The 57,671-nt window shown below is 33.1% G+C and carries 48 protein-coding genes and 2 pseudogenes (1 of these 50 running past the window's edge); 48 read left to right on the plus strand and 2 right to left on the minus strand.

The window, feature by feature from the left end:
* Positions 1–157: 157 nt before the first annotated feature.
* The 16 genes from HMPREF2715_RS02225 (at position 158) to rplS (ending at position 16,588) form a co-directional block, all read left to right on the plus strand.
* Positions 158–955, plus strand: a complete 798-nt coding sequence (locus HMPREF2715_RS02225; RefSeq protein WP_070581155.1) for a thermonuclease family protein — start codon at positions 158–160, stop codon at positions 953–955.
* 154 nt (positions 956–1,109) lie between these two features.
* A complete protein-coding gene (recG, locus tag HMPREF2715_RS02230) occupies positions 1,110–3,161 on the plus strand; it encodes an ATP-dependent DNA helicase RecG (protein WP_070839252.1) in 2,052 nt (683 codons plus the stop codon).
* Positions 3,162–3,296: 135 nt separating this feature from the next.
* Positions 3,297–3,857, plus strand: a complete 561-nt coding sequence (gene fapR, locus HMPREF2715_RS02235; protein ID WP_070678513.1) for a transcription factor FapR — start codon at positions 3,297–3,299, stop codon at positions 3,855–3,857.
* 1 nt (position 3,858) lies between these two features.
* Complete coding sequence (gene plsX / locus HMPREF2715_RS02240; RefSeq protein ID WP_070678516.1) at positions 3,859–4,845, plus strand: phosphate acyltransferase PlsX; 987 nt, start codon at positions 3,859–3,861, stop codon at positions 4,843–4,845.
* Positions 4,838–5,767, plus strand: a complete 930-nt coding sequence (gene fabD, locus HMPREF2715_RS02245; protein WP_011275969.1) for an ACP S-malonyltransferase — start codon at positions 4,838–4,840, stop codon at positions 5,765–5,767. Before plsX ends, fabD begins: the two co-directional genes overlap by 8 nt.
* Complete coding sequence (gene fabG, locus HMPREF2715_RS02250; RefSeq protein ID WP_011275968.1) at positions 5,757–6,494, plus strand: 3-oxoacyl-[acyl-carrier-protein] reductase; 738 nt, start codon at positions 5,757–5,759, stop codon at positions 6,492–6,494. The genes fabD and fabG overlap by 11 nt, the downstream gene beginning before the upstream one ends.
* Before the next feature lie 112 nt (positions 6,495–6,606).
* Positions 6,607–6,840 carry an acyl carrier protein gene (locus HMPREF2715_RS02255; RefSeq protein WP_001830184.1) on the plus strand — a complete coding sequence of 78 codons (234 nt, stop codon included), beginning with the start codon at positions 6,607–6,609 and terminating at the stop codon, positions 6,838–6,840.
* Between the two features lie 70 nt (positions 6,841–6,910).
* On the plus strand, positions 6,911–7,663 hold the full coding sequence (rnc, locus tag HMPREF2715_RS02260; protein ID WP_210423027.1) for a ribonuclease III: 753 nt from the start codon (positions 6,911–6,913) through the stop codon (positions 7,661–7,663).
* An 84-nt stretch (positions 7,664–7,747) separates the two neighbouring features.
* Positions 7,748–11,317: a chromosome segregation protein SMC gene (gene smc / locus HMPREF2715_RS02265; protein ID WP_033080065.1), complete on the plus strand. Its 3,570-nt coding sequence runs from the start codon at positions 7,748–7,750 to the stop codon at positions 11,315–11,317.
* Positions 11,314–12,537 carry a signal recognition particle-docking protein FtsY gene (gene ftsY, locus HMPREF2715_RS02270; RefSeq protein WP_011275965.1) on the plus strand — a complete coding sequence of 408 codons (1,224 nt, stop codon included), beginning with the start codon at positions 11,314–11,316 and terminating at the stop codon, positions 12,535–12,537. The genes smc and ftsY overlap by 4 nt, the downstream gene beginning before the upstream one ends.
* On the plus strand, positions 12,524–12,856 hold the full coding sequence (locus HMPREF2715_RS02275) for a putative DNA-binding protein (RefSeq protein ID WP_011275964.1): 333 nt from the start codon (positions 12,524–12,526) through the stop codon (positions 12,854–12,856). The genes ftsY and HMPREF2715_RS02275 overlap by 14 nt, the downstream gene beginning before the upstream one ends.
* Before the next feature lie 25 nt (positions 12,857–12,881).
* The gene (gene ffh, locus HMPREF2715_RS02280) at positions 12,882–14,252 is read left to right on the plus strand and encodes a signal recognition particle protein (protein ID WP_011275963.1); all 1,371 of its coding nucleotides are present in this window, start codon (positions 12,882–12,884) and stop codon (positions 14,250–14,252) included.
* Positions 14,253–14,498: 246 nt separating this feature from the next.
* Positions 14,499–14,774, plus strand: coding sequence for a 30S ribosomal protein S16 (rpsP, locus tag HMPREF2715_RS02285; RefSeq protein WP_011275962.1), 276 nt, complete (start codon positions 14,499–14,501; stop codon positions 14,772–14,774).
* Between the two features lie 118 nt (positions 14,775–14,892).
* Positions 14,893–15,396 carry a ribosome maturation factor RimM gene (rimM, locus tag HMPREF2715_RS02290; protein WP_011275961.1) on the plus strand — a complete coding sequence of 168 codons (504 nt, stop codon included), beginning with the start codon at positions 14,893–14,895 and terminating at the stop codon, positions 15,394–15,396.
* Positions 15,396–16,133, plus strand: a complete 738-nt coding sequence (trmD, locus tag HMPREF2715_RS02295) for a tRNA (guanosine(37)-N1)-methyltransferase TrmD (protein WP_011275960.1) — start codon at positions 15,396–15,398, stop codon at positions 16,131–16,133. The genes rimM and trmD overlap by 1 nt, the downstream gene beginning before the upstream one ends.
* Positions 16,134–16,237: 104 nt before the next feature.
* On the plus strand, positions 16,238–16,588 hold the full coding sequence (gene rplS / locus HMPREF2715_RS02300; protein ID WP_011275959.1) for a 50S ribosomal protein L19: 351 nt from the start codon (positions 16,238–16,240) through the stop codon (positions 16,586–16,588).
* 156 nt (positions 16,589–16,744) lie between these two features.
* Here rplS and HMPREF2715_RS02305 read toward each other — a convergent pair whose 3' ends face one another.
* Both HMPREF2715_RS02305 and HMPREF2715_RS02310 read right to left on the minus strand, forming a co-directional pair.
* The gene (locus HMPREF2715_RS02305) at positions 16,745–19,354 is read right to left on the minus strand and encodes a YfhO family protein (RefSeq protein ID WP_070442282.1); all 2,610 of its coding nucleotides are present in this window, start codon (positions 19,352–19,354) and stop codon (positions 16,745–16,747) included.
* A gap of 1 nt (position 19,355) precedes the next feature.
* Positions 19,356–21,950 (minus strand): YfhO family protein, encoded by a 2,595-nt coding sequence (locus tag HMPREF2715_RS02310; RefSeq protein ID WP_070839254.1) that lies wholly within the window; start codon positions 21,948–21,950, stop codon positions 19,356–19,358.
* 237 nt (positions 21,951–22,187) lie between these two features.
* Here HMPREF2715_RS02310 and ylqF point away from each other — a divergent pair, with 237 nt between their 5' ends.
* From ylqF to pnp, 32 genes and pseudogenes are all read left to right on the plus strand, one after another.
* Positions 22,188–23,072 carry a ribosome biogenesis GTPase YlqF gene (ylqF, locus tag HMPREF2715_RS02315; RefSeq protein WP_070442290.1) on the plus strand — a complete coding sequence of 295 codons (885 nt, stop codon included), beginning with the start codon at positions 22,188–22,190 and terminating at the stop codon, positions 23,070–23,072.
* Entirely contained in the window at positions 23,056–23,823 is a 768-nt protein-coding gene (locus tag HMPREF2715_RS02320) for a ribonuclease HII (protein ID WP_070839257.1), read from the plus strand. Before ylqF ends, HMPREF2715_RS02320 begins: the two co-directional genes overlap by 17 nt.
* A 111-nt stretch (positions 23,824–23,934) precedes the next feature.
* Positions 23,935–25,101, plus strand: coding sequence for an ADP-forming succinate--CoA ligase subunit beta (gene sucC / locus HMPREF2715_RS02325; RefSeq protein ID WP_053017080.1), 1,167 nt, complete (start codon positions 23,935–23,937; stop codon positions 25,099–25,101).
* Positions 25,102–25,122: 21 nt separating this feature from the next.
* Entirely contained in the window at positions 25,123–26,028 is a 906-nt protein-coding gene (gene sucD / locus HMPREF2715_RS02330; protein WP_037551652.1) for a succinate--CoA ligase subunit alpha, read from the plus strand.
* Between the two features lie 355 nt (positions 26,029–26,383).
* A pseudogene (locus tag HMPREF2715_RS12185) lies at positions 26,384–26,627 on the plus strand (CHAP domain-containing protein); the annotation flags it as partial.
* A 30-nt stretch (positions 26,628–26,657) separates the two neighbouring features.
* Positions 26,658–27,888: pseudogene (locus HMPREF2715_RS02340) on the plus strand (aminoacyltransferase).
* Between the two features lie 218 nt (positions 27,889–28,106).
* Positions 28,107–28,973, plus strand: coding sequence for a DNA-processing protein DprA (dprA, locus tag HMPREF2715_RS02345; protein ID WP_070442298.1), 867 nt, complete (start codon positions 28,107–28,109; stop codon positions 28,971–28,973).
* A gap of 178 nt (positions 28,974–29,151) precedes the next feature.
* A complete protein-coding gene (gene topA, locus HMPREF2715_RS02350) occupies positions 29,152–31,221 on the plus strand; it encodes a type I DNA topoisomerase (protein WP_070442300.1) in 2,070 nt (689 codons plus the stop codon).
* Positions 31,222–31,244: 23 nt separating this feature from the next.
* A complete protein-coding gene (gene trmFO / locus HMPREF2715_RS02355) occupies positions 31,245–32,552 on the plus strand; it encodes an FADH(2)-oxidizing methylenetetrahydrofolate--tRNA-(uracil(54)-C(5))-methyltransferase TrmFO (RefSeq protein ID WP_037537326.1) in 1,308 nt (435 codons plus the stop codon).
* A gap of 201 nt (positions 32,553–32,753) precedes the next feature.
* Positions 32,754–33,617 (plus strand): tyrosine recombinase XerC, encoded by an 864-nt coding sequence (xerC, locus tag HMPREF2715_RS02360; RefSeq protein ID WP_276311345.1) that lies wholly within the window; start codon positions 32,754–32,756, stop codon positions 33,615–33,617.
* On the plus strand, positions 33,618–34,163 hold the full coding sequence (gene hslV, locus HMPREF2715_RS02365) for an ATP-dependent protease subunit HslV (RefSeq protein ID WP_070442306.1): 546 nt from the start codon (positions 33,618–33,620) through the stop codon (positions 34,161–34,163).
* A gap of 58 nt (positions 34,164–34,221) precedes the next feature.
* Positions 34,222–35,625, plus strand: coding sequence for an ATP-dependent protease ATPase subunit HslU (gene hslU / locus HMPREF2715_RS02370; RefSeq protein ID WP_070485025.1), 1,404 nt, complete (start codon positions 34,222–34,224; stop codon positions 35,623–35,625).
* Between the two features lie 21 nt (positions 35,626–35,646).
* Positions 35,647–36,420 (plus strand): GTP-sensing pleiotropic transcriptional regulator CodY, encoded by a 774-nt coding sequence (gene codY, locus HMPREF2715_RS02375; RefSeq protein WP_070485026.1) that lies wholly within the window; start codon positions 35,647–35,649, stop codon positions 36,418–36,420.
* Positions 36,421–36,689: 269 nt separating this feature from the next.
* Positions 36,690–37,478, plus strand: coding sequence for a 30S ribosomal protein S2 (gene rpsB / locus HMPREF2715_RS02380; protein WP_011275944.1), 789 nt, complete (start codon positions 36,690–36,692; stop codon positions 37,476–37,478).
* Between the two features lie 164 nt (positions 37,479–37,642).
* Positions 37,643–38,521 carry a translation elongation factor Ts gene (gene tsf / locus HMPREF2715_RS02385; protein ID WP_070442311.1) on the plus strand — a complete coding sequence of 293 codons (879 nt, stop codon included), beginning with the start codon at positions 37,643–37,645 and terminating at the stop codon, positions 38,519–38,521.
* 136 nt (positions 38,522–38,657) lie between these two features.
* Positions 38,658–39,380 carry a UMP kinase gene (pyrH, locus tag HMPREF2715_RS02390; RefSeq protein WP_011275942.1) on the plus strand — a complete coding sequence of 241 codons (723 nt, stop codon included), beginning with the start codon at positions 38,658–38,660 and terminating at the stop codon, positions 39,378–39,380.
* Between the two features lie 17 nt (positions 39,381–39,397).
* Positions 39,398–39,952, plus strand: coding sequence for a ribosome recycling factor (gene frr, locus HMPREF2715_RS02395; RefSeq protein WP_070442314.1), 555 nt, complete (start codon positions 39,398–39,400; stop codon positions 39,950–39,952).
* A gap of 225 nt (positions 39,953–40,177) precedes the next feature.
* Positions 40,178–40,948 (plus strand): isoprenyl transferase, encoded by a 771-nt coding sequence (locus HMPREF2715_RS02400; protein ID WP_037551640.1) that lies wholly within the window; start codon positions 40,178–40,180, stop codon positions 40,946–40,948.
* 3 nt (positions 40,949–40,951) lie between these two features.
* On the plus strand, positions 40,952–41,734 hold the full coding sequence (locus HMPREF2715_RS02405; RefSeq protein ID WP_070442317.1) for a phosphatidate cytidylyltransferase: 783 nt from the start codon (positions 40,952–40,954) through the stop codon (positions 41,732–41,734).
* Positions 41,735–41,944: 210 nt separating this feature from the next.
* Entirely contained in the window at positions 41,945–43,231 is a 1,287-nt protein-coding gene (gene rseP / locus HMPREF2715_RS02410; protein ID WP_070442319.1) for an RIP metalloprotease RseP, read from the plus strand.
* An 18-nt stretch (positions 43,232–43,249) separates the two neighbouring features.
* Entirely contained in the window at positions 43,250–44,950 is a 1,701-nt protein-coding gene (locus tag HMPREF2715_RS02415) for a proline--tRNA ligase (protein ID WP_070442322.1), read from the plus strand.
* 259 nt (positions 44,951–45,209) lie between these two features.
* Positions 45,210–49,526: a PolC-type DNA polymerase III gene (locus HMPREF2715_RS02420; RefSeq protein ID WP_070839260.1), complete on the plus strand. Its 4,317-nt coding sequence runs from the start codon at positions 45,210–45,212 to the stop codon at positions 49,524–49,526.
* Between the two features lie 169 nt (positions 49,527–49,695).
* Positions 49,696–50,163 carry a ribosome maturation factor RimP gene (gene rimP / locus HMPREF2715_RS02425; RefSeq protein WP_070581162.1) on the plus strand — a complete coding sequence of 156 codons (468 nt, stop codon included), beginning with the start codon at positions 49,696–49,698 and terminating at the stop codon, positions 50,161–50,163.
* Between the two features lie 20 nt (positions 50,164–50,183).
* Positions 50,184–51,416 (plus strand): transcription termination factor NusA, encoded by a 1,233-nt coding sequence (gene nusA / locus HMPREF2715_RS02430; protein WP_070839263.1) that lies wholly within the window; start codon positions 50,184–50,186, stop codon positions 51,414–51,416.
* Between the two features lie 25 nt (positions 51,417–51,441).
* Positions 51,442–51,726, plus strand: a complete 285-nt coding sequence (gene rnpM / locus HMPREF2715_RS02435; protein WP_070442330.1) for an RNase P modulator RnpM — start codon at positions 51,442–51,444, stop codon at positions 51,724–51,726.
* Positions 51,723–52,040, plus strand: coding sequence for a YlxQ family RNA-binding protein (locus HMPREF2715_RS02440; RefSeq protein WP_037537314.1), 318 nt, complete (start codon positions 51,723–51,725; stop codon positions 52,038–52,040). Before rnpM ends, HMPREF2715_RS02440 begins: the two co-directional genes overlap by 4 nt.
* A 4-nt stretch (positions 52,041–52,044) precedes the next feature.
* Positions 52,045–54,189 carry a translation initiation factor IF-2 gene (gene infB, locus HMPREF2715_RS02445; protein ID WP_070839265.1) on the plus strand — a complete coding sequence of 715 codons (2,145 nt, stop codon included), beginning with the start codon at positions 52,045–52,047 and terminating at the stop codon, positions 54,187–54,189.
* 161 nt (positions 54,190–54,350) lie between these two features.
* The gene (rbfA, locus tag HMPREF2715_RS02450) at positions 54,351–54,701 is read left to right on the plus strand and encodes a 30S ribosome-binding factor RbfA (protein ID WP_037551622.1); all 351 of its coding nucleotides are present in this window, start codon (positions 54,351–54,353) and stop codon (positions 54,699–54,701) included.
* A gap of 226 nt (positions 54,702–54,927) precedes the next feature.
* Complete coding sequence (truB, locus tag HMPREF2715_RS02455) at positions 54,928–55,845, plus strand: tRNA pseudouridine(55) synthase TruB (protein ID WP_070442332.1); 918 nt, start codon at positions 54,928–54,930, stop codon at positions 55,843–55,845.
* A 14-nt stretch (positions 55,846–55,859) separates the two neighbouring features.
* Positions 55,860–56,831: a riboflavin biosynthesis protein RibF gene (gene ribF / locus HMPREF2715_RS02460; protein ID WP_037537305.1), complete on the plus strand. Its 972-nt coding sequence runs from the start codon at positions 55,860–55,862 to the stop codon at positions 56,829–56,831.
* A gap of 117 nt (positions 56,832–56,948) precedes the next feature.
* The gene (gene rpsO, locus HMPREF2715_RS02465) at positions 56,949–57,218 is read left to right on the plus strand and encodes a 30S ribosomal protein S15 (RefSeq protein ID WP_070581164.1); all 270 of its coding nucleotides are present in this window, start codon (positions 56,949–56,951) and stop codon (positions 57,216–57,218) included.
* Positions 57,219–57,353: 135 nt separating this feature from the next.
* Positions 57,354–57,671 carry the 5' end (the start) of a polyribonucleotide nucleotidyltransferase gene (gene pnp, locus HMPREF2715_RS02470; RefSeq protein ID WP_070442333.1) on the plus strand. Its footprint extends 1,785 nt past the window's final position, so 318 of the gene's 2,103 nt are visible here — the first part of the coding sequence; the start codon lies at positions 57,354–57,356; its stop codon lies off the right edge, out of view.

The following is a 57,671-nucleotide window of genomic DNA, read 5'->3' on the forward strand; positions in this document are numbered from 1 at the left end:
ACTCATCAGTCCGATTTGACGTAGAGCCTTTTTTATATGGAGCTAAACTTTCATTTTCTTATAAATGATTTAAGTGATAAAAATATTAAAATTTTAATAGTATTTTTTATGATGTTTAGTATAAAAAATATGTATATTAAATATTAGGAGAATACTTATGGGGGATTTATATTTAGTATTTATTTGTCTTGTTATTAGTCTTATGTTACTTCTTTTTAAAAAGAAGGTTGCCATTGCAAGTTTGTCGATTTTAATAGCGTTTACCTCATTATTAGTAGTAATGCCACAGCACATTGTTAATGCGCAAAGTAATGTATTAACGAAAGAGAAAGTTAAATTTGTGAAGGGTATTGACGGAGATACTGTTCAACTACTTTACAAAGGGAAGAAATCGACTTTTAGATTGTTGCTTATCGATACACCTGAAACTAAAGATCCACGTAAACCTGTTCAAAAATATGGTCCAGAAGCTAGTCGTTTCACGACAAATATGTTAGCGAATGCTCGTACTATTCAAGTGCAGTTTGATAGAGGGCAACGCACAGATAAATATGGTCGTTATTTAGCGTATGTTTATGCTGATGGTAGAATGGTTAACGAAGCCGTTGTAAGACAAGGATTAGCACGAGTAACATACATTTATCCACCTAATAATACGTTCGAACAGATGTTGAAGGTGAGTCAATCGAAAGCTCAAGCTGAAAAGTTAAATATTAGGAGTACGACAACATCGAACTCTAAAACCAAGACAGGTCAGACATCTACTGCCAACTCTACTGTGAAGCCAACAACACCAAAGACCTCGCCTTCAAAAACAACAAAAAAGCAATCTAAAGAATATTATAAAAATTGTACTTTGATGAGAAAGAAATATCCCAATGGAGTTAAAAAAGGACATCCTGCTTATCAATCTAAGTTAGACCGTGATAAAGATGGATGGGCATGTGAAAGATAAACATTAATCATATAGTGAATTAGGGTGCGAAACAATGAATTCGTAATGAATATTGTTTCGTACCTTTTTTATAGTGCAAAAGGCGTAACAATCAATTAATCAGCCTAATCATGATAAAATAAAGATTAATATTACAAATACTAGGTGAGAAGTTATGACTAAAGTCAATTTAATAGAAAGTCCGTATCCGCTTCAAAGTATCAAAGGACTAGGACCAAAAAGAATTGCTTTATTGCAAGAACTGAATATTAACACGGTTGAAGACTTAGTACTCTATCTACCGACTCGTTACGAAGATAATACAGTTATAGATTTAAATATGGCTGAAGATCAATCTACAGTCACAATTGTCGGAGAAGTTTATTCGATGCCAACTGTCGCATTTTTCGGCAGAAATAAATCAAAGTTAACAGTACACTTGATGGTAGATAACATCGCGGTCAAGTGTATCTTCTTTAATCAACCATACTTGAAAAAGAAAATTGAACTTCATGGGACGGTAACTGTTAAAGGAAAATGGAATCGTGCAAAACAAGAAATAAATGGGAACAGGATGTTTTTTAATGAAAAATCTCAAGATACAAATGAAATTAAGTTAGAACCTATTTATCGTATTAAAGAGGGCATTAAACAAAAACAAATGCGAGATATGATTTATCAAACTTTAGATGATGTTACAATCCATGAATGGCTTACAGAAGAACTTAAACAGAAATATAAATTAGAATCTTTAGAGGATACACTATATGCCTTACATCGTCCCAAGGATCGACAGGACTTATTACGTGCTAGAAGAACATATGCCTTTACTGAGTTATTTATGTTTGAATTAAGAATGCAGTGGTTAAATCGTTTAGAAAAGTCATCTGACGAAGCTATTGAGATAAATTACGATATTCAAAAAGTGAAAGATTTTATAGAAACTTTACCTTTTGAATTAACTGATGCACAAAAAAAGAGTGTGAATGAAATCTTTAGAGATTTAAAAGCGCCGATACGTATGCACCGATTACTACAAGGTGATGTAGGGTCAGGTAAAACAGTTGTTGCAGCAATATGTATGTATGCGTTGAAAACAGCGGGCTATCAATCAGCATTAATGGTCCCTACGGAAATTTTAGCTGAACAACATGCAAATAGTTTAATTAAACTGTTCGGTGAGTACATGAATGTAGCATTGCTGACAGGTTCTGTTAAAGGTAAAAAAAGAAAAGTTCTATTAGAGCAATTAGAAAATGGTACTATTGATTGTTTAATAGGTACACATGCGCTTATTCAAGATGATGTAACATTTCAAAATGTAGGACTTGTCATAACAGATGAACAACATCGTTTCGGAGTCAATCAACGTCAACTTTTAAGAGAAAAGGGTGCGATGACGAATGTACTCTTTATGACAGCAACACCAATTCCTAGAACACTTGCTATATCTGTATTTGGTGAAATGGATGTGTCATCAATTAAGCAACTACCTAAAGGACGCAAGCCAATTATTACAAATTGGTCAAAGCATGAACAATATGAGCAAGTGCTATCACAAATGACGTCTGAACTTAAGAAAGGACGTCAAGCCTATGTAATATGTCCGTTGATTGAGAGTTCAGAGCATCTTGAAGATGTGCAAAATGTAGTCGAGTTGTATGAATCACTTAAACTACATTATGGAGAGGAAAAAGTAGGGTTATTACATGGTAAAATGTCAGCTGAAGAAAAAGATGAGGTTATGATGCGATTCAGTCAACATGATATAGATATACTAGTTTCAACAACTGTAGTTGAAGTTGGCGTCAATGTACCAAACGCGACATTTATGATGATATATGATGCAGACCGCTTTGGTTTATCAACGTTGCATCAATTAAGAGGTCGTGTAGGACGTAGTGAACACCAAAGTTACTGTGTCCTTATCGCATCTCCCAAGACAGAAAATGGCATAGAACGCATGACTAATATGACGCAAACAACGGACGGTTTTGAATTGAGTGAGCGTGATTTAGAAATGCGTGGTCCTGGTGACTTCTTTGGAGTTAAACAAAGTGGTTTGCCTGAATTTATGGTAGCGAACATTGTTGAAGATTATCGAATGCTTGAAGTAGCTCGAGACGAGGCGGCAGAGTTGATACAATCAGGTGAATTTTTTACAGAAACATATCAGCACTTACGTGAATTCATTAATCAGAACTTGCTACATATGAGTTTTGATTGATGCTTAAAAGTCACTACTGTCAAAAAATAAAATATAGCACTATGATATTTGTTGAGCTTATCAAACGGAAAGTGTTATGATATGTGAGGAATGTTTAAGACTTGGTACTAATTTCACTTTTAAGGAGGGATTTAATTGAAATTGAAAAAAGCAAAACGTCGTCAGGCGATTCAAAAAGCAATTGAATTAAATCCCTTTATTACGGATAGTGAATTATGTGAACAGTTTGAAGTTAGTATTCAAACCATACGGTTAGATAGAACAAACCTAAGTATTCCAGAACTACGAAAGCGTATTAAATTAGTAGCTGAGCAAAATTATGAACAAATTCGTGCTCTAGAGGCAAATGAAGTGGTTGGAGATTTAATTCAAGTTGAACCAAATATATCCGCTCAATCCCTCATTGAAATTACTGAAGAATCCGTTTTTACGAAGACTCAGATAGCACGAGGTCATGTGTTATTTGCTCAGGCAAATTCGCTTTGTGTAGCTTTAATACATAAATCAACAGTGTTAACACAGGAAAGTAATGTAGCATTCATTGAGAAAGTTAAACTTAATGATACAGTAAGGGCAGAAGCACACGTTGTAAATAAAACTTCGCACCATTTTGTTATAGAAGTAAACTCATACGTAAGAGACACAATAGTGTTTAAAGGAACGTTTAAAATGTTTTATATAAGCGAGGATGAATGACATGGTTAAAATTGCTATTGATATGATGGGTGGAGATGACGCACCCGGTATCGTCTTAGAAGCTGTTGAGAAAGCAGTTAATGATTTTAAAGATTTAGAGATTATTTTATTTGGTGATAAAAATCAATACACACTCAATCATGAACGTATAGAATTTAGACATTGTTATGAGAAAATAGAAATGGAAGACGAACCTGTAAGAGCTATTAAACGTAAGAAAGACAGTTCAATGGTAAGAATGGCAGAAGCAGTGAAAAATGGTGAAGCGGATGGATGTGTGTCTGCAGGTAATACCGGTGCGCTTATGTCAGCAGGTTTATTCATTGTTGGTCGTATTAAAGGTGTGGCAAGACCAGCACTTGTAGTCACTTTACCAACAATTGATGGAAAAGGATTTGTATTTTTAGATGTGGGTGCCAATGCAGATGCGAAACCTGAACATTTATTGCAATATGCACAACTTGGTAATATTTATGCTAAAAAAATACGTGGCATTCAAAATCCTAAAGTATCATTATTAAATATCGGTACAGAACCAGCTAAAGGTAATACATTGACTAAGAAGTCTTACCAACTACTTAAAGACGATCAAAGCTTTAACTTTGATGGTAATATTGAAGCTAAAACGTTAATGGAAGGTAATACTGATGTAGTGGTAACTGATGGATATACGGGTAACATGGTACTTAAAAATATCGAAGGTACTGCAAAATCAATAGGTAAAATGTTGAAAGAAACATTTTTAGGAAGTTTAAAAAACAAACTAGCAGCTTTAGTATTAAAAAAAGACTTAGACACTTTTACTAAGAAGATGGATTATGCAGAATACGGTGGATCAGTATTATTAGGTCTTGACGGAACGGTTGTTAAAGCGCATGGTGGATCTAATGCTCGCGCGTTTTATTCTGCGATTCGACAAGCTAAAATTGCTGGCGATGAAAAGATTGTCGATATTATGAGAGAGACGGTAGGTGGTAAGGATGAGTAAAGTAGCAATTATTTTCCCAGGTCAAGGTGCACAAAAAGTTGGCATGGCAAGTGATTTGTTTAATGAGGATAAGAAAGCGACAAATATTCTAAATTCAGCTCAAGAAGCAATGGACTTTGATTTATTGGAAACGATGTTTACAGATAATGAGAACAAACTAGGTGAAACTGAACATACACAACCAGCTTTATTGACGCATAGTATAGCGTTATATAGTGCATTAGATAATATTAATGCTGATTATACTATGGGACACAGCTTAGGTGAATATTCTAGTTTAGTTGCTGCGGGAGTATTAAAATTTGAGGATGCAGTTAAGATTGTTCGCAAACGTGGTCAATTAATGGCTCAAGCTTTTCCAAATGGTGTTGGTAGTATGGCAGCAGTATTAGGTTTGAGTTATGAAGAAGTAGACCGAATTTGTAAAGAATTATCTACAAATGATGAATTGGTCGAACCAGCAAACATTAATTGTCCAGGTCAAATTGTAGTGTCAGGTCACAAATCACTTATTGATAAATTTGTTGAAGAAGGTAAATCGTTAGGTGCTAAACGCGTCTTACCTTTAGCGGTTTCTGGACCTTTCCATTCTTCAATGATGCAAGTGATTGAAAAAGACTTTGAGTCTTTCATTAATCAATTCGAGTGGCATGATGCATCGTTCCCGATAGTTCAAAATGTTAATGCACAAGGTGAAACTGATGCAACAACAATTAAGTCTAATATGATTAAGCAATTATATTCACCCGTTGAATTTATCGATTCAGCAGAATGGTTAATTGCTCAAGGTGTAGATCATTTTATAGAAATTGGTCCTGGTAAGGTCTTATCTGGTTTAATTAAGAAAATAAATCGCGATGTTAAATTGACATCAATTCAAACATTAGAAGATGTGAAAGGATGGAATAATCATGACGAATAAAAATGCATTAGTGACTGGTGCTTCAAGAGGTATAGGTCGTAGTATCGCATTACAATTGGCTGAAGATGGTTTCAATGTAGCCGTAAACTATGCAGGTAATAAAGAAAAAGCTGAAGCAGTTGTTTCTGAAATTAAAGCTAAAGGTGTTGAAAGTTTTGCGATTCAAGCAAATGTAGCTGAAGGCGACGAAGTTAAAGCTATGATTAAAGAAGTCGTTAGTCAATTTGGTTCGTTAGATGTACTTGTGAATAACGCTGGTATCACTCGTGATAACTTATTAATGCGCATGAAAGAACATGAATGGGATGATGTTATCAATACTAACCTTAAAGGTACATTTAATTGCATTCAAAAAGCTACACCTCAAATGCTTCGTCAACGTGGTGGTGCAATCATTAACTTATCAAGTATTGTAGGTGCCATGGGTAATCCAGGACAAGCTAACTATGTTGCTACTAAAGCAGGTATAGAAGGTTTAACGAAATCAAGCGCACGTGAACTTGCATCACGTGGTATTACAGTCAATGCGGTAGCACCTGGTTTCATTGTTTCGGATATGACAGACGCACTGAGTGATGATTTAAAATCACAAATGTTGGAACAAATACCACTATCTCGATTTGGTGAAGATACAGATATAGCGAATACAGTAGCATTTTTAGCATCTGATAGAGCGAAATATATTACTGGCCAAACAATCCATGTCAATGGTGGCATGTACATGTAAATGAAGTACTTGAATTTTATTATCAGTGTTTAAGAAATGCTTGTATTTTACCCATTAAAATGGGAAAATAAAGTAGTCTATGGATAGACACTTTTAAAGGAGGTGAATCGACGTGGAAAACTTCGATAAAGTAAAAGATATCATCGTTGACCGTTTAGGTGTAGATGCTGATAAAGTAACTGAAGACGCATCTTTCAAAGATGATTTAGGCGCTGACTCACTTGATATCGCTGAATTAGTGATGGAATTAGAAGATGAATTTGGTACTGAAATTCCTGATGAAGAAGCTGAAAAAATCAATACTGTTGGTGATGCAGTTAAATACATCAATAGTCTTGAAAAATAAAAACTTACATCTGAGTCGTCTACAAGATGGCTCAGATTTTTTTCTTAAGAATCAAACAAAGAATAAACATATGGGAGGTTCTAATGTGACAAATCCAAAAAAAATAGAAATGGTTAATGACTTTCAACAACAGTTTGCGAAGAAAATGAATGAGTTGGGATTTACATATTCAAATATTGACTTGTATCAACAAGCTTTTTCTCATTCAAGTTTTATCAATGACTTTAATATGGACCGTTTGGCGCATAATGAGCGACTCGAATTTTTAGGCGATGCGGTATTAGAATTGACGGTATCACGCTACCTTTTTGATAAACATCCGGATCTACCAGAAGGTAATTTAACAAAAATGCGTGCAACAATTGTATGTGAGCCCTCACTTGTAATATTTGCTAACAAAATCGAGTTAAATCAACTTATCTTATTAGGTAAAGGTGAAGAAAAAACGGGTGGGAGAACACGCCCTTCATTAGTGTCCGATGCCTTTGAAGCTTTTGTCGGGGCTTTATATCTTGATCAAGGATTAGATGTAGTTTGGCAATTTGCTGAGAAAGTGATTTTTCCATATGTTGAGGATGATGAATTGGTTGGTGTTGTTGATTTTAAAACACAATTTCAAGAGTATGTTCATAGTCAAAATCGTGGAGATGTGACTTATCGTTTAATTAAAGAAGAAGGTCCAGCGCATCATCGATTGTTTACGTCGGAAGTCATTTTAGAGAATGAAGCAGTAGCAACAGGTCAAGGTAAAACTAAAAAAGAATCAGAACAAAAAGCGGCAGAGAGCGCTTATTCAAAATTAAAAAGCAATAATAATCTTTAACATATATTAAAGAAAACCATTAAACGGTAAAATATTGTCCTCCTCTCAACTAGAATGAGTGGAATGATTAACAAGGAGAATAGTATGGTGTATTTAAAATCAATTGATGCCATAGGTTTTAAATCATTTGCAGATCACACAGATGTTCAATTTGACAAGGGTGTAACTGCAATTGTTGGGCCTAATGGTAGCGGAAAAAGTAATATCACTGATGCCATTAAATGGGTATTAGGTGAACAGTCCGCCAAATCATTACGTGGCTCTAAAATGGAAGATATTATTTTTTCAGGAGCAGAACATCGAAACGCTCAGAATTATGCAGAAGTACAATTGAAACTTGACAATAAAGCTAGAAAGTTACAAGTTGATTCAGATGATATCGTCGTGACACGTCGTTTATACCGTAGTGGTGAGAGCGAATACTATCTTAATAATGATAAAGCGCGTTTAAGGGATATCACTGAACTATTCCTGGATTCTGGTTTAGGAAAAGAAGCATTTAGTATTATATCTCAAGGTAGAGTAGATGAAATTTTAAATGCTAAACCTATTGATAGACGACAAATACTTGAAGAATCAGCTGGTGTATTAAAATATAAGAAGCGAAAAGCTGAATCATTACAAAAGTTAGACCACACTGAAGATAATCTTACGCGCGTAGAAGATATTTTATATGATTTAGAAGGACGCGTTGAACCATTAAAAGCTGAAGCATCAATTGCAAAAGAGTATTTAAAATTGTCTGAAGAGATGAAACAAAGTGATGTTATTGTTACTGTAAATGATATCGACCAATATTCAGAGGATAATCGTCAACTGGATCAAAAATTAAATGATTTAAAAAGCCAACAAGCGGATAAAGAAGCAAAACAAGCTCAGATTAATAAATATATTCAAAAGCAAAAGTCTCAACGTCAACAAATTGATAATGACATTGAACAATTAAACTATAATTTAATCAAAGCTACTGAAGAATATGAAAAGTTCACAGGTCGATTGAATGTTTTAGAAGAAAGAAAACGAAATCAATCAGAAACGAATGCTCGTTTTGAAGAAGAGTTAGATAATTTACATCAAGAATTAAAAAATGCTCATAATGAAAAAGCTGATATTACTCAACAAATTACTGCTTTAAAAGAAAAACAAAAAGAGTTGAATAATAGTATTCATCAATTAGAATCACAACTGTATGTTTCTGATGAACAACATGACGAAAAATTGGAATCAATCAAAAATGAATACTATGAATTAATGTCTGAACAATCAGATGTAAATAATGACATTCGCTTTTTAGAGCATACGATTAAAGAGAATGAAGCGAAAAAATCACGCTTAGATTCTCGCTTGGTTGAAGCTTTCAATCAACTTAAAGCGTTGCAAAGTGAAATTTCTAATACAGAACGCAACCATCAAGCTACTGTTAAACAATTGAGCGATATTGAGACTCAAATAAGTCAACTAGAACAGCAGTTATCAAAAGCTAAACAAACTCAAACTGAATATGAAGATAAACTTTATCAGGCTTATCGATACACTGATAAAATGAGAGCTAGAATAGAGAGTTTAGAAACTCAAGAAGAGGATTATACTTATTTCTTTAATGGTGTTAAACATGTGTTAAAAGCTAAAAATGATAACCTACAAGGTATTCATGGTGCTGTTGCAGAAGTGATAAATGTGCCATCTGAATTGACTCAAGCGATTGAGACCGCATTAGGTGCTTCATTACAACATATCATAGTTGATAGTGAAAAAGATGGACGCCAGGCAATACAATTTTTAAAGCAAAAGGGTCTTGGTAGAGCCACATTCTTACCATTAAATGTTATAAAATCGAGACAATTATCTAATAATATTAGGCACATCGCTGAAAATACAAATGGATTTATCAATGTAGCTTCAGATGCGATTAAAGTTAATTCACAATATCAAGCTGTAGTTGAAAATTTAATAGGTACTACTATTATCGTAGACAATTTGAAACATGCTAATGAACTGGCAAGAGCTATCCAATATAAAACACGCATTGTAACTTTAGAAGGAGATATTGTTAATCCTGGTGGTTCTATGACCGGTGGTGGTGCGCGCAAGACGAAGAGTATTCTATCACAAAAAGATGAACTGACAACTATGCGTAATCAATTAAAAGATTATGAATCACAAACACAAGATTTCGAGAAACAGTTACAAAAACACAAAAATGAAGTTGAACATCTCAGCGAAACTTATTTTAAAATGAGTCAGCAATATAACGAAGTAAAAGAACAATCTCATAATGAAGCGTTAGAATTAGATCGACTTAAAACACAAGAAGCGCACATTAAAGATGAACATGAGGAATTTGAATTCGAGAAAAATGATGGCTACCAAAGTGAAAATAGTCGCATTACTTTAACTGAAAAACAAGAGCGATTAACTATTATTCAAGGTAAGTTAAAACAACTTGAAACAGATATTGAACGTTATACTCAATTATCTAAAGAAGGTAAAGAGAATACCACTCAAGTGCAACAACAATTAAACCAAAAACGCTCTGACTTAGCTGTAATTAAAGAACGAATAAATGCTCAAAAAGCGTCATTAGAACGTACAGATAAACAGATAGAGACGATTAACAAACAATTAACAAATGTTGACGATAAAATTAAACTCTTCAATTCTGACGAAATGATGGGGGAACAAGCATTTGAAAAATTACAACAACAGATAAAATCTAAAGAAAATGACCGACAATCCATCACTGATCAGTTAAAACAATTGAAAAAAGAACGTATTGATGTCAATGAAGATGTTGAGTCACATGAAGCTACATTGCAAGAATGTCATCAAGATTTATTGTCAATTGAAAGTTTTTATCAAGATATAAAAGCACAACAATCGAAATTAGATGTATTGATTAACCATGCAATTGATCATTTGAATGATGAATATCAACTAACTGTTGAGCGGGCTAGAAGTGAATTCTCTTCAGAAACGCCAATTGATGCGCTGAGAAAGAAAGTCAAACTAACTAAAATGTCAATTGAAGAACTAGGGCCAGTAAATATTAATGCTATTGAGCAATTTGAAGAATTAAATGAGCGTTATACTTTCCTAGATGAACAACGTACAGACTTGCGTGAAGCGAAACAAACACTTGAACAAATTATAAGTGAGATGGACCAAGAAGTGAAAGGTCGTTTTAAAGAAACGTTTTTACAAGTGCAAGCTCATTTTACGACAGTATTTCAGTCGTTATTTGGAGGTGGACATGCTAAATTAGAGTTAACAGATGATGATTATTTATCAGCTGGTGTCGATATTATTGTTCAACCACCTGGTAAGAAATTGCAACACTTATCTTTATTAAGTGGTGGTGAGCGTGCATTAAGTGCTATTGCACTACTATTTGCTATCTTGAAAGTAAGATCTGCTCCATTTGTTATACTAGATGAAGTAGAGGCTGCACTCGATGAAGCGAATGTAATTCGATACGCTCAATTTTTAAAAGAATTATCTATTCAAACTCAATTTATTGTTATTACACATCGAAAAGGAACTATGGAATATTCAGACCGTTTATATGGTGTGACGATGCAAGAGTCAGGTGTTTCAAAATTAGTAAGTGTCAACTTAAATACAATTGATGAGGTTATGAAGGAGGAACAAGCATGAGTTTCTTTAAACGATTAAAAGACAAATTTTCAACGAAATCTACTGAAGATATAGAACAAGAATTATCAGAAGAAGAAGGCAATCAGAGTAGCACAATTCATGATGACAATGATGAAGCACAGATAGAACCGAAGAAAAAACCGCGTAAATTAAGTGAAGCGGATTTTGATGACGATGGATTAATTTCAATTGAAGATTTTGAAGAAATTGAAGCACAAAAAATGGGGGCTAAATTTAAAGCAGGTCTTGAAAAATCACGTCAGAACTTCCAAGAACAACTTAATAATTTGATCGCACGTTATAGAACAGTAGATGAAGATTTCTTCGAAGCACTTGAAGAAATGTTAATCACTGCAGATGTTGGTTTCAACACAGTAATGCAATTAACAGAAGAATTACGTACTGAAGCACAACGTCGAAATATACAAGAAACTGAAGATTTACGTGAAGTTATTGTTGAAAAGATTGTTGAAATCTATCATCAAGAAGATGACCAATCAGAAGCAATGAATCTTGAAGACGGCCGTTTGAATGTCATTTTAATGGTTGGCGTAAATGGTGTTGGTAAAACAACTACAATCGGTAAATTAGCACACAGATATAAAATGGAAGGAAAAAAAGTAATGCTTGCCGCTGGAGATACATTTAGAGCTGGTGCAATTGATCAACTACAAGTTTGGGGTGACCGTGTAGGTGTTGAAGTAATTCGTCAAAGTGAAGGTTCAGATCCTGCTGCAGTTGTATATGATGCAATTAATTCCGCTAAAAATAAAGGTGTCGATATATTAATTTGTGATACTGCAGGACGTTTACAAAACAAATCTAATTTAATGCAAGAATTGGATAAAATGAAACGTGTCATTAGCCGAGCTGTGCCAGATGCGCCACATGAAGCTTTATTATGCTTAGATGCAACAACAGGTCAAAACGCATTATCTCAAGCACGTTCATTTAAAGAAGTTACAAACGTATCAGGTATAGTATTAACTAAATTAGATGGTACTGCTAAAGGTGGTATTGTACTTGCGATTAGAAATGAACTTCACATACCTGTGAAATATGTAGGATTAGGTGAGAAACTTGATGACTTACAACCATTTAACCCAGAAAGTTATGTATATGGCTTATTTGCAGATATGATTGAACAAAATGAAGATATTCCAGATGAAGTTGCTGAATTAGATTTTAATAATGAGGATAATCCAAATGGGGAAAAATGATTTAGTTAAAACTTTGCGAATGAATTATTTGTTTGATTTTTATCAAACATTATTAACTGAAAAACAAAGAAATTATATGGAACTGTTTTATTTGAGAGACTATTCACTAAGTGAAATTGCAGAGACATTTGATGTGAGTAGACAAGCAGTTTATGATAATATAAGAAGAACTGGCGATTTAGTAGAAGATTATGAAGCTAAATTGAATTTGTATGAAAAATTTGAACAACGTCGTAAAATTTATGACGATATGAAACAAACATTAAATGATTCTAAGAAGTTAGAACAATACATTAATCAATTAGAAGAATTAGAATAAATAGAGATAAAGGAGGGCAATTGATATGGCATTTGAAGGATTATCTGATCGTTTGCAAGCTACGATACAGAGAATGCGTGGTAAAGGTAAAGTTACTGAAGCGGATATTAAAGCAATGATGCGTGAAGTACGATTAGCATTATTAGAAGCCGATGTAAACTTTAAAGTAGTTAAAGAATTTGTTAAGACAGTGTCAGATCGTGCCTTAGGATCAGATGTAATGCAATCATTAACACCTGGTCAACAAGTCATTAAAATTGTACAAGATGAATTAACTCAATTAATGGGTGGCGAAAACTCAACGATTAAAATGGCAAACAAGCCACCTACTGTTGTTATGATGGTTGGTTTACAAGGTGCAGGTAAAACAACAACAGCCGGTAAACTAGCATTATTAATGCGTAAAAAATATAATAAAAAGCCAATGTTAGTTGCAGCGGATATTTATCGTCCAGCGGCAATTAACCAATTACAAACGGTAGGTAAACAACTTGACGTTCCTGTTTATAGTGAAGGGGACCAAGTTAAACCGCAACAAATAGTTGAAAATGCATTAAAACATGCCAAAGAAGAACATTTAGATTTTGTAATCATTGATACAGCAGGTCGTTTGCATATTGATGAAGCGTTAATGAATGAACTTCAAGAAGTTAAAGAAATTTCTAAACCTAATGAAATCATGTTAGTTGTAGATGCTATGACTGGGCAAGACGCTGTTAACGTTGCTCAATCATTTGATGACCAATTAGACGTTACTGGTGTTACGTTGACTAAATTAGATGGAGATACTCGTGGTGGTGCTGCTTTATCTATTCGTTCAGTAACTCAAAAACCAATTAAATTTGTTGGTATGAGTGAGAAGATGGATGGACTTGAACTGTTCCACCCAGAGCGAATGGCTTCTCGTATACTTGGTATGGGAGATGTTTTAAGTCTTATTGAAAAGGCACAACAAGATGTTGACCAAGAAAAAGCTAAAGATTTAGAACAAAAAATGCGTAATTCTACGTTCACATTGGACGATTTCCTTGAACAATTGGATCAAGTTAAAAATCTTGGCCCACTTGATGACATCATGAAAATGATTCCAGGAATGAATAAGATGAAAGGCATGGATAAGTTAAATATGGATGAAAAGCAAATTGACCATATTAAAGCAATTATCCAGTCTATGACACCAAGTGAAAGAGAAAACCCAGCAGTACTAAATGTTTCAAGAAAAAAACGTATCGCCAAAGGTTCTGGGCGTTCACTACAAGAAGTGAATCGCTTGATGAAACAATTTAATGATATGAAGAAAATGATGAAGCAATTCAGTGGTGCTGGCCGTAAAGGTAAAAAAGGCAAACGTAGTCAAATGGAAAATATGTTAAAAGGTATGAACTTACCATTTTAATTAAGTGAAAATATCGAACGCTTCTCAAATAGTGTTCGATATTTTGATGTTTATTGAAAAAATAAATGTACTACCAAACATTTAGCAAAAGGTTCGGCCTAGCTAAAGCTAGTCCATAACCAAATCTACGGTTTTAAAAAAACCTAGATTTGGTAAAGAAAAAAGTCTTTACAAAATATCAAGTTACTGTTAATATTATTTCTTGTAGAAAATAAAAAGTAAAAGATATAAAGGAGAGTTTTATATATGGCAGTTAAAATTCGTTTAACTCGTTTAGGTTCAAAAAGAAATCCATTCTATCGTATCGTAGTAGCAGACGCACGTTCACCACGTGATGGTCGTATTATCGAACAAATCGGTACTTACAACCCAGCTAGTGTTAATGCTCCAGAAGTTAAAATTGATGAAGAATTAGCATTAAAATGGTTAAAAGACGGTGCTAAACCAACTGATACAGTTCATAATATCTTATCTAAACAAGGTATTTTAAAAACTTTTGATGAACAAAAACACGCTAAATAATTAGCTTAAACTTTATAAGTAAAGTAATAGAGGCGCCAACTGATGGCGCCTTTTTAAATACTGAAAAATCATGATATGATAAACAAAATGACATTAATGGATTAAATGAGGTGCAAATATGCAAGTTGAAGTTGGTCAAATCGTAAATACACATGGAATTAAAGGTGAAGTTAAAGTGAAATCTAATTCCGATTTTACGGATACCCGTTTCCAACCAGGTGAAGTATTGACGGTAAATCATCAAAATCATGAAGAACAATTGACGGTCTTATCTTACCGTGTTCATAAAGGATTTCATATGTTGAAATTTGAGGGAATAAATAACATTAATGACGTCGAACAATATAAAGGTGACTATTTGTACCAAGAACGCGATCATGAAGATATTGAATTAGCTGAAAATGAATATTACTACTCTGACATCATTGGAAGTACTGTATTTGATAATGACAATCAACCTATCGGCAGAGTTATCAATATTTTTGAAACAGGTGCAAATGATGTTTGGGTTGTTAAAGGAGAAAAGGAATATCTCATTCCTTATATAGCTGATGTAGTTAAAGAAATTGATATTGAAAATAAAACGATTCGTATAACACCTATGGAAGGGTTGTTAGATTAATGAAAATTGATTATTTAACTTTATTTCCTGAGATGTTTGATGGCGTGCTCAATCACTCCATTTTAAAAAGGGCACAGGATAAAGAAATCATTAGTGTGAATACTGTGAATTTTAGAGATTATGCCATTAATAAACATAATCAAGTGGATGATTACCCATTTGGTGGTGGACAGGGTATGGTCCTAAAACCTGAACCAGTCTTCAATGCTATGAAAGATTTACAACGAACTGATCAAACGCGTGTCATTTTAATGTGTCCTCAAGGTAGACCTTTTTCACAAGAAATTGCACAAGAATTAAGCGAAGCTGAGCATATCGTATTTATTTGTGGACATTATGAAGGTTATGATGAACGTATAAGAACGCACCTAGTGACGGATGAAATTTCAATTGGGGATTATGTATTAACTGGAGGAGAATTGCCAGCGATGACGATGACAGATGCGATTGTGCGATTAATACCAGGTGTATTAGGAAATCAACAATCACATCAAGATGATTCGTTCTCAGATGGTCTATTAGAATTCCCTCAATATACGCGTCCAAGAGAATTTGAAAATATGACCGTTCCAGATGTATTATTATCAGGTAATCATGCAAATATTGAACAATGGCGACATGAACAAAAATTAATCCGTACTTATCATAAGCGACCGGACTTACTTGATCGATATCCTTTAACAGAAGACGATGAAAAATTTATAGAAAGCTATAAAAAGCAATTGAAAAACAATTAGTATTATGCTAATATATATCAAGTGTGAAAAGACACTAATTATCACTATGATCCGCTGCTATATGAATGTCTAGGCAAGAACATAGGTTGAAGGAGAGTATATCAATGAGTAATCATAAGTTAATCGAAGCAGTTACAAAATCACAATTACGTACAGACTTACCAACATTCCGTACTGGTGATACTTTACGTGTACACGTACGTATCGTAGAAGGTTCACGTGAACGTATCCAAGTATTCGAAGGTGTTGTAATCAAACGTCGTGGTGGAGGAATTTCTGAAACTTTCACAGTTCGTAAAATTTCTTCAGGTGTAGGCGTGGAACGTACATTCCCATTACACACTCCAAAAATCGAAAAAATCGAACTTAAACGTCGTGGTAAAGTACGTCGTGCTAAATTATACTACTTACGTAGTTTACGTGGTAAAGCTGCTAGAATCCAAGAAATTCGTTAATCAGCAAACTGAGTATAATAATAAGACAGAGATTAGATACAACGTTTGTCTTACAAATAAAGCTTCCAATCTTCTTCTTTCAAGTTGAGATTGGAAGCTTTATTATTTTTATTCACATTTAAAACAATTAAAGTTTAATTTATTAACTATCTTAATTTATCGTTTTTTCTTAACCCATAAACTAAATAATATACTACCGATAACACCAATGAAACTCATAATAGCAAGTAGATAGAATTGAGGAGGGGTGTATGTGAGTTTAATCACTTTATCTCCTTTATTAACTGATATTGCTGTCATGATACCATTAGCTTGGTGAACAGGTATTTCTTTCCCATCGACTTTCGCATGCATACCATTTGCATATACTGTTGGTAAAATGACATAGCCTGTTGCGTTCTTTGGTTTCTTGACGACATAACCATTTCTCATGTCTTTAACTTTCACAGGTGTTAATTCTTTTGAAGCTTTTTTAAGTGTGCTGTAGTCCTCACCATAAATACCTTTTACAGATAAACGATAATTCCCTTTAGATAGATGAATATTTAGCTTATCAGACGCTTTAACACGCATTGTAACTGGTGTAACTAAGCGACGATATTTGTAGCTCAGTTCATTTCGATTTTGCGAATATTCATTAACACCTACTGAATGCGCTTTGTCAGGCGAAAGTAGTTCAACATCCATTTCTACGTACATATCTTTATACTGATTAGCGACAGATTCAGGTAATTTTAATGTAACCCCACCATTATCTTTGTGTACTTTAAGATGATTTTGATTTTTCCAAGTCGCATTTTTTGTAGACATTTTTGACTTGTTTAAAAGGTTTTTATTAGCTTTAAATGAAGTATTTGCTTTTTCTGAATTGTCGTTTAATACGATCCCTTTTAACATAGCTTGTTCACGATCTAAAGGTGACTTTAAATCATCACTATTATATATATGATTAGTTACATGAGCTGATGGATAGTCAATCATGTTTTTAGAATGGATAAGCGTATTTTTACCATTCAATATCATATCTTTCTTTTCAAAACCGTAAGTCATATTTTGATCTTCAGGATGACGTAGTCGATCTTGAACATTCCATAAAGCAGTTAAGTTTGCACGATTTCCTAAAAAGCGATACGTACTATTTTTATCAACAGGCATATTAATTTGCATTAATTTATCATAATATTTCAAAATTCCTCCATCAAAAATGCTTGAGTATAACGAAATACCATTGTAGTGATAAAGAAAAGGAGAATTTAATGCATATGCCGACATATAATCAATACGATGAAATGGATCATCATGATGTTCTTTGATAGAATCAATTTTTTTAGCAATAGTATCATTATAGTATGAAGGATCGCTCAATGTATTGATTGTCGTTGAATATGGGTCTATCGTTCTTTGTCTTGAATCATGTGTCATTATAATTTGTTGACCGAAAAATAGCACAATCAACGATAACATAATAATTGGTTGTTTCAGTAAAGATTTGTGATAGATAAATATTCCTAGCACAACGATGATAATTAAAGCAATTACCATCCAATCTACAAAGTTGTCAGCTATGATATATCTACACAAACCACCAATAAATACGGGCACAGCTGCAAATAGAAACTGTTTCATAGTCAACTCTGATAAGTGATAAATATATAAAGCAATCAGTCCACTTGTAGATAACACTAAGAAATAAACCCACCGTCGTTGTGGTAATGAGAATCCATTAAAAGCACTGTCAAAGTACTGTGATAATGAACCAATAAGTAAGAACCACGTTATAATAGCAAAAATTTTATAGTAATAGTGTTTATATAACTTTGGCGTTAATAATGCTACCAATGCAATAAGTGATATTGTTACATAAAAGCCATTTGAAAATATATAATAATTATTTTTAGTTAGATCAGTAAATAGAGAGAGGTTGAAATCAGAATTTTGTTGGCGATCATTATTTAGGAAAGATGATACACCAGTGTAAAAACCTAATATGCTTGATAGGAGCGCAAACATAGCCCCTATAATTAGTAAATAACATTTTTGCCAACGAGATACGATGTCATAGCGATACTGGAATACGACACGTAATATAAAATAAATACCTAACACAATGGCTTGATAATAAGTAAAGTAAAAATTTGAAAATAGTGTGATTGCCACTGCAAAGATGAACAAACCTATCTTTCTACGTTGAAAGAAACGTTCCATTCCCCATAATGATAATGGCAATATAATTAACAAATCTCCATAAAATGACCAAGTAAAATTGTAATATAACACTACTGTTGATGCCCCATATAAAATTGTTGCTATCAACAGAGGTGTAGAACTTAACTTTAAATATCTAAAATAATAAAATGCACAAATAAAAGTAATTATTGTTCGTACATAAGCAACAATTAATTGATTCGTTGGCCAAAAGCGAATGTTTTGCGGTTGCCAATGGAATAAATGTTCACCAATCCATACAATAATAAAATTGACCCACATAATTGGTGTAAGGGAATAATAATAGGCTAACCCTTTAACATAATCACCGCCTAGTCCAAATGAATGATCGTAAAATCCTTTTAATTGTGTGAAGTGTTCATATAAATATAATTGGAACGGCATCATTTGTCTAAAACCATCACCAGAGCCACTAAATACCACGCCATCTTTTATGTAATCTCGGATAAATGGATAATAAATGGTTAGTGTTACGATATTAGCTATGATGAAAATGAGACCAAACGTCCAAAAGGGTTTTGACCATATTTTTTTAATCAAATTACTTCCTCATCTTTCGTTTTTTTGAATTAATAATTTTTACAAAAACAGCACTAAGAATCATACTCATTAATGAAATGAATATCATAGTATTCCAGTAAGGAGGTTGATATTTAATGACAATTTGTTTTGCATTTTTTTCGACTGGAACACCGGTCATCATATAATTTACTTTTTGGATTTTTGCAGGTTGTCCATCAACATATGCACGCATTCCTTTTCGATAAGGAATGTTTATTGAGGCTATACCACTCTCATGGTGACTGAGTTGGACTTGTATACCATTTTTAATATCATGATAACTTGTATCAAAATTAGCATTATCATGCACCTTTTTAAGCGTATCATAATTTTCGCCATTTAATTGTTGTAAATCGACATAAAATTCACCATCAGGCGAAAGGGTAATAGTGATATCACCATTTTTATCTGGATGAGTGCGATAAAGTTGAGTGTCTACACCTGTTCGATAGGTAGAATTATTAAACAATCGATGATTAGCGTAATTATTGATAGCGACTGTGTAATTACTATCTGGATTACCTCTCTTAATCTTCATCGTTAAATAAAAATCATCATATTTATCACGTATTTGTTTTGGAAGATGTAATTTTATAGTACCACCTTTGCCACCAATAACCTTATAGCGATTTTTTCCAATTTGCTTAGTATTTTGTTGTTGCATATCAACTTTTGATAGTAAATTAGATGCTGGTTGTTTGAAAGATTTTCCTGCATTATCCATGATCACACCATTTAACATCGCATGCTCACGATCTATAGATGTTTTTAAAGATTTACTATTATAAACATTTTTCGTAACTTTAACACTCGGCAAATTAAGTGTATTTTCATAGATAGAATATTGTCCACTTGTTTTAACCTTTTTAAAATAGGCGGGTAAATTTCCCTGATAATCTTTTAGCATCATATAACGTACTGAGAAAAGACTTGCTATATTTTGTCGACCATTTATTGATTGATAGCGACTTAGTGACTCCTCGGCAAGATTAATTTTTAGTGCATCATAATAGTAATCGAGAATATTATGATGGAAGATACTTGAATATAAACTTAGTCCTTTAAAGTGTTGGTACATAGGTGTGTTATCTTGCTCATTCACTCGCCAATCGATACGTTCATCTTCTCGCTTACTATTCTTCATTGTATTAACTAATGAACGTTGTAAGTCTGAACTATATAAACTTGAGTTAATATAAAATGTATTAGCTCGTTCTTGATGATCTTTAAAATAAATTTGATTTTTAATAAAGACGAAAGAAACCATTAAATTGAGTAAGATTATAGAAATGCCGAATATATAGCTTAGATTAATGCGATAACGTCTATCTTTTAAAATTAAAATAAGTAACCCTATTAAAGAAACGATTGGTACAAGTACAAGCCAAGCTACAAATTTATGATAGGTAATAGCACTAGCGAAAATGATAATTTCAGCAATAATATTACTAATTAAATATGATTTGATTTTTAGTGTTCTAAAATATTTTAGAAATAGACCAATTAATATGGCTGAATTAAAAGACAATATAAAATGCCAACGTTTTTGTGGTGCAGAAAATCCATTAAACAATTGATCGATAAATGGTACAAAGCTTAATAGAATAAATGCGAAAGTTAAAATTGCGAATAAGCGATAATAAAAGTGTTTATAAAGTTTAATACATAATAATGCTTGAATAGTTAGAAATAACAATACGATTAAATAATTATCAAAGAAGATATTTGTGTTAATATCTAGCTTTTCGAAGGTATTTACTGTTCCTGAAAAAGGGACACGACGATTATTTAAAAAACTTTGAACACCGTGGAAGAACATAAATAAACTATTACCTAATCCTAAAATGGCACTGATAGCAAATAATAGTAAAGCTTTGCCACGTGGAATAATATCTTTAGAGTGTCTAAAAATTATACGAAGAAGTATGTAACTTGCACCTATAAGACAAAGATAATATGCAAAGTAGAAATTATTTATCATTATTAGTGTAATTGTGACAATAAATAGACCAAACTTTTGTTTTTGAAGTGTGCGTTCTATAGAAAATAGTAACAATGGCATCCAAATAAATACATCACTAAAGAATGGCCAATAAACAGTAAAGCGATAATAAAGCGGCGACATAACAAATAGAAATGCCATAATAATACTAATCCAAGTATTACGTGAAATAAATTTACTATAGAGATAGGTACAATACATCGCTAATGCAGCTTTAATAATGGAAATAACTAGCGCATTTACCATCCAAAATAGTAATCCCTGAGTATTTATATGAATAATTGTTTTTAATAGAATGATACATAGTACATTAATAATAAATAGTATGTTTGTTGAGAAATAATAGCTTAAATCCGTAAAAAAATCTCCACCTAGACCAAAATCAGTAGCATAAAAAAGATTGCCAACGCTCCATTTATCAAATAGAAACATTTGAATAGGTATCATCTGTTCGATACCATCGTTGGGTCCTGTAAATAAAACGCCGTCGTGAATAAAGCGAAAAATTATATAGCTATGTCCTATGAAAGACAGAGTTAAGAATATACCTATATATATTAATATTTTCTTCATAATTTACCTCTAAGCGATAGGATTATAATTGTAACAGTATAATTAAATTGTAGGGGATAGATTGTGCGATTAAAAGTAATTATGCTTTTCTGACATTATAAACTTATTGTACTTTATCGTTTTAATTAATGAATGATAAAATAAATGATGAACTTAGAAAAAAAGTGGCTCTCAAATAAAAATTCAATTATAATCAACAAGTTGAATTAAAATATATCGAAAGTAAGGTGACAATTAATGGCAATTCAATGGTATCCAGGACATATGGCAAAAGCTAAACGAGAGGTAACAGAACAATTAAAAAAAGTAGATGTTGTATTTGAATTAGTTGATGCACGTATTCCATATAGTTCTCGTAACCCAATGATTGATGAAGTAATTAAACAAAAACCGCGCGTAGTTATTCTTAATAAAAAAGATATGTCCAATTTAAATGAAATGCAAAAATGGGAACGCTTCTTTATAGATAAAGGATATTATCCTGTGTCAGTAGATGCTAAGCATGGCAAAAATTTAAAAGGTGTAGAAACTGCAGCCATAGCAGCAACAAAAGAAAAATTTGAACGTGAGAAAGCTAAAGGACTTAAACCTAGAGCAATTAGAGCAATGATTGTTGGCATACCTAACGTTGGTAAATCAACATTGATTAATAAATTAGCACGAAAAAATATTGCACAAACTGGTAATAAACCAGGTGTAACCAAACAACAACAGTGGATTAAAGTTGGGCAATCTTTACAATTATTAGATACACCTGGAATTTTATGGCCTAAATTTGAAGATGAAATTGTTGGTAAAAAATTAAGTTTAACAGGCGCAATAAAAGACAGTATTGTACATTTAGATGAAGTTGCTATCTATGGTTTACAGTTTTTAATTAACCATGATTTAGAAGGTTTTAAGCAACATTATAAGATTGATTTACCTGCAGATGCTGAAATATTAGAATGGTTTGATGCAATTGGACGTCGACGTGGACTTTTACAAAGAGGCAATGAAGTAGATTACGAAGCGGTTATTGAACTGATAATTAATGACGTTAGAAATGCCAAAATTGGAACATACTGTTTTGACTTATATTCAGAAATGAAGAGTGAATTAGATAATGATACAAACAATTAATGAAGCAAAGCACATATTATCTGAAATTAACTCAATTGAAGTTTTAGAACAACATGAATTAAATCAAGACGCTCGTAAAGGGGTACAACAAGCTATTACAAGACGTCGTAAACAACTTTTAAAAGAACAAGAAATTTTAGACCATTACAATACAATGAATCAATTTGAAAATGAGTTGCTGAATAACAATCCTCAAGCATTAATCTGTGGTATTGACGAGGTTGGACGTGGTCCGCTAGCAGGTCCTGTTGTTGCATGTGCAGTGATTTTAAATGAAGGGCATCGCTATTTAGGACTTGATGATTCTAAAAAAGTAACAGCGAGAAAAAGACAAATACTTAATAAAAAGCTTAAAGACGGGGTGTTGGAGTATGCCTATGGTTTAGCTAGACCAGAAGAGATCGATGAACTGAATATATATAATGCAACTAAAGTAGCAATGAATCGAGCTTTGAGTCAATTAGTAAATCGTCCAGATCATTTATTAATAGATGCAATGTCTTTAGATACAACAATTCCTCAAACATCTATTATTAAAGGCGACGCAAAGAGTGTGTCTATTGCTGCAGCAAGTATAATGGCAAAAGAATACAGAGATGATTTAATGAAAGAGATTGCAGATGAATATCCAGGATATGAATTTGAGAAAAATGTGGGTTACGGAACTAAAGCACATTTAGAAAGCCTAAATAAACTCGGTATTACACCGTATCATCGTAAAAGCTTTGAACCAATCAAATCTATGATGTAATTATTTGAATTTTTAATTAATTGCAAAAAGTGGAACACTTTCAGTTTACAATAGCGCTTTCATTTTCTATAATTATAACTGAACTTAACCTAAGAAGTAGGAGGATGGAAGATGAATATCCACGAGTATCAAGGTAAAGAAATATTTCGTTCTATGGGCGTAGCCGTTCCAGAAGGACGAGTTGCATTTACTGCTGAAGAAGCAGTGGAAAAGGCTAAAGAATTAGACACAGAGGTTTATGTGGTTAAAGCACAAATCCACGCTGGGGGTAGAGGTAAAGCAGGTGGAGTTAAGATTGCTAAATCATTATCTGAGGTTGAAACTTATGCCAATGAATTATTAGGTAAACAATTAGTTACACATCAAACTGGACCTGAAGGTAAAGAAGTTAAACGTTTGTATATTGAACAAGGTTGCGATATTCAAAAAGAATATTATGTAGGTTTTGTAATTGACCGTGCAACTGATCGTATTACTTTAATGGCTTCAGAAGAAGGCGGTACTGAAATTGAAGAAGTAGCTGCTAAAACACCAGAAAAAATCTTTAAAGAAACAATCGACCCAGTTGTAGGTTTATCACCTTATCAAGCGCGTCGTATTGCTTTCAACATTAACATTCCAAAAGAATCTATTAATAAAGCAGCGAAATTCTTAATTTCTTTATACAATGTATTTATCGAAAAAGATTGTTCTATCGTTGAAATTAACCCATTAGTTACTACTGGTGAAGGTGAAGTTTTAGCTTTAGATGCTAAAATCAACTTCGATGACAATGCATTATTCAGACATAAAGATATCCAAGAATTACGTGATTTAGAAGAAGAAGATCCTAAAGAGATTGAAGCATCTAAATATGACTTATCTTACATTGCATTAGATGGAGATATTGGTTGTATGGTTAATGGTGCTGGTTTAGCGATGGCTACAATGGATACTATTAATCATTTTGGTGGAAATCCAGCTAACTTCCTAGACGTAGGGGGCGGCGCTACAAAAGAAAAAGTTACTGAAGCATTCAAAATCATCTTAGGTGATGACAATGTTAAAGGTATCTTTGTAAACATCTTCGGTGGAATCATGAAATGTGATGTTATTGCTGAAGGTATCGTAGCAGCAGTTAAAGAAGTTGAATTAACTTTACCATTAGTAGTTCGTTTAGAAGGTACAAATGTAGAACGCGGTAAAGAAATCTTAAACGAATCAGGTTTAGCAATTGAACCAGCAGCTACAATGGCTGAAGGCGCTCAAAAAATTGTTAAGCTTGTTAAAGAAGCGTAAGGAAAGGATGGGAACACTAAGATGAGTGTATTTATAGATAAAAATACTAAAGTAATGGTACAAGGTATTACAGGGTCTACTGCCCTTTTCCATACAAAACAAATGCTTGATTATGGTACACAAATTGTTGCAGGGGTAACACCAGGTAAAGGTGGACAAGTTGTTGAAGGCGTACCTGTATATAATACTGTTGCAGAAGCTAAAGAAGAAACAGGTGCTAACGTATCTGTAGTTTATGTTCCAGCGCCCTTTGCAGCAGATTCTATTTTGGAAGCAGCAGATGCAGATTTAGATATGGTTATTTGTATTACTGAACATATTCCTGTTGTTGACATGGTTAAAGTTAAGCGTTACTTAGAAGGAAGAAAAACACGCTTAGTTGGACCAAACTGCCCAGGTGTTATTACTGCTGATGAATGTAAAATTGGTATCATGCCAGGATATATTCATAAAAAAGGTCATGTAGGTGTTGTATCACGTTCTGGTACGTTAACTTACGAAGCGGTTCATCAATTAACTGAAGAAGGCATTGGTCAAACTACAGCTGTAGGTATTGGAGGCGACCCTGTCAACGGTACTAACTTTATCGATGTACTTAAAGCGTTTAATGAAGATGAAGATACTAAAGCTGTTGTAATGATTGGTGAAATTGGTGGTACTGCTGAAGAAGAAGCAGCTGAATGGATTAAAGCGAATATGAACAAACCAGTTATTGGTTTCATTGGTGGTCAAACAGCACCTCCAGGTAAACGTATGGGTCACGCTGGTGCGATTATTTCTGGTGGTAAAGGTACTGCAGATGAAAAAATTAAAACATTAAATGAATGTGGTGTTAAAACTGCGGATACACCTTCAGAAATCGGTACTACATTAATCGAAGCAGCTAAAGAAGCTGGTATTTATGAGGAATTATTAACAATTAAATAATCATCATTAAAATTTGAATTGATTTTATTGTCTAAGACCTGATTTCTAATATTGGAAATCAGGTCTTTTGTTTAATTTATTATAAAATATATAATGATGGTGCGTTGATAAAAGGAGTGAGCATCATGAATAAAATATCATATCATCAAATTTTTCTATTCGGAAAATAACTATCAGTGTAGTGTCTTTTGTAGTAGGTTCTTTATTTTTTATTAATCAAAATTATAGTGCATATGCAAGTGAGATAAAATCTAACGATAAAGTAGTAATAACTTCACAGGATGATTTTAATAAAAATATAGTTGTGATAAATGAAACAAGTTCTAAAAAACAATATGGAAATGTGAAAATTGAATATAAAAACACTTCTACTTTAGAAGCTAAACCTGGAGATGTTGTAGTTTTTAGTGGAAGGTATGATGGTGGATTTGGACATACAGCAATAGTGTTGGATGGTAATTATGATGGTAAACTCATGTAGTTTCAAAGTTTAGATCAAAATTGGAATTTAGGTGGTTATAAAAAAAGTAGTAGCACATCGTGTGATACATAATTATAACTACGATATGATTTTTATAAGGTCTAATAAAGAGGCATAAATGAATTTGAGGAAAGAGAGTATTAATGATTTGAATTTTACAACTTTAGAATTAAATGAATTTGAAATTTTTATGAGAAAATAATTTTTCGCATTATACTCAGATTGTAGAGTTATATAAATATAGGAAAGCTCGAAATTTAGTGGTTCATATTGTCGGTGTCAAAGAAAACGGTAACGTAGTTGCTGCCTGTATATTAACTGATGCTCGTATATTTAAGGTGTTTAAATACTTATATACCCATCGAGGACCGGTGATGGATTTTACTAATTTAGAGTTAGTTGAATTTTTCTTTAAAAAATTTACGCATTATGTAAATATGCGAAGAGATGTTTTTATACTAGTTGACCCTTATGTCTTGGAGAATATAAGAAGTGCTGATGGTGAGATTATAGAACACTTTAACAATAAACAGTGATTCAAGGTGATGAATAAATTAGGATACCAACATCAAGGTTTTACAACTGGCTATTCAGCTATGAGTCAAATAAGATGGCATTCTATATTAGATTTAAAAGATAAAAGTGAACAACAATTATTAAAAGATATGTCATATCAAACTAGACGTAACATTATGAAGACAATTGAAATGGGTGTGCAAATAAAAACTTTATCAATTAAAGAAACGAATAGATTTTATCGACTGTTTCACATGGCTGAAGAAAAATATGGTTTTCATTTTCAAGAAGAACCTTATTTCAAACAAATGCTTGATATTTATGGTGGTAAAGCATGTATGAAGCTAGCTTTTATTGATTTAAATAAGTATATAAATTTATTAAAGCAACGAGCGATAGAATTAGAAGAGAAAGTGACTGAAATTAAACAATCATTTAAAGTGAATGCTAATTCAAAAAAGGCAAAAATAAAATATCACCAATTCAATCAACAACTAGAGAGCTTTTATAATAAAATAGCAAAAACTGAACAAGTAATCATTACGGATGGTACATTACTTGATTTAGCTGCTGCATTGTTTATTTATAACAATCACGAAATGTGCTATTTATCAAGTGGTTCTAATCCTAAATACAATGAATTTATGGGTGCCTATTGTCTGCAATGGGATATGATACGCTACGCAAAAGAGAAAGGCTTAGAGCGTTATAATTTCTACGGCATAACTGGCGACTTTGGTGAGAATGCAGAAGATTATGGTGTCCAACAATTTAAAAAAGGATTCAATGCGTTTATAGAAGAATATGTTGGTAATTTTATTAAGCCAGTAAATAAATTGCTCTATAAATTATATCAAAAGTAAGTGAATCGATTTATTTAGTGCTAAGGTAACAAAATTTAAAGTAATCTGGGGATTTTAGGTTTCAGATTTATGTATAAAATGAGCATGAAGACAGTTTACATAATTCAATATTAAAATTACTCATTAAAAGTTATTAAATTTTATCCATCAAATGTCTTTTAATTGAAATGTGATATACGACATAGTTGTCTTATAATGTTTTTAAAGGAGACGACTTCATGACTAACAACAACATATTACTTTTGAAATTAATTTGGCTAGGTTATACGACCCAACATATTCATCATTTATTAAAATTAAATCCTGATTTTTTTAAATTCTCTTATACTGATCAAATAGATACAATAAGAAATTGGGACAGAATGTTTCATAATGACGATTTTATTGATAAATTTAATAATTTAAATGAAAAAGATATTTTGTCATTTTTGCAGAATCACAAAGTAAGTTTTACAACACCGTTTAATACTAATTATCCTCGACTGTTAAAAGAAATTTATGATTATCCGTTTGTCCTATTTTACCAAGGTGACCCCCTTTTATTAACATTCTCCAATACATTAGGTGTGGTGGGCTCAAGAAATGCAACAGAATACTCAGCTAAAGCCATGCAATACTTATTTCCTAAATTTAAACAAATTCCACTAACTATTATTTCTGGTTTGGCAAAAGGTGCTGATAGCATAGCACATCATTTTGCTATAGAGTATCAATTACCTACAATAGCTGTTTTAGGTTTTGGTCATATGATGCATTACCCTAGAGAAACGCAAAAATTACGCAACATAATTGAAGAAAAAGGTTTAGTTATTAGTGAATATCCGCCACTTACTAGTGTTAGGCGATATCACTTTCCGCAACGCAATCGTTTGATAAGCGGTCTTTCAAAAGGGGTTTTAATAACTGAAGCAAGTGTTAGAAGCGGTAGTCAAATTACAATTGATTGTGCATTAGAGCAAAATAGAAATATATATGTATTACCAGGTTCAATATTTAATCCACTAACAAAAGGTAATTTGAAACGAGCTCAAGAAGGTGCGATGATTGTAACCTCTGCTGATGATATCCTATGTGATTATAAATAGATATCATTAATGATTCATTCTAGAGTATTAAAAATCTATATTTAATTCTAATTGATAGCTAAAAATAATATTAAAAAGTGTTTAAAATGAACGTTAATAGAATTTAAACATTGACAAAATCAAAATTGACCGTTTATCATTTATCTTTAGTAATTGAAATAGCAAGGGGGAATTCACTTTGGCAGATAATTTAGTCATAGTTGAGTCGCCTGCAAAAGCGAAAACCATTGAAAAATATTTAGGTAAAAAATATAAAGTTATAGCTTCTATGGGACATGTTAGAGATTTACCAAGAAGTCAAATGGGTGTCGATGTAGAAGATAATTATGAACCGAAATATATTACGATACGCGGTAAAGGTCCAGTTGTTAAAGACTTAAAGAAATATGCTAAGAAAGCAAAAAATGTCTTTCTTGCGAGTGACCCTGACCGTGAAGGTGAAGCGATTGCTTGGCATTTATCAAAAATTTTAGAACTTGATGATTCAAAAGAAAACAGAGTAGTATTTAATGAAATTACAAAAGATGCGGTAAAAGAAAGTTTTAAACATCCACGTGGCATTGAAATGGATTTAGTCGATGCACAACAAGCACGCCGTATATTAGATAGATTAGTTGGATATAATATTTCACCAGTATTATGGAAGAAAGTGAAAAAGGGGCTGTCTGCAGGGCGAGTTCAATCTGTAGCTTTAAGATTAGTAATAGATAGAGAGAATGAGATTCGTAACTTTAAGCCTGAAGAGTATTGGTCTATAGAAGGTGAGTTTAGATATAAGAAATCTAAATTTACTGCTAAGTTTCTTCATTATAAAAATAAACCATTTAAATTAAAAACAAAAAAAGATGTTGAAAAAGTTACAGCTGAATTAGATGGAGACAAATTTGAAATTACAAATGTTAATAAAAAAGAAAAAACTAGAAATCCTGCTAATCCATTTACCACTTCAACATTACAACAAGAGGCAGCTCGTAAATTAAATTTCAAAGCGCGTAAAACTATGATGCTCGCGCAACAATTATATGAAGGTATTGATCTAAAACGACAAGGTACAGTTGGATTAATCACATACATGAGAACTGACTCTACACGTATATCACAAACCGCTAAAGACGAAGCGAAACAATATATTGAAGATAAGTATGGTAAAGATTATCTTTCAAATAGAACTGCTAAGGGTAAACAGGGTGACCAAGATGCCCATGAAGCAATTCGACCAACAAGTACTTTACGTACACCTGATGAAATGAAAGCATACTTAACTAGAGATCAGCATCGTTTGTATAAATTAATATGGGAAAGATTTGTAGCAAGTCAAATGGCACCAGCAATTTTAGACACTGTTGCTTTAGATGTTACCCAAAACAACATTAAATTCCGAGCTAATGGTCAAACAATCAAATTCAAAGGTTTCATGACGCTTTATGTAGAAGCCAAAGATGATAAAGATAATGAAAAAGAAAATAAATTACCTAACTTGAATAAAGGTGATGAAGTGACTGCAACTCAAATTGAACCAGCGCAACACTTCACTCAGCCACCTCCACGTTATACAGAAGCACGTTTGGTTAAAACGTTAGAGGAATTAAAAATTGGTAGACCTTCTACCTATGCACCTACGATTGACACAATACAAAAACGTAATTATGTAAAACTTGAAAGTAAACGATTTGTACCTACTGAATTAGGTGAAATTGTATATGAACAAGTAAAAGACTATTTCCCTGAAATAATTGATGTAGAGTTTACTGTTAATATGGAAACGCTATTGGATAAAATTGCTGAAGGAGATATCGGCTGGAGAAAAGTAATTGATAACTTTTACGGAAGTTTCAAATTAGACGTTGAACGTGCTGAGGAAGAAATGGAAAAAGTTGAAATTAAAGATGAACCTGCTGGCGAAGATTGTGAAGTTTGTGGCTCTCCTATGGTTATTAAAATGGGACGATATGGTAAGTTTATGGCGTGCTCAAATTTCCCAGACTGTAGAAATACGAAAGCAATCGTGAAAACTATTGGCGTAACTTGCCCTAAATGCAAAGATGGAGATGTCGTTGAAAGAAAATCTAAGAAAAATAGACTTTTCTATGGTTGTTCAAACTATCCTGAATGTGACTTTATTTCTTGGGACAAACCTGTTGGTCGTGATTGTCCTAAATGTAATCATTATTTAATGGAACATAAGAAAGGACGCAGTTCACAAGTTATTTGCTCAAACTGTGACTATAAAGAAGAAGTTCAAAAATAGATAATAAATTAAGGAGGAAAACCATGAGTCAAACTGTAAATATAGTTGGCGCTGGACTAGCTGGTTCAGAAGCCGCTTATCAATTAGCTCAACGAGGTATCAAAGTGAATTTGATTGAAATGCGCCCAGTTAAGCAAACGCCAGCACACCATACTGATAAATTTGCAGAATTAGTATGTTCTAACTCACTACGAGGCAATGCATTAACTAATGGTGTGGGTGTATTAAAAGAAGAAATGAGAAGATTAGACTCATTAATTATCTCTGCTGCTGACAAAGCAAGAGTTCCTGCTGGTGGTGCATTAGCAGTTGATCGACATGATTTTTCTGGTTATATTACTGAAACTTTAAGAAATCATCCTAATGTTACTGTTATTAATGAAGAAATTAATAGTATCCCTGAAGGATATACAATTATTGCTACTGGTCCATTAACTACAGAAAATTTAGCTAAAGAAATCGTAGATATTACAGGTAAGGATCAACTTTATTTTTATGATGCAGCTGCTCCAATCATTGAAAAAGAATCGATTGATATGGATAAAGTGTATCTAAAATCACGTTATGATAAAGGTGAAGCAGCCTATCTTAATTGTCCTATGACAGAAGAAGAATTTAATCGCTTTTATGATGCAGTACTTGAAGCAGAAGTTGCACCAACAAATGAATTTGAAAAAGAAAAATATTTCGAAGGATGCATGCCTTTTGAAGTAATGGCTGAACGTGGACGCAAAACACTATTATTTGGTCCTATGAAACCTGTTGGTCTTGAAGATCCAAAAACAGGTAAACGTCCATTCGCTGTCGTTCAATTACGACAAGATGATGCAGCTGGAACGCTATATAATATTGTAGGTTTCCAAACTCATTTAAAATGGGGCGCACAAAAAGAAGTAATTCAACTTATCCCTGGTTTAGAAAATGTTGATATCGTACGGTATGGTGTGATGCATAGAAATACATTTATAAATTCTCCAGATGTATTAAATGAGAAATATGAGTTGATTAAAGAAGATAGAATTCAATTCGCAGGTCAAATGACTGGTGTTGAAGGATATGTTGAAAGCGCAGCAAGTGGACTTGTTGCTGGGATTAACCTAGCTCACAAATTACTTGATAAAGGTGAAGTTATTTTCCCTAGAGAGACAATGATAGGAAGTATGGCTTATTACATCTCCCATGCTAAAAATGAAAAGAACTTCCAACCTATGAACGCTAACTTTGGTTTATTACCTTCACTTGAAAAACGGATTAAAGATAAAAAAGAGCGTTACGAAGCACAAGCTAACAGAGCGCTCGAATATTTAGAGAATTATAAGAAAACACTATAATTATAGTGATTGAACTAGAATAGAATTTATTTCGAATTCATTGTTTTAGTCGCACGTTCAAGTTATTTCAATCTTTTAAGTAATTCTCAAAAGATTTTGAATTCTATAGCTAATTATTTTAGTCCCTTTCATGTTATATGCTACAATGCATATGATGGAGGGGATTTTTAAGTGGAAGAAATCCAAGTTACATTCTTAAATATGCTCAAAGTTGAGAGAAATTTCTCCGCCCATACATTAAAATCATATCATGATGATTTAGTACAATTTAATCATTTTTTAGAACAAGAATTACTAAATCTAAGAACATTTGAATATAAAGATGCTAGAAATTATTTAAGCTATTTATATTCACAGAATTTGAAACGTACTACTGTATCAAGGAAGATTTCAACTTTAAGAACTTTCTATGAGTTTTGGATGACACAAGATGAGACAATTATAAATCCTTTTGTACAACTCGTTCATCCTAAGAAGGAGAACTACTTGCCACAGTTTTTTTATGAAGAAGAGATGGAAGCATTATTCGAAACTGTAGCAAAAGATACAAAAAAAGGATTACGGGATCGCGTTATTCTAGAATTATTATATGCAACGGGTATACGTGTTTCTGAGTTAGTAAATATCCAACTTAAAGATATTGATATGTCTTTACCTGGTGTGAAAGTACTAGGAAAGGGAAATAAGGAACGGTTTGTTCCGTTTGGAGAATTTTGTCGTCAAAGCATTGAACAATACTTAAGCGAATTTAAGCCTATACAACATACCAAACATTCATTTTTATTAGTTAACATGAATGGCGCCCCTATAACAGAGAGAGGTGTTAGGTATGTTTTAAATGATGTTGTTAAACGTACAGCAGGGATTACGGAAATTCACCCCCACAAATTAAGACATACGTTTGCAACACATTTACTTAATCAAGGTGCAGATTTAAGAACGGTACAATCTTTGTTAGGACATGTTAATCTTTCGACAACTGGAAGATATACACATGTTTCTAACCAACAATTACGTAAAGTGTATTTAAATGCACATCCTCGAGCGAAAAAGGAGAGTAAATAAATGAGTAAAACATCATTACATGCAACAACTATTTATGCCGTTAGACATAACGGTGAAGCAGCGATGGCTGGTGATGGACAAGTTACACTAGGTGAGCAAGTTATTATGAAGCAAACAGCGCGCAAGGTCCGCAGATTATATGAAGGTAAAGTGTTAGCTGGATTTGCTGGTAGTGTAGCTGATGCCTTCACTTTGTTTGAGAAGTTTGAAACAAAATTACAACAATTTAGTGGTAATTTAGAACGTGCAGCTGTTGAACTAGCTCAAGAGTGGCGTGGTGATAAACAATTACGTCAATTGGAAGCTATGTTAATTGTAATGGATAAAGATGCAATATTAGTGGTTAGCGGAACTGGAGAAGTCATTGCACCTGATGATGATTTAATTGCGATTGGCTCAGGAGGCAACTATGCTTTAAGTGCTGGAAGAGCATTGAAGCGTCATGCAAGCCAATTATCTGCTAAAAAAATGGCTTACGAAAGTTTAAAGGTTGCATCTGACATTTGTGTGTTCACAAATGATAATATTATAGTGGAAACACTTTAACTTTTAAAAATATGGAAATGAATATAAATGGATGTTAATTAGGTTGGAGGTAAAATATATGGATGCAAACGGTATAAAATTAACACCTAAAGATATCGTATCTAAATTAGATGAATATATAGTTGGGCAAGATGATGCTAAACGAAAAGTTGCCATTGCTCTAAGAAATCGCTATAGAAGAAGTTTGCTTGATGAAGAAACCAAACAAGAAATCGCACCTAAGAATATTTTGATGATCGGTCCAACTGGTGTTGGTAAAACTGAAATAGCAAGACGTATGGCTAAAGTTGTAGGAGCGCCATTTATTAAGGTGGAAGCTACTAAGTTTACTGAAGTAGGATACGTTGGACGCGATGTTGAGAGTATGGTTCGTGATCTAGTCGATGTAGCTGTAAGACTTGTTAAAGATCAAAAGAAAGATTTGGTTAAAGACGAAGCAGTTAATAAAGCTAATGAAAAGTTAGTTAAATTACTTGTACCTAGTATGAAGAAAAAAGCGTCAAATAATAGTAATCCTTTAGAGTCATTACTTGGTGGTGCAATTCCAAACTTTGGTAATAATGATGATGATGAAGAGGAAACACCTACAGAAGAAATTAAAACTAAACGTTCAGAAATCAAAAAACAATTATTAGATGGTAAACTTGAAGAAGAGAAAGTTAGAATTAAGGTAGAACAAGATCCAGGTGCGCTAGGCATGCTCGGTACAAATCAAAACCAACAAATGCAAGACATGATGAATCAACTCATGCCTAAACGTAAGGTTGAACGTGAGGTGCCAGTTAAAACAGCTCGTAAGATTTTGGCCGATGATTTTGCCGATGAATTAATTGATCAAGAAACTGCAAATCAAGAAGCGCTTGAGTTAGCAGAACAAATGGGTATTATCTTCATCGATGAGATTGATAAAGTAGCAACGAATAACGCTAATAGTGGTCAAGATGTTTCAAGACAAGGTGTACAACGAGATATCTTACCAATTTTAGAAGGTAGCATGATTCAAACTAAGTATGGTACTGTAAATACTGAACATATGCTATTTATCGGTGCTGGCGCGTTTCACGTATCGAAACCAAGTGATTTAATACCTGAATTACAAGGACGCTTCCCAATTAGAGTAGAATTAGAAAGTTTAACTGTTGACGATTTTTACAGAATATTGACTGAACCTAAGCTATCACTCATCAAACAATATGAGGCATTGCTTCAAACAGAAGAGGTCACTGTGAACTTTACTAAGGAAGCGATTACAAGATTAGCTGAAATGGCATATCAAGTTAACCAAGACACTGATAATATTGGTGCACGTCGTTTACACACAATCTTAGAGAAAATGCTTGAGGATTTATCTTTCGAAGCCCCTAGCATGCCAAATGCTGTAGTTGATATAACACCACAATATGTTGATGATAAGTTGAAATCTATTTCAACAAATAAAGATTTAAGTGCATTTATTTTATAATATAAATAAAGGAGAAATTTTATGAGCTTATTATCTAAAACTAGAGAATTAAATACACTATTACAAAAACATAAAGGTATTGCAGTCGACTTTAAAGACGTTGCTCAAACAATTAGTAGCGTTACAGTAACGAACGTATTTATTGTTTCACGTAGAGGTAAGATTCTAGGTTCAAGTTTAAATGAACTTTTAAAAAGTCAAAGAATTAACGAAATGTTAGAAGGTAAACACATTCCTAGTGAATATACAAAACTATTAATGGACGTTAAACAAACTGAATCTAATATTGATATTGATAATGAATTAACTGTATTCCCACCTGAAGATAAAGAAGTATTTAGTAGCAGTCGTACAACTGTATTTCCAATACTTGGTGGTGGCGAAAGATTAGGAACATTAGTACTTGGTCGTGTTAAAGATGACTTTAACGAAAATGATTTAGTATTAGGCGAATATGCTGCAACTGTTATTGGAATGGAAATACTTCGTGAGAAACATAATGAAGTAGAGAAAGAGGCGCGTGATAAAGCGGCAATCACTATGGCAATTAATTCATTATCTTATTCTGAAAAAGAAGCAATTGAGCATATTTTTGAAGAATTAGGTGGTAATGAAGGCCTATTGATAGCTTCAAAAGTAGCAGATAGAGTAGGTATCACTCGCTCAGTAATCGTGAACGCGTTACGTAAACTTGAAAGTGCTGGTGTAATCGAATCACGATCCTTAGGGATGAAGGGTACCTTTATAAAAGTTAAAAAAGAAAAATTCCTTGATGAATTAGAACGAAATAAATAATTTTGATTTAAATCGATAATGCAATAACCAACATTCAACTGTTGCAAGTATGTAATATTATTTGTAACAGTTTTTATTATGAAAAATGTGTATTGCATTATTTCTTTAATGAAATTAACATTGCGCATTATATAGAAATATGATATTATTGTTTTCGGCTATAAAAGCCAATACACACATGATAAACGTACATTTAAAGGGTGCAATTAAATTAATTGTCTTTATATGAGTTTATTATGGAGGTAAATAACCACTAGGAGGAATTTAAAATGGCAGTAATTTCAATGAAACAATTACTAGAAGCCGGTGTTCACTTCGGTCACCAAACACGCCGTTGGAACCCAAAAATGAAAAAATATATCTTCACTGAGAGAAATGGTATCTATATCATTGACCTACAAAAAACAGTGAAAAAAGTTGAAGAAGCTTATAACTTCATCAAACAAGTATCTGAAGATGGCGGTAGAGTCTTATTCGTAGGTACAAAAAAACAAGCACAAGAGTCAGTTAAAGCTGAAGCAGAACGTGCTGGACAATTCTACGTTAACCAAAGATGGTTAGGCGGAATTTTAACTAACTACAAAACAATTTCTAAACGTATTAAACGTATTTCTGAAATTGAAAAAATGGAAGAAGACGGTTTATTTGACGTTTTACCTAAAAAAGAAGTTGTTGAACTTAAAAAAGAATACGACCGTTTAATCAAATTCTTAGGCGGTATTCGTGATATGAAATCTATGCCTCAAGCATTATTCGTAGTTGACCCTCGTAAAGAGCGTAACGCGATTGCTGAAGCACGTAAATTAAATATTCCAATCGTTGGTATTGTTGACACTAACTGTGATCCAGATGAAATTGATTACGTTATCCCAGCGAACGACGATGCTATTCGTGCCGTTAAATTATTAACTGGTAAAATGGCTGACGCTGTCTTAGAAGGTCAACAAGGTGTTTCTAACGATGAAGTAGCTGCAGAGCAAAACATCAATTTAGATGAAAAAGAAGAATCTCAAGAAGCAGAATCAACTGAAGAAAATACTACTGTTGAATCAAACTAAGATATAGTTTAAATGGGTGATAAGATGTAATGCTTATCGCCCTTTTTTCAAATAATAAAAAATAATAATTAAAGTTTACTAGAGTATTGGAAATTATAGTGACTTTAATGGTAATATTTAGGTATCATCTATTATTACAATTAGAAATATTGGAGGAATAATTAATGGCAATTTCAGCAAAACTTGTTAAAGAATTACGTGAAAGAACTGGCGCTGGTATGATGGATTGTAAAAAAGCGCTAACAGAAACTGATGGTGACATCGATAAAGCGATTGATTACTTACGTGAAAAAGGTATCGCTAAAGCAGCTAAAAAAGCAGACCGTATCGCAGCTGAAGGTTTAGTACATGTTGAAGTTAAAGGAAATGAAGCTGCTATCGTTGAAATCAACTCTGAAACTGACTTTGTAGCTCGTAATGAAGGCTTCCAAGAATTAGTTAAAGAAATTGCTAATCAAGTTCTTGATAGCAAAGCTGAAACAGTAGATGCTTTATTAGAAACTAAATTATCAAGTGGTAAAACAGTTGATGAAAGAATGAAAGAAGCAATCTCAACAATCGGTGAAAAATTAAGTATCCGTCGTTTCGAAATGAGAACAAAATCTGATAACGATGCATTTGGTGCATACTTACACATGGGTGGACGTATCGGTGTGTTAACTGTAGTTGAAGGTTCTACTGATGAAGAAGCTGCTAAAGATGTTGCTATGCACATCGCAGCTATCAATCCAAAATATGTTTCTTCAGAACAAGTTAAAGAAGAAGAAATCAATCACGAAAGAGAAGTATTAAAACAACAAGCATTAAATGAAGGTAAACCTGAAAACATCGTTGAAAAAATGGTTGAAGGTCGTTTACGTAAATATCTTCAAGAAATTTGTGCAGTTGATCAAAACTTCGTTAAAGATCCAGATCAAACAGTTGAAGCTTTCTTAAAATCTAAAGGTGGTAAACTTGTTGACTTCGTTCGCTATGAAGTAGGCGAAGGTATGGAAAAACGTGAAGAAAACTTCGCAGATGAAGTTAAAGGTCAAATGAAATAATCTGTCGACAAGATTTACAAGAAAGAAGACACCTTTGAGGTTTTCTATTATAAAGTGATACTTTATGTTAGAAGGCGCGTCAGTGTCTTCTTTACTTGTATATATTACATATTTTTACAATAGAGAGGAAAAAACAATGGCGCAAACTTCTAAATATAAACGTGTAGTATTAAAACTTAGTGGTGAAGCACTCGCAGGAGACAAAGGTTTTGGTATTAATCCAATCATTATTAAAAGCGTGGCACAGCAAGTAGCTGAAGTTGCTAAGATGGATTGCGAAATTGCAGTTATCGTTGGTGGTGGCAATATTTGGAGAGGTAAAACAGGTAGTGATTTAGGTATGGACCGTGGTACAGCGGACTACATGGGTATGCTTGCTACAGTTATGAATGCTCTTGCACTCCAAGATAGCTTAGAACAATTAGAATGTGACACACGTGTGTTGACATCAATTGAAATGAAACAAGTTGCTGAACCATATATCCGTCGAAGAGCTATTAGACATTTAGAGAAGAAACGTGTTGTTATTTTTGCAGCAGGAATCGGTAATCCATACTTCTCTACAGATACAACTGCAGCGTTACGTGCAGCAGAAGTCGAAGCCGATGTTATTTTAATGGGTAAAAATAATGTTGATGGAGTATATTCAGCAGACCCTAAAGTAGATAAGAATGCAGTTAAATATGAACACTTGACGCACATTCAAATGTTACAAGAAGGGTTACAAGTAATGGACTCAACTGCATCATCATTCTGTATGGATAATAATATTCCTTTAAATGTATTTTCAATCATGGAAGAAGGCAATATTAAACGTGCAGTTATGGGTGAAAAAATAGGTACGTTAATAACTAAATAATTAGAGGTGTAAACAATATGAGTGACATAATTCAAGACACTAAAGTTAGAATGAGCAAATCTATCGATAATTTATCAAGAGAATTAGCAAATATCAGTGCTGGAAGAGCCAATTCAAATTTATTAAGTGGCGTAACTGTTGACTATTATGGTGCACCAACACCAGTTCAACAATTAGCGAGCATCAATGTGCCTGAAGCACGTTTATTAGTTATTTCTCCTTATGATAAATCTTCAGTAGCTGATATTGAAAAAGCAATTTATGCAGCAAATTTAGGTGTAAATCCTACAAGTGATGGTGAAGTTATTCGTATCACTGTCCCAGCTTTAACAGAAGAACGTCGTAAAGAATTAGTGAAAAACGTTAAGAAAATTGGTGAAGATGCGAAAGTATCTATCCGAAACATCCGTCGTGATATTAATGATCAATTGAAAAAAGATGAAAAAAATGGGGACATTACTGAAGATGATTTAAGAAGTCAAACAGAAGATGTTCAAAAAGCTACAGATAATTCTATTAAAGAAATTGATCAATTAGTAGAGGACAAAGAAAAAGACATTATGTCTGTTTAATTAGTTCGACAATAAATTAATTCATTTAATAATGTTTAAGTATTATTATAAATATACTTTCTACATTACTATAAATTATTTTAGTCTAAACTGTGCCAATTCAGACTTTGGTACAGTTTTTTCATTTGCTTATTCAATGCCATTATCGAGTATGATAAAATGATAGATGATTTCTTAAATAACTAATATAATATAATAGAGATGATCAGGCTCGGAGGAAAGACCATGTTTAAAAAGCTAATAAAAAGAAATAAGACTAAAATCAGTCATAACGATGATTTAGATTTACATAATTTACCTGAACATGTAGCGATAATCATGGACGGAAATGGACGTTGGGCCAAAAAGCGTAAAATGCCTAGAATTAAAGGACATTACGAAGGTATGCAAACCATCAAAACTGTAACGCGAGAAGCAAGTGATTTGGGCATTAAATACTTAACACTATACGCTTTTTCAACTGAAAATTGGTCTAGACCTGAAAATGAAGTTAATTATATCATGAATTTGCCTGTTAATTTTTTAAAAACATTTTTACCCGAACTCATTGAAAAAAATGTTCAAATAGAAACGATTGGATTTTTAGATGCAGTTCCTAAATCGACGATTGAAGCAATACAACATGCAAAAGAAAAAACAAAAAATAATACAGGTCTGAAATTAATATTTGCCATCAATTATGGTGGACGAGCTGAAATTGTTCAAAGTATGAAATCAATTTATGATGAACTTCAACGCAATGGTCAAGACAGTAAAGATATTGATGAATCAATGATTAACAATCATTTAATGACGCATTCATACCCAGATCCTGAGTTATTAATTCGCACTTCTGGTGAACAACGTATTAGTAATTTCCTTATTTGGCAGTCTTCTTATAGTGAATTTATATTCAATGAGAAATTGTGGCCAGACTTTGACGGTGAAGAATTTAAAAATTGCTTAAAAATATATCAATCTCGCCAAAGACGCTTTGGAGGGTTAAGTAAGGAGTAGCGTATGAAAGTTAGAACTTTAACCGCAATTATAGCATTGTTAATTTTTCTACCCATTCTATTAATGGGTGGTACAACCTTAATGTTGTTTGCGTTTTTACTAGCTTTAATTGCATTAAAAGAACTTTTAAATATGAATATGATTAAATTAATTTCAGTCCCTGGTATTTTTAGTGCTTTAGCATTAATTATTATTATGTTACCTCAATCAGCAGGTGACTGGGTTAGTGACATTCAGTTAAAAAGTTTAATCGCAATGAGTTTTATTTTACTAAGTTACACTGTACTGTCAAAAAACAGATTTAGTTTTATGGATGCTGCTTTCTGTCTTATGTCAGTTGCATATGTCGGTATTGGATTTATGTATTTCTATGCAACACGTTCAGATGGATTACATTACATACTTTATGCATTCTTAGTGGTGTGGTTAACAGATACAGGTGCTTATATTTTCGGTCGACTAATGGGTAAACATAAATTATGGCCAGTAATTAGTCCGAACAAAACTATTGAAGGTTTTATTGGCGGATTAATTTGTAGTTTAATTGTGCCAATTGTTATGTTGTTCTTTGTTGATTTCAACTTAAATATTTGGTTACTATTATTAGTAACAATCATCTTGAGTATCTTTGGTCAACTTGGTGATTTAGTTGAATCAGGATTTAAACGTCATTTTGGTGTTAAAGATTCTGGTAGAATTTTACCGGGTCACGGTGGTATATTAGACCGATTTGATAGTTTCATGTTTGTTTTACCATTACTCAACATTTTATTAATACAAATGTAGTGCGATTTTAATGTTTTATTTATATATGAAAAATGTATAGTGCTATAATTGAGGAGTTATTGAGTGCACATTTGACTAGACATAGTAGATGATGTAATTCTTAACTCCTTTTATTAAAAGTAAAATTCTTGAATAATTTAACCAAATCATAGATAATCTACATCGTTCTAATGAAAAAAGTAGAAATTTAATTTAATTGAGGTGTATCATGTGAGCTATTTAATCACTATTGTCTCATTTATGATCGTGTTCGGTGTACTTGTTACGGTACATGAATATGGTCACATGTTCTTTGCGAAGCGTGCTGGAATAATGTGTCCTGAATTCGCGATAGGTATGGGACCAAAAATATTTAGTTTCCGTAAGAACGAAACTTTGTATACCATCCGTTTATTACCTGTAGGTGGTTATGTAAGAATGGCTGGAGACGGTTTAGAAGAACCACCAGTTGAACCAGGTATGAATGTTAAAGTAAAACTTAATGATAAAGATGAGATTACGCATATAATTTTAGATGATCAGCATAAATTTCAAAAGATAGAAGCAATTGAAGTTAAACAATGTGACTTCAAGGATGATTTGTACATTGAAGGTATTACTTCATATGATAATGAGCGACATCATTTTAATATTGCTGAAAAAGCATATTTTGTTGAGAATGGTAGTTTAATTCAAATCGCTCCACGACATCGACAATTTGCACATAAGAAACCTTTACCCAAATTTTTAACGTTATTTGCAGGACCATTATTTAACTTTATATTAGCCTTAATATTATTTATCGCATTAGCTTATTTCCAAGGAACACCTACTACCTCAGTGGGACAATTAGCTGATAACTATCCAGCTCAACAAGCAGGATTAAAATCTGGAGATAAAATCGTTCAAGTAGGTCAATATAAAACTAAGAGTTTTGATGACATTCAGTCTGCAGCAAATAAAATTAAAGATAATAAAACAATGATAAAATTTGAAAGAGATAATCAAACAAAGACAGTGGATATAACTCCTAAAAAGCAAGTTATTAAGCAAACTAAATTAAATTCTGAGACGACGTACATTTTAGGTTTCCAACCTCAGAAAGAACATACTTTAATAAAACCAATTGCGCTAGGGTTTGATCAGTTTGTTAGTGCCAGTACATTAATCTTTAAAGCTGTAGGAACAATGATTGCAAGTATATTCACAGGTCAATTCTCATTTGATATGTTAAATGGTCCAGTGGGTATTTATCATAATGTTGACTCTGTAGTTAAACAGGGTATCATTGCATTAACATACTACACTGCACTATTAAGTGTTAACTTAGGTATAATGAACCTATTACCAATTCCAGCACTTGATGGTGGTCGAATTTTATTTGTTATCTATGAAGCAATTTTCAGAAGGCCAGTTAATAAAAAAGCAGAGACAATTATAATAGCTGCTGGTGCTATTTTTGTCTTAATTATAATGGTTCTAGTAACTTGGAACGATATACAACGTTATTTCTTGTAGAATAAGGAGGATTAAGTGATGAAGCAATCGAAAGTTTTCATACCAACTAGGAGAGATGTCCCTGCTGAAGCAGAAGCATTGAGTCACCAATTATTATTAAAAGCAGGATTAATCAAACAAAGTACAAGTGGTATTTATAGCTATTTACCATTAGCCTCTCGTGTGTTAAATAATATTTCTAAAATCATACGTGAAGAAATGGAAAGCATTGATGCCGTTGAAATTTTAATGCCTGCACTTCAACAAGCAGAACTTTGGGAAGAATCAGGTCGTTGGGGTGCATACGGTCCAGAGTTAATGCGCTTAAAAGATCGTAATGGACGTGAATTTGCTTTAGGTCCTACACATGAGGAAGTAGTGACTTCTATCGTTAGAGATGAACTTAAATCATATAAACAATTACCTTTAACGTTATTCCAAATACAATCTAAATTTCGAGATGAGAAACGTCCACGCTTTGGTTTGTTAAGAGGTAGAGAGTTTATTATGAAAGATGCGTATTCATTCCATGCTGATGAAGCATCGTTAGATGAAACATATCAAGATATGTACAATGCTTACGATCGTATATTCAAACGTGTTGGCATCAATGCTCGACCAGTGGTTGCAGACTCAGGTGCAATTGGCGGTAACCACACACACGAATTCATGGCCTTAAGTGAAATTGGTGAAGATACTATCGTTTATAGTAAGCAAAGTGATTATGCAGCTAATATTGAAAAAGCGGAAGTCGTTTATCATCCAAATGAAAAGCATTCAGAAGTAGCAGAACTAGAGAAGATTGAAACACCTAATGTTAAAACTGCTCAAGAATTAGCTGATTTTTTAAACCGTCCGGTTGATGAAATTGTTAAATCAATGATATTTAAAATTGATGGAGAATTCATTATGTTCTTAATACGTGGTCATCATGAATTAAATGATGTCAAAGTAAAAGCATTCTTTGAAACAGATAACGTTGAAATGGCCACTCAAGATGAGATTGTTAATTTATTAGGTGCTAATCCTGGTTCACTGGGACCAGTTCATGATAAAGATATTAGAATTTTTGCAGATAATTATGTCAAAGATTTAAATAATTTAGTCGTTGGTGCTAATGAGAATGGATTCCACTATATTAACGCTAATTTAGACCGAGATTTCAAGGTTGATGAGTTTGGAGATTTCCGTTTTATCTTAGAAGGAGAACCATTAAGCGATGGCTCTGGCGAAGCGAAATTTGCTGAAGGCATTGAAGTAGGTCAAGTATTTAAGTTAGGAACTAAATACTCAGAAGCAATGAACGCAACATTCTTAGATAACCAAGGTAAAGCTAAGCCATTAATCATGGGGTGCTATGGAATAGGCGTTTCAAGAACGCTAAGTGCCATTGTTGAACAAAATAATGATGAAAATGGTATTATTTGGCCTAAATCAGTTACACCATTTGATTTACATCTAATTACTATTAATCCTAAAAAGGATGAACAACTAGAATTAGGTGATCAATTGTATAAAGAATTACAACAACAATATGATGTACTTTATGATGATCGTAAAGATCGAGCTGGCGTTAAATTTAATGATGCAGATTTAATCGGTCTTCCAATAAGAATTGTAGTTGGTAAAAATGCTAGTGAGGGTATCGTTGAAGTTAAAGTACGTCAAACTGGTGAAAGCGAAGATGTTCATATTAACGATTTAAACACTCATATCGCTACACTTTATAGTAATTTATAATTTGCATAGACTAAGTTGAATTTGATGAATGTACTTGATTTCATTTGTTCAACAAGGATATTCAATGCATAATGCTAAATGAGGTTAAGACAATTTCATATTTGTCTAAACCTCTTTTTTTACTAAAAATTTTAAAACGAAACATATGAAAAGCACATGGCAAAGTAGTATAATGGATATCAAGTTTGCAGTTAGATCATAACACGTTACGTATACATATAATTGAGAAATTAGTTAGATATAAGGGTGGTTATCTGTCATGGCAATGACGAATCAAGAAAAATTCAAAGTACTCGCTGACCAGATTAAAGTTTCCAATCAACTAGATCAAAAAATCATTGAAAAAGGTGAATTAACGCGAGTAGATGTGTCAAATAAAAATAGAACGTGGGAATTTCAAATTACATTGCCATATTTTCTATCACATGAAGATTATTTAATATTCACTAATGCGATTACTGAAGAATTTAAAGAAATTGCCAAAGTTGATTGGCATTTTACAATTCAAGATACAAGTAATCAAGATGAGCATGCTATCAAATATTTTGGTCATTGTATAGAACATACTGCACTTTCACCTAAAGTAAAAGGTCAACTTAAACAGAAGCGTTTAATTATGTCTGGTAATGTGTTGAAAGTAATGACCTCTAATGACATCGAAAGAAATCACTTTGACAAAGTATGTAATGGTAGCTTAGTAAAGGGTTTTCGTAAATGTGGTTTTGATATTGATAAAGTTGTTTTTGAAACGGACGACTCAAGTTCTTATGATGATTTAGCTTCATTAGAAGCACATATTCAAGAAGAAGATGAAAAAAGTGCTCGTGAAGCTACTGAAAAAATTGAAAAAATCAAAGCAGAAAAAACGAAACAACAAGATAACAATGAAAGTAATGTTGATAAGTGTCAAATTGGTAAACCGATACAAATTGATAATATAAAACCAATTGAATCAATCATTGAAGAAGAGTTCAAAGTAGCGATTGAAGGGGTTATATTTGATATTAACCTAAAAGAATTAAAGAGTGGTCGTCATATTGTTGAGTTAAAAGTCACAGACTACACAGATTCTCTTGTACTTAAGATGTTTACAAGAAAAAATAAAGATGATTTAGATCACTTTAAGGCACTAAGTGTAGGTAAATGGGTACGCGCTCAAGGACGTATTGAAGAAGACACGTTTGTAAGAGATTTAGTAATGATGATGACTGATATAGAAGAAATCAAAAAGACACCTAAGCAAGATAAAGCAGAAGAAAAGCGTGTAGAGTTTCATTTACATACATCAATGAGTCAAATGGATGGTATTCCTAATATAAGTGCATATATTAATCAAGCTGCAAAATGGGGACATAAAGCGATAGCAGTTACAGATCATAATGTCGTTCAAGCCTTTCCTGATGCTCATGGTGCCGCTGAAAAAAATGGTATTAAAATGATTTATGGTATGGAAGGTATGCTCGTAGATGACGGAGTACCTATTGCTTACAAACCAACAGATCGAGATCTTAAAGAAGCAACTTATGTTGTATTTGACGTTGAAACAACTGGACTTTCAAACCAATACGATCAAATTATAGAATTGGCCGCCGTTAAAGTTAAAGACGGGGAAATTATTGATAAATTTGAACGATTCAGTAATCCACACGAAAAATTATCAGAAACAATCATTAATTTAACTCACATTACTGATGATATGTTGACTGATGCACCTGAGATTGAGGAAGTATTGACTGAATTTAAAGAATGGGTAGGAGATGCTATATTTGTAGCACATAATGCATCATTTGATATGGGGTTTATTGACACTGGATATGAAAGGCTTGGCTTTGGGCCATCAACGAATGGTGTCATAGATACTTTAGAACTATCACGTACGATTAATACTGAATATGGTAAACACGGATTAAACTTTTTAGCGAAAAAGTATGGTGTAGAATTAACTCAACACCATAGAGCCATTTATGATACTGAGGCTACAGCGTATATCTTCATTAAGATGGTTCATCAAATGAAAGAGTTAGGAGTTACAAATCATAAAGACATTAATCAAAAACTGTCTAATGAGGATGCATATAAACGTGCACGTCCGACACATGTGACATTAATTGTTCAAACACAAGAAGGCTTAAAGAACTTATTTAAAATTGTAAGTGCCTCATTAGTTAAATATTATTATCGAACTCCTAGAATTCCACGTTCATTATTAAATGAATATCGTGAAGGCATACTAGTTGGAACAGCTTGTGATGAAGGTGAATTATTCACTGCTGTAATGCAGAGAGACCAATCGGAAGTTGAAAAAATCGCTAAATATTATGATTTTATTGAAGTACAACCACCTAAACTGTATCAAGATCTTATTGATAGAGAACTCATAAGAGATACTGAAACACTTTATGAAATTTATGAACGTATATTAAAAGCAGGAGAAAGTACAGGTATTCCAGTAATAGCGACAGGAAATGCGCATTATTTGTATGAACATGACGCGATTGCTCGTAAAATCTTAATCGCATCTCAACCTGGTAATCCTTTGAATCGCTCAACTCTACCAGAAGCGCATTTTAGAACGACAGATGAGATGTTAGATGAGTTTCACTTTTTAGGTGAAGAAAAGGCACATGAAATAGTTGTTAAAAACACAAATGAATTAGCAGACCGAATTGAAAAAGTTATTCCAATTAAAGATCAATTGTTTACGCCACGTATGGATGGAGCAAATGAAGAAATTCGTGAACTAAGCTACACAAATGCCAAAAAATTATACGGTGAAGATTTACCACAAATCGTAATCGATCGTCTTGAAAAAGAACTAGCAAGTATCATCGGAAATGGATTCTCGGTTATCTATTTAATTTCACAACGTCTTGTTAAAAAATCTCTAGATGATGGATATTTAGTAGGTTCGCGTGGTTCGGTTGGATCTAGTTTTGTGGCAACAATGACTGAAATAACTGAAGTTAATCCCTTGCCACCTCATTACATTTGTCCTAACTGTAAAACGAGTGAATTCTTTGATGATGGGTCTGTAGGTTCTGGGTTTGACTTACCTGATAAACAATGTAGCACTTGTGGTGCTGAACTTATTAAAGAAGGGCAAGACATACCATTTGAAACATTCTTAGGATTTAAAGGAGATAAAGTTCCTGATATTGACTTGAACTTTAGTGGTGAGTACCAACCAAACGCTCATAACTATACTAAAGTGCTTTTCGGGGAAGACAAGGTGTTCCGTGCAGGAACAATAGGTACAGTTGCCGAAAAAACGGCGTTTGGATATGTCAAAGGCTACTTAAATGACCAAGGTATTCATAAACGTGGTGCGGAAATCGATCGTCTGGTTAAAGGATGTACAGGTGTAAAACGTACAACAGGACAACATCCAGGTGGGATTATAGTAGTTCCTGATTACATGGATATTTATGATTTCACCCCGATACAATTTCCTGCAGATGATCAAAGCGCTTCTTGGATGACAACGCATTTCGACTTCCACTCCATCCATGATAATGTTTTAAAACTTGATATATTAGGACATGATGATCCTACAATGATTCGTATGTTACAAGATTTATCTGGTATAGATCCTAAGACCATTCCAGTAGATGATAAAGAGACAATGCAAATCTTTAGTAGTCCTGAGTCATTAGGTGTAACTGAAGAGGAGATACTTTGTAAGACTGGAACGTTCGGTGTACCTGAATTTGGTACAGGATTTGTTCGACAAATGTTAGAAGATACGAAACCAACAACTTTTTCAGAACTTGTACAAATATCAGGATTATCTCATGGTACTGATGTTTGGTTAGGTAATGCACAAGAATTAATTCGTTCAGGTATTTGTGATTTATCAAGCGTTATAGGTTGTCGTGATGATATCATGGTTTATTTAATGTATGCAGGATTAGAACCCTCAATGGCCTTCAAAACAATGGAGTCAGTGCGTAAAGGTAAAGGTTTAACTGAAGAAATGATAGATGCTATGAAAGAGAATGATGTACCAGATTGGTATTTAGATTCTTGTCTGAAAATTAAGTACATGTTCCCTAAAGCCCACGCGGCTGCATATGTATTAATGGCAGTGAGAATTGCATATTTCAAAGTACATCATCCGCTTTATTATTATGCATCTTATTTCACAATTCGTGCATCAGACTTTGATTTGATTACTATGATTAAAGACAAAGAAAGCATAAAGAATACAGTCAAAGATATGTATTCAAGATACATGGACCTCGGTAAAAAAGAAAAAGACGTTCTTACTGTCTTAGAAATTATGAATGAAATGGCTCATCGCGGATTCCGTATGCAACCAATTAGTCTAGAGAAAAGTCAGGCATTTGACTTTATTATTGAAGGAGATACCTTAATTCCTCCATTTATTTCTGTACCTGGACTTGGAGAGAATGTTGCTAAACGTATTGTTGAAGCGCGAGAAGATGGACCATTCCTATCTAAAGAAGATTTAAATAAAAAGGCTGGATTATCTCAAAAAATAATTGAGTATCTTGATGATTTAGGTTCTTTACCTAATCTTCCAGATAAGGCACAATTGTCTATTTTTGATATGTAATTTTATATTCCAAGCTCAAAAGTATTTTATTAGTCTCTGTGATGCAAGAGATAGACATTTGTTTAAGGAATTAAAGTGTGATATACTTAATGTGCGTAAAAAATTAGACTCAGGCAGAAAGAGTGGGCATATACCCGCTCTTTTCTATTTGCCGAAAAAGGAGGCCTGTATGAGTAAAATCACTGAAGAAGTAGAAACAATCATAACTCCTATTTTAGACGAATTGAATTTTGAATTAGTTGAAGTTGAATACACTAAAGAGGGGAAAGATCATTTCTTAAGAATCTCTATTGATAAAGAGGGCGGTGTCGATTTAAATGATTGCACACTTGCATCTGAAAAAATCAGCGAGGCAATGGATAAGAATGATCCAATTCCAGATATGTACTACTTAGACGTAGCATCACCAGGTGCGGAACGTCCAATTAAAAAAGAAAAAGATTATCACAATGCAATTGATAAACCAGTATTTGTATCATTATATGTGCCAATTGAAGGCGATAAAGAGTGGCTTGGAATTTTAAAAGCTGTTGATGAAGACACAATCACGATGGAAGTTAAAGAAAAAGCTAAAACAAAACAAATTGAAATACCAAGAAATAAAATTGCAAAAGCACGTCACGCTGTAATGATTTAACGTGATGAGGAGGAATAATTGTGGCAAGTAATGAACTTTTATTAGCAACTGAATATTTAGAAAAAGAAAAGAAAATCCCTAGAGAAGTATTAATTGATGCAATTGAAGCAGCTTTAATAACTGCATATAAAAAGAACTATGATAGTGCTAGAAACGTACGTGTAGAATTAAATATGGATGAAGGTACTTTTAAAGTTATAGCACGTAAAGAAGTTGTAGAAGAAGTATTTGATGACAGAGACGAAGTAGATTTAAGTACAGCATTAGTTAAAAATCCAGCATATGAAGTTGGTGATATTTACGAAGAAGATGTTACACCAAAAGATTTTGGTCGTGTTGGTGCACAAGCTGCTAAACAAGCAGTAATGCAAAGACTAAGAGATGCTGAAAGAGAAATTCTGTATACTGAATTTATTGATAAAGAAGATGATATTTTAACAGGTGTTATCGATAGAGTTGACCATCGTTACGTTTATGTTAACTTAGGTAGAATTGAAGCGGTCTTATCTGAAGCTGAAAGAAGTCCTAACGAAAAATATATTCCTAACGAACGTATTAAAGTCTATGTTAATAAAGTGGAACAGACAACTAAGGGACCACAAATTTACGTTTCTAGAAGTCATCCAGGCTTGTTAAAACGTTTATTTGAGCAAGAAGTTCCTGAAATTTATGATGGAACTGTTATTGTGAAATCAGTAGCACGTGAAGCTGGTGATCGTTCTAAGATTAGTGTTTATTCTGATAATCCAGACATCGATGCGGTAGGCGCATGTGTTGGTGCAAAAGGTGCTCGAGTTGAAGCTGTAGTTGAAGAACTTGGTGGAGAAAAAATCGACATTGTTCAATGGAATGAAGATCCTAAAGTATTTGTACGTAATGCTTTAAGTCCATCACAAGTATTGGAAGTTATCGTTGACGAAGACAATCAATCTACTGTTGTTGTAGTTCCTGACTATCAATTGTCACTAGCTATTGGTAAGAGAGGTCAAAATGCACGATTAGCTGCAAAATTGACTGGATGGAAAATTGATATTAAATCAGAAACTGATGCTCGTGAATCGGGAATTTATCCTGTGATTGAATCTGAAGAATTAGCTGAAGACATCGTTTTATCAGAATCAGATGATGAAGATATCGAAATTGAAGATGTTAATCTAGAGGAATCAAATTTAACTACTGCAGAATTAGCGGCAGATATCGATGAACCTTCTGAAAATATCGAAGAAGCAGACAGTGAAGAAAAAGACGTATAAGCAGATAATTGGGGTGAGTAATTAAGTGAAGAAGAAAAAGATTCCAATGCGTAAATGTATTATTACAAATGAAATGCGTCCCAAAAAAGATATGATTCGCGTTGTTATTAACAAAGAAGGCGACATTTTTGCTGATGGTACTGGCAAACAACAAGGTAGAGGCGCTTATGTTTCAAAAGATGTTGAAAGTGTAGAAGCAGCCCAAGAAAAAGGCGTACTTGAAAGATATTTTAATGCAGATTCTGAGAAGCTAGACCCTGTTTATAAAGAAATTATACGTTTGATTTATAGAGAAGAGATTCCTAAATGAGCAAAGAACAAATTTTAAACTTTTTAGGTTTAGCAATGAGAGCCCGTAAAGTAAAGTCTGGCGAGTCTGTATTGCTTACTGAAATCAAGAAAAATAATATAAAGCTTGTTATCATGGCATCTGATGCCTCAGAAAACACTTTAAAGAATATAAAAAATAAATGTGAAACATATCATGTTCCATTTAGAATCTTTAGTACAAGAGCAGAATTAGGACAATCTTTAGGCAAGTCGGAACGTGTGAACATTGGAGTAATAGACTCTGGGTTTGCGACTAAGCTTACGTCGATGATAGATGAATATTGTAAGGAGTGATTATATGAGTAAAAAAAGAATTTACGAATATGCGAAAGAATTAAATGTTAAAAGTAAAGAGATTATAGATGAGTTAAAAAATATGAATGTAGAAGTATCAAACCATATGCAAGCGTTAGAGGACGATCAAATTAAAACGCTTGATAAAAAGTTTAGACCACAAGAAAGTAACAAGAATACAAAACAAAACACTCAAAATAATCACCAAAAACAAGAAAACAATACTAAAAATAATAACAAACAGAACAACAAAGGTAACGCGAATCAAAAAGGCAATAGTAACAACAAAAATAATGCCAAAAACAACAAAGGTAACAAAAATAATAAGAACAATAAAAGTAATAAAAACAATAAAGGTAACAAAAATAATAAACCAGCAGCAGAACCAAAAGAAATGCCATCTAAAATCACATATGAAGAAGGCATTACAGTTGGCGAGTTAGCGGATAAATTAAATATTGAATCATCAGAAATTATTAAAAAATTATTCTTATTAGGCATCGTTGCTAATATTAACCAAGCACTTGATGAAGAAACACTAGAATTGATTGCGGATGATTATGGTGTTGAAATTGAAAAAGAAGTCGTTGTAAATGAAGAAGATTTATCAATTTACTTTGATGAAGAAGAAGTTGATCCAGATGCAATTGAACGACCAGCCGTAGTTACAATTATGGGACATGTTGACCATGGTAAAACAACATTACTTGATTCAATTCGTCATACTAAAGTTACAGCTGGAGAAGCAGGCGGTATCACGCAACATATTGGTGCTTATCAAATTGAAAATGCTGGTAAAAAAATTACATTCCTTGATACACCTGGACACGCAGCATTTACTACAATGCGTGCACGTGGTGCTCAAGTAACGGACATCACAATTTTAGTTGTTGCAGCTGATGATGGTGTTATGCCACAAACAATTGAGGCAATTAACCATGCTAAAGAGGCTAACGTTCCTACGATAGTAGCTGTAAATAAAATTGATAAACCTACTGCAAACCCAGACCGTGTTATGCAAGAATTAACAGAGTACGGTTTGATCCCTGAAGACTGGGGCGGTGAAACAATTTTCGTTCCACTTTCAGCATTAAGTGGTGAAGGTATTGATGATTTATTAGAAATGATTGGCTTAGTAGCTGAAGTCCAAGAATTAAAAGCTAATCCTGATAAACAAGCTGTAGGTACTGTGATTGAAGCGGAGTTAGATAAATCACGTGGTCCAGCTGCTTCACTATTAGTTCAAAACGGAACATTAAATGTCGGTGACTCAATAGTTGTAGGTAACACATATGGACGAATTAGAGCGATGGTTAATGATTTAGGTCAAAGAATTAAATCAGCAGGTCCTTCTACACCTGTAGAAATTACAGGTATCAATGATGTGCCATTAGCAGGTGATCGCTTTGTTATCTTTAAAGACGAAAAACAAGCACGTCGCATTGGTGAAGCGCGTCATGAAGCAAGCGTTATCCAACAACGTCAAGAAAGTAAAAATGTCTCATTAGACAACTTATTTGAACAAATGAAGCAAGGTGAAATGAAAGATCTTAACGTGATTATCAAAGGTGACGTTCAAGGTTCTGTTGAAGCACTTGCAGCTTCTCTTATGAAAATTGATGTAGAAGGCGTTAATGTACGTATTATTCACACTGCTGTTGGTGCTATTAATGAATCAGATGTTACATTAGCTAATGCGTCAAATGGTATTATTATTGGTTTCAATGTGCGTCCAGACGCAGGTGCTAAACGTGCTGCAGAAGCTGAAAACGTTGATATGAGACTTCATCGCGTTATTTATAATGTTATTGAAGAAATTGAATCAGCTATGAAAGGTTTACTTGATCCTGAATTCGAAGAACAAGTTATCGGACAAGCTGAAGTACGTCAAACATTCAAAGTGTCTAAAGTTGGCACAATTGCTGGTAGTTATGTTACTGAAGGTAAGATTACTCGTAATGCAGGTGTTCGTATTATTAGAGACGGAATTGTTCTATTCGAAGGTGAATTAGATACATTGAAACGTTTCAAAGACGATGCCAAAGAAGTTGCTCAAGGTTATGAATGTGGTATTACAATTGAAAAATTCAATGATATTAAAGAAGGCGACATTATCGAAGCATTTGAAATGGTTGAAATCGAAAGATAAGACTTAACAATATATGTTTAGGTGGACGTGGAGAAACCGTCCACCTTTTTAAATGATGAACATTACAATATATTGTTTCTTTAAGATAATGCGTTTAAATCTAACTTAAATAGTGAATAAAATAACAAAGAAGAGTAACATCAAATATTGAGGTGACATAAATGAGTAACATGAGAGCAGAACGCGTAGGCGAACAAATGAAGAAAGAAATAATGGATATCGTTAATAATAAAGTTAAAGATCCTAGAGTAGGGTTTATCACAATTACTGACGTTGACTTAACAAATGACTTATCTCAAGCAAAAGTTTACCTTACAGTCTTAGGTAGCGAGAAAGAAGTTAATGATACGTTTAAAGCTTTAGACAAAGCGAAAGGATTTATTAAATCTGAATTAGGTTCAAGAATGAGATTGCGTATCGTTCCAGAATTATTCTTTGAATATGATGAATCAATTGAGTATGGTAATAAAATCGAGAAAATGATTCAAGATTTGCATAAGCAAGATAGATAATTATTTATTATCTTAATTACAGCAAATTTACTAAATAGTTAAGGGGTAGGACATTGAAATTAGTATAATTTCAGTTCTACTCTTTTTTAAATTAAAGTAATTAAAAATTTACCAATTTAGCTATATGATATACGAATTAGTGTTATTACTTTTATATTAAATAACACAAGTTAAGTCAGATAAGTTATGATACATAAGTGTACTTAAAACTGAAGGATGTGAAAAAATGTATAATGGTATTTTACCTGTATATAAAGAGCGTGGATTGACGAGTCATGATGTCGTCTTTAAGCTAAGAAAAATCTTAAAAACTAAGAAAATAGGTCATACTGGGACATTAGATCCTGAAGTTTCTGGGGTATTGCCAGTATGTATTGGTACTGCCACTCGTGTAAGTGATTATGTGATGGATATGGGAAAATCTTATAACGCTACCATAACTCTAGGGGAAAGTACGACTACGGAAGATCAAACAGGAGAAGTTATTGATAAAATAGATGTACAAGAAAATGCAATAAATATTAATAAAGTAGACGCTGTTTTAAAACAATTTGAAGGAATTATAGAACAAGTTCCACCTATGTATTCATCTGTTAAAGTAAATGGTAAAAAGTTATATGAGTATGCACGAAAAGGTGAAACTGTTGAACGACCAGTTCGTAAAGTAAATATAGATTCGATAGCACGCACATCTGAACTTCAATTCGAAGACGGGAAATGTCATTTTAATATTGAAGTTAAATGTGGTAAAGGTACATATATTCGCACATTAGCAACGGATATTGGTAAACAATTAGGGTATCCAGCTCACATGTCGCTATTGACACGAATAAATTCAGGTGGGTTTGACATTAAAGATAGTATAACATTAGATCAAATCTCACAATTACATGAGCAAGACACATTACAATCAAACTTATTTCCTTTAAAATATGGTTTGAAAAGTTTGCCGAAAATTTATGTATCTGATGAAAATATAAAAACTAGAATATTAAATGGACAAAAGTTTAATAAAAAACAATTTAATCAAACGATTGAACAACAACTCGTCTTTATTGATTCTGAGACGGAGGAAGTAATGGCAATTTATATTCAACATCCGGATAAAAATCATGAAATAAAACCTAAAAAAGTATTTAATTAAAGGAGTCTAAAGTTATGAAAGTGATAGAAGTAACCCATCCAATTCAAGAAAATCAGTTGATAAAAGAAGACGTTGCGATGGCATTTGGCTTTTTTGATGGCATGCATCGTGGTCATCATAAAGTGTTTGAAGCATTGGATGAACGTGCTGCAGCGCAAAATCTAAAAAAGGCAGTAACAACATTCGATCCTCATCCTTCTGTTGTGTTAAATCCTGAACGTAAACGCACAGATTATTTAACACCACTTTCAGATAAACTTGAAATGATTGAACAACACGACGTGGATTATTGTATTGTTATTAATTTTTCTTCACGATTTGCGAGTGTAACAGCAGAAGAGTTTGTTCAAGACTATATTATTAATAATCGCGTTAAAGAAGTGATTGCTGGTTTTGACTTTACTTACGGTAAATTCGGAAAAGGTAACATGTCCGTATTAAATGAAATGGATGAATTTAGCACTACAATAGTTGGTAAACAAGAAATGGATACTGAAAAAATCTCTACTACTGCAATTAGGGAAGCTTTGAAAGAAGGAAATTTAAAAAAGGCCAATGAGCAGTTAGGTTATCTCTATCGAATTAAAGGCACTGTAGTTCAAGGAGAGAAACGTGGACGTACAATTGGCTTTCCTACGGCAAATGTTCAACCAAGTGATGATTATGTTTTACCTAAAAAAGGGGTTTATGCTGTTAGTATGGCGATAGGTGCTGAAAATAAAATCTATCGTGGTGTAGCTAATGTTGGTGTTAAACCTACTTTTCACGATCCTTCTAAAGCTGAAGTAGTGATTGAAGTTAATATCTTTGATTTTAATGACAACATATATGGTGAACGCGTCATTGTTTATTGGCATCATTATTTAAGACCAGAAGTTAAATTTGATGGTATTGATCCATTAGTTGAACAAATGAATAATGATAAAGAAAAAGCGAAATACTTACTTTCAGTTGATTTCGGTGATGATGTATCGTATAATATTTAAAGTTGAGTTCTAGAAAATCGAATTCAACTTTAAATATTATTCCTTTATCTTGGCTGGTTGAGACTCCGACGCCTAGCTCAGATTAAGGTGTATACAAATTTTAGGAGGAATTTAATTATGGCAATCACTCAAGAACGTAAAAATGAAATTATCAAAGAATATCGCGTGCACGAAACTGACACTGGTTCACCAGAAGTACAAATCGCTGTTTTAACTGCAGAAATCGCTGCGTTAAACGAACACTTACGTGAACACAAAAAAGACCACCATTCACGTCGAGGATTATTAAAAATGGTAGGTCGTCGTCGTCATTTGTTAAACTACTTACGTATTAAAGATATTCAACGTTACCGTGAATTAATTAAATCATTAGGTATCCGTCGTTAATTTTTATATATTAAGAGGAAAGCACCATTTAGTTTGGTACTTTCCTTTTTTTATCGTTTAATATAAATCACTAATATAAAATTTGAAAAATAAATGATATGATGTAGTTAATAGATTTCAGAGAGGAGATTCATAATGTCTCAAGAAAAGAAAGTGTTTAAAACTGAGTGGGCTGGAAGATCGTTAACGATTGAGACAGGACAATTAGCAAAACAAGCTAATGGTGCAGTTTTAGTGCGTTATGGAGATACGGTTGTATTATCTACGGCTGTAGCATCTAAAGAACCGCGTGATGGTGACTTTTTCCCATTAACAGTTAATTATGAAGAAAAAATGTATGCTGCTGGTAAAATTCCAGGAGGATTTAAAAAACGTGAAGGTCGTCCAGGAGATGAAGCAACATTAACTGCACGTTTAATTGATAGACCAATTCGACCACTTTTCCCTAAAGGA

It is taken from the genome of Staphylococcus sp. HMSC062A01 (assembly GCF_001836805.1).
GTDB lineage: Bacteria > Bacillota > Bacilli > Staphylococcales > Staphylococcaceae > Staphylococcus > Staphylococcus haemolyticus.

What these genes read in the sequence shown, in the direction of transcription:
- plsX (WP_070678516.1), top strand. Translation starts at nt 3,859, where the DNA reads ATGGTTAAAATTGCTATTGATATGATGGGTGGAGATGACGCACCCGGT.
- sucD (WP_037551652.1), top strand. Translation starts at nt 25,123, where the DNA reads ATGAGTGTATTTATAGATAAAAATACTAAAGTAATGGTACAAGGTATT.
- ffh (WP_011275963.1), top strand. Translation starts at nt 12,882, where the DNA reads ATGGCATTTGAAGGATTATCTGATCGTTTGCAAGCTACGATACAGAGA.
- rpsB (WP_011275944.1), top strand. Translation starts at nt 36,690, where the DNA reads ATGGCAGTAATTTCAATGAAACAATTACTAGAAGCCGGTGTTCACTTC.
- HMPREF2715_RS02420 (WP_070839260.1), top strand. Translation starts at nt 45,210, where the DNA reads ATGGCAATGACGAATCAAGAAAAATTCAAAGTACTCGCTGACCAGATT.
- tsf (WP_070442311.1), top strand. Translation starts at nt 37,643, where the DNA reads ATGGCAATTTCAGCAAAACTTGTTAAAGAATTACGTGAAAGAACTGGC.
- hslV (WP_070442306.1), top strand. Translation starts at nt 33,618, where the DNA reads ATGAGTAAAACATCATTACATGCAACAACTATTTATGCCGTTAGACAT.
- trmFO (WP_037537326.1), top strand. Translation starts at nt 31,245, where the DNA reads ATGAGTCAAACTGTAAATATAGTTGGCGCTGGACTAGCTGGTTCAGAA.
- hslU (WP_070485025.1), top strand. Translation starts at nt 34,222, where the DNA reads ATGGATGCAAACGGTATAAAATTAACACCTAAAGATATCGTATCTAAA.
- rnc (WP_210423027.1), top strand. Translation starts at nt 6,911, where the DNA reads ATGGGAGGTTCTAATGTGACAAATCCAAAAAAAATAGAAATGGTTAAT.
- HMPREF2715_RS02225 (WP_070581155.1), top strand. Translation starts at nt 158, where the DNA reads ATGGGGGATTTATATTTAGTATTTATTTGTCTTGTTATTAGTCTTATG.
- truB (WP_070442332.1), top strand. Translation starts at nt 54,928, where the DNA reads ATGTATAATGGTATTTTACCTGTATATAAAGAGCGTGGATTGACGAGT.
- recG (WP_070839252.1), top strand. Translation starts at nt 1,110, where the DNA reads ATGACTAAAGTCAATTTAATAGAAAGTCCGTATCCGCTTCAAAGTATC.
- ftsY (WP_011275965.1), top strand. Translation starts at nt 11,314, where the DNA reads ATGAGTTTCTTTAAACGATTAAAAGACAAATTTTCAACGAAATCTACT.
- frr (WP_070442314.1), top strand. Translation starts at nt 39,398, where the DNA reads ATGAGTGACATAATTCAAGACACTAAAGTTAGAATGAGCAAATCTATC.
- rpsO (WP_070581164.1), top strand. Translation starts at nt 56,949, where the DNA reads ATGGCAATCACTCAAGAACGTAAAAATGAAATTATCAAAGAATATCGC.
- ribF (WP_037537305.1), top strand. Translation starts at nt 55,860, where the DNA reads ATGAAAGTGATAGAAGTAACCCATCCAATTCAAGAAAATCAGTTGATA.
- codY (WP_070485026.1), top strand. Translation starts at nt 35,647, where the DNA reads ATGAGCTTATTATCTAAAACTAGAGAATTAAATACACTATTACAAAAA.
- rimM (WP_011275961.1), top strand. Translation starts at nt 14,893, where the DNA reads ATGCAAGTTGAAGTTGGTCAAATCGTAAATACACATGGAATTAAAGGT.
- rimP (WP_070581162.1), top strand. Translation starts at nt 49,696, where the DNA reads ATGAGTAAAATCACTGAAGAAGTAGAAACAATCATAACTCCTATTTTA.
- smc (WP_033080065.1), top strand. Translation starts at nt 7,748, where the DNA reads ATGGTGTATTTAAAATCAATTGATGCCATAGGTTTTAAATCATTTGCA.
- HMPREF2715_RS02405 (WP_070442317.1), top strand. Translation starts at nt 40,952, where the DNA reads ATGAAAGTTAGAACTTTAACCGCAATTATAGCATTGTTAATTTTTCTA.
- dprA (WP_070442298.1), top strand. Translation starts at nt 28,107, where the DNA reads ATGACTAACAACAACATATTACTTTTGAAATTAATTTGGCTAGGTTAT.
- fabD (WP_011275969.1), top strand. Translation starts at nt 4,838, where the DNA reads ATGAGTAAAGTAGCAATTATTTTCCCAGGTCAAGGTGCACAAAAAGTT.
- HMPREF2715_RS02400 (WP_037551640.1), top strand. Translation starts at nt 40,178, where the DNA reads ATGTTTAAAAAGCTAATAAAAAGAAATAAGACTAAAATCAGTCATAAC.
- HMPREF2715_RS02440 (WP_037537314.1), top strand. Translation starts at nt 51,723, where the DNA reads ATGAGCAAAGAACAAATTTTAAACTTTTTAGGTTTAGCAATGAGAGCC.
- HMPREF2715_RS02415 (WP_070442322.1), top strand. Translation starts at nt 43,250, where the DNA reads ATGAAGCAATCGAAAGTTTTCATACCAACTAGGAGAGATGTCCCTGCT.
- rplS (WP_011275959.1), top strand. Translation starts at nt 16,238, where the DNA reads ATGAGTAATCATAAGTTAATCGAAGCAGTTACAAAATCACAATTACGT.
- fabG (WP_011275968.1), top strand. Translation starts at nt 5,757, where the DNA reads ATGACGAATAAAAATGCATTAGTGACTGGTGCTTCAAGAGGTATAGGT.
- ylqF (WP_070442290.1), top strand. Translation starts at nt 22,188, where the DNA reads ATGGCAATTCAATGGTATCCAGGACATATGGCAAAAGCTAAACGAGAG.
- HMPREF2715_RS02275 (WP_011275964.1), top strand. Translation starts at nt 12,524, where the DNA reads ATGGGGAAAAATGATTTAGTTAAAACTTTGCGAATGAATTATTTGTTT.
- rbfA (WP_037551622.1), top strand. Translation starts at nt 54,351, where the DNA reads ATGAGTAACATGAGAGCAGAACGCGTAGGCGAACAAATGAAGAAAGAA.
- rpsP (WP_011275962.1), top strand. Translation starts at nt 14,499, where the DNA reads ATGGCAGTTAAAATTCGTTTAACTCGTTTAGGTTCAAAAAGAAATCCA.
- xerC (WP_276311345.1), top strand. Translation starts at nt 32,754, where the DNA reads ATGCTCAAAGTTGAGAGAAATTTCTCCGCCCATACATTAAAATCATAT.
- pyrH (WP_011275942.1), top strand. Translation starts at nt 38,658, where the DNA reads ATGGCGCAAACTTCTAAATATAAACGTGTAGTATTAAAACTTAGTGGT.
- trmD (WP_011275960.1), top strand. Translation starts at nt 15,396, where the DNA reads ATGAAAATTGATTATTTAACTTTATTTCCTGAGATGTTTGATGGCGTG.
- sucC (WP_053017080.1), top strand. Translation starts at nt 23,935, where the DNA reads ATGAATATCCACGAGTATCAAGGTAAAGAAATATTTCGTTCTATGGGC.
- HMPREF2715_RS02320 (WP_070839257.1), top strand. Translation starts at nt 23,056, where the DNA reads ATGATACAAACAATTAATGAAGCAAAGCACATATTATCTGAAATTAAC.
- infB (WP_070839265.1), top strand. Translation starts at nt 52,045, where the DNA reads ATGAGTAAAAAAAGAATTTACGAATATGCGAAAGAATTAAATGTTAAA.
- HMPREF2715_RS02310 (WP_070839254.1), bottom strand. Translation starts at nt 21,950, where the DNA reads ATGAAGAAAATATTAATATATATAGGTATATTCTTAACTCTGTCTTTC.